The organism is Shinella sp. AETb1-6, assembly GCF_009826875.1.
Classification (GTDB): Bacteria; Pseudomonadota; Alphaproteobacteria; order Rhizobiales; family Rhizobiaceae; genus Shinella; species Shinella sumterensis.
The window spans coordinates 230,687-288,357 of sequence record NZ_WUMM01000005.1 but is presented as its reverse complement, the minus strand read 5'-3'; the positions used below and the strand labels follow the sequence as shown (position 1 = coordinate 288,357).

The window sequence follows — 57,671 nt, the reverse complement described above, 5'->3', positions numbered from 1 at the left end:
GCCTGACGAAGGACGAGGCCGATATCGTCGTGAAGGCGACCGCCGACGCGGTGAAGGCCGTGCTCGGCTGACGCGACAGAAACGAGGGCCGTCATCCGGCGGCCCTCGCTCCTTGAGGATAAAAGAAAGCCGCTACGGCGCATTCTCCTGATGACAGGCGGACATACAGGCAATATACAGTCAATACCCGTTTGACTGGAACCTGTGACATGAAGACCTGGCATCCCGATCTCGGTCGGAGCAGCAGTCCCCTCTACATGGCGATCGCCGACCTGATCGAACTGGACCTGAAAAGCGGCCAGCTTTCGCCCGGTGACAAGCTGCCGACCCACCGCGATCTCGCCCGCCGGCTCGCCATCGACGTCACCACCGTGGCGCGCGGCTATGTGGAGGCGCAAAAGCGCGGGCTCGTCCAGTCCCATGTCGGCCGCGGCACTTTCGTCTCCGGCATCGAGAGCCCGAGGGCGAACCCGCCGGTCGCGACGCCTCCCGACGACCGCCGCGCCGCGGTCCTCGACCTCTCCATGAACATGCCGCCCGAGCCGGACGACCCGGCGCTCATCGCGCGCATGCGCGAAGGCCTTGCCACCGTTTCCGCCGATCTTCTGCCGCTCCTGCGCTACCAGGGTTTCGGCGGCGCCGCGATGGACAAGGAGGCGGCCGCGTCCTGGCTTGGACGCCGCGACGTGCGCGCGCCGGCCGAGCGCATCTTCGTCACGCCGGGCGCGCACCCGGCCCTGCTGGCTATCCTTTCAATACTCGCGAAGCCGGGCGAGACGGTGCTTTCGGAAAACATCACCTATCCGGGCCTGCGCTCCATCGCCGCGCAACTGCGGCTCAGGATTTGCGGCCTGCCGATGGACGCGGATGGCATCCTGCCCGATGCCTTCGTCGATGCCTGCAAACGCGAGCAACCGAGAGCGCTGTATCTCAATCCGACCCTGCAAAACCCGCTGACGTTGACCATGTCGCAAGCCCGGCGGCAGGCGATCGTGGACATCGCACGGCATTACCGGGTGCCCGTAATCGAGGACGACGCCTATGGCTTCCTGCCGACACGGGGGCCGGCGGCGCTGGCCTCGCTCGCCCCCGAGCTGACCTGGTATATCGGCGGGCTTTCAAAATGCATCGGCGCTGGACTGCGCGTTGCCTACGTTGCGGCACCCGATGACAGCCGTTCCCTCTGGTCCTTCGCGGGCGCCATGCGCAGCGGCAATGTCATGGCCTCGCCGCTGACAACGGCGCTCCCCACCCGCTGGATCGGCGACGGCACGGCGGACGCGATCCTCGCCTTCCTGCGCGCGGAAGCCGCCGCGCGGCAGGAAATCGTCGCCGGGCTGCTGCCTGCCGGAAGCTACAGCGCTGACGCCGTCAGCTTCAACATATGGTTGCCGCTGCCGCATGGCTGGACCCGTTCCATCTTCAGCGCCCATATGCGCAGCTGCGGCTTGGGCGTGGTCGCAAGCGACGCCTTCACCGTGGATGGCACGCCGCCCGAAGCCGTGCGCGTCTGCCTCGGCGGGCCCATCCCGCGCGCGCAGCTGCAATCCGCGCTGGAATTCATGGCGCATGCGCTGGAAGGGCCGCCGGAAATGGCCGGCTCCTTCTTCTGACGACCTGCGTCATCATGTCTAATCGACAGATTGACAGGATACGCACATCTATATGACTGCATTGAATGACAGGATTGAACGGTTACGAAAAGGCATGTGTCATGAGTGAGACCTATCCCGCACTTCCGCCCCTCCAAACGGGCATTCGCGGCCGGTGTCCGCGCTGCGGCCAGGGTCACCTGTTCAAGGGTTTCCTCAAGATGGCGCCGCGCTGCGAGGCCTGTGGGCTTGATTACGCCTTCGCCGATCCCGCCGATGGCCCGGCCTTCTTCGTCATGATCTTTGCCTGTATCCCGAGCGCGGCCCTCGCCGTGTGGCTGGAGGTGAATTACAATGCGTCGCTGTTGACGCAGCTCTTTGTGACCGGCCCCTTCATGCTGCTCACCTGTATCCCGCCTTTGCGCCCGCTCAAGGGATGGCTCGTCGCGAGCCAATATTTCTACAAGGCCGAACAGGGCCAGCTCGTACGCAGGTCCGAGAACACCTGACCCAACCCTGTGTCGTGCCGGCCATGCCGGTGCGACCGTCCGGTCCTGCCGTGAAGCCGCGCATGCGGTCACGGTCCGCCGACCTCAGACGCCTGACGGCTGTCCTGCCCCCTATTTGCCGTTCTGTTCATGCGTCGCAGCCGCTGTTTGGCACGACCGTGGCTGATGCTGCGTCGGTCCATGCTGCCCCCAATGCGGCAACACAAATTCCATCTCTTTTATAGACTTCTTTTCGGAACGTTCTTTTCCGTTCACCGCCCCAATGCAAACCGCATGCCTCGCGGGCGGATAGGCAATGCCCGTAAGCTCTGGCCCGTAAGCTCTGGAGCGAAACAACGGCGGGCGCATTACCACGCGGCTGCCGGCTCCGCCGGGCGTCAAGACGGCCATGTTAACCATTTGTTAACCAAACTGCCGGACCCTCGCCGATCTGGGGCTCGATATCCGAACGGAAGGAGACGCCGAATGACACTGATGACGATGCCGGGCAAGATGAGGCAGGATGGCCAGCACACGCTCCTCGTCATGCGCGACGAGCGCAGGTGCCAGGCGGTCTGCATCGTCGATGACGGCACGATCGGCGACGTCACCACCAAGCTCGGCCTTATCGAGGCCATTGCCAGCCGCAAGCTCGCGGACGGCGAACTCGCCTTCGACGGGCGCGTCTGGATCACTCCCGCCGACATGCCCGTGCCTGCCGCCATATCCTGAGCCTGATCCCGAGCCCGGGCGGACCGGATATGGTGGAGAGCTTGTACGACGCGGCACGGGAGAGATAGGCCGGCCGCTGCAATTCGGATATAGCAGGTCGCCACCGATCTGACGCCGCCCGGAGAGCGCCCCGCATGAAACTCGACGCCATCGACCTGCGCATCCTGGAAGCCATCCAGGAGAACGGGCGCATCACCAAGCTGGCGTTGGCGGAGAAGGCGGGCCTGTCTCCCACGCCCTGCTGGCTGCGGCTGCGCAAGCTTGAGAAGGCCGGCATCGTCACCGGCTATCATGCGCGCGTTGCCGTGCGGCGTGTCGCGCCGGTGGCGAGCGTCATGATGGAAGTGACGCTGGCAAATCACCGGCAGGCGGATTTCGAACGCTTCGAGCGCGCCGTCGCCGCCACGCCGGAAATCGTGGCCTGCTGGTCCGTCGGCGGCGGCGTGGATTACATCCTGCGTATCATGGCCCCCGATATCGACGCCTATCAGCGGCTGGTCGACGGCCTGCTGGACCGCGAACTCGGCATCGACCGCTATTTCACCTACATCGTCACCAAGACGGTGAAGGAGGAAACGGTGCTGCCGCTCGCCACCCTCCTGCCCGCGCGCGACTGAAACGCAGGGCAAACGCCTGAAAGCAGAACGCCCGGGCGCAGGGCCCGGGCGCTACGGCCCCGCCTTGGCGGGACCATACGATGGTGTGCGGCTTATTCGGCCGGCTGGAGCACCGGAACCTCTTCGGGCAGCGGAAGGGCATTGCCGTTCAGCGCTTCGTTGAGACGCTCAACGTCAAGCTCGTTTTCCCAACGGGCCACGACGATGGTCGCGACTGCGTTGCCGACGAAGTTGGTGAGCGCGCGGCATTCCGACATGAAGCGGTCGATGCCGAGGATCAGCGCCATGCCGGCGACCGGCACGGAGGGAACGACCGACAGCGTTGCGGCGAGCGTGATGAAGCCGGCGCCGGTGATGCCGGCAGCACCCTTGGAGCTCAGCATGGCGACGAGCAGAAGCAGGACCTGATCGGCGAAGGACAGCTGGATACCCACCGCCTGCGCGATGAACAGGGCCGCCAGCGTCATGTAGATATTGGTGCCGTCGAGGTTGAAGGAGTAGCCCGTCGGGATGACGAGGCCGACGACCGAGCGCTTGCAGCCGGCCTTTTCCATCTTCTGCATCAGGCCGGGAAGCGCCGCCTCGGAGGACGACGTGCCCAGCACGAGCAGCAGCTCTTCCTTGATGTAGCGGATGAGCGCGATGATGGAGAAGCCGTTGTAGCGCGCGACCGCACCCAGCACGACGAAGACGAAGAGGAACGACGTGATGTAGAAGGTGGCGATCAGGAAGGCGAGATTGGCCACCGAGCCGATGCCGTATTTGCCGATGGTGAAGGCCATGGCCCCGAAGGCGCCGATGGGCGCAGCCTTCATCAGGATGGCGACCAGGCGGAAGATCGGGCTGGTCAGCGACTGGAGGAAGTCGACGACCGGCTTGCCCTGGTCGCCCACCATGCCGAGCGCGACGCCGAACAGCACCGAGAAGAACAGAACCTGCAGGATATCCCCTTCGGCGAAGGCGCCGACGATGGTCTGCGGGATGATGTTCATCAGGAAGCCGGTGATGGTCGATTCATGCGCCTTGGTGGCGTAGGTCGCCACCGCATTGGCATCGAGCGTGGCCGGATCGATATTCATGCCCGCACCCGGCTGCACGACATTCGCGACGAGCATGCCCACGGCGAGCGCCAGAGTGGAAAAGGTGAGGAAGTAGATCATCGCCTTGCCGGCGACGCGCCCGACCTTTTTGAGGTCCGACATGCCCGCGATACCGGTGGCGACCGTCAGGAAGATCACCGGTGCGATGATCATCTTGACGAGACGGATGAAGGCATCGCCGAGCGGCTTCAGGCTGGCGCCGAAATCCGGATAGAAGTGGCCGACGAGCATGCCGGCGACGATGGCGACGATCACCTGGAAATACAGATGACGATAAAATGGGAGAGGTGTGCGCGGATGCGTATCGACAGCCGAGATCTGCATGATTTCCTCCTGTGACACCCCAACCGGAAAACCGGCTCTTCCCGGGGTGGTTTGCTGAACATGACATTCCTTCAGCAAGGGCTGTGCCAGATCGCGGACCGAGCTTCATGCCATTGAAATCAAGGAATAATTTTTTTGCATCGGCAACCGATGGCCCAGCAATGTGCGATAATCCGCACGAATTTCATTGAGCTCTGTGCGGATTTGTGCTCGAAATGGCCGATGGAAACTTCTGCGGCGAGCCCCGACCAGACAGAGCTTTCGCGCATCGCGCGGCGGCAATGGCTCGCCTTTGCAGTCGTGCTGTTGTTTGCATTGATCGGCGCGCTCCATGCCGCCGGTCTTTATGGCCGCGCCTCCGCGCTTGCCGGCCTGGAGGAGCAGGGCCGCACCGATGCCAATCTGAAGGTCGCACTGCTGCGCGCCGTGCTGGAGCGTCCCCGCGCCCTGCCCTTCCTTCTTTCGCGCGACCGCGATCTCGCCGACGCCCTGACGGCCACCGATCCTGCGCCCCGCGCCACGCTTGATCGCAAGCTGGAGGAACTGGTGGCCGGCACCAGTGCCGCGGTGATCTATGTGATGGATGCGGCCGGCATGACGATATCGGCCAGCAACTGGCGCGAACCGACGAGTTTCGTCGGCAACGACTATTCGTTCCGTCCCTATTTCTTCCGCGCGATGCAGGACGGCACGGCGGAGCATTTCGCGCTCGGCTCCGTCAGTAAACGGCCGGGTCTCTACATCTCGCACCGGATCGGCCCGCCGTCCGCGCCGCTCGGGGTCGTGGTCGTCAAAATGGAATTCGACCAGCTCGAACAGGACTGGCATGAAACGCAGCGCCCCTCCTATGTGGTCGATCCCGGCCATGTGGTGCTGATCACCAGCATCCCGTCCTGGCGCTTCATGACCACGCAGCCGCTGCCCGCCGAAAACCTCGCGGCCATCCGCGAGAGCCTTCAGTTCGGCGAGGCCCCGCTTTTGCCGCTGCCCTTCATGCCCACGGCCGACGACAACATCATCCGCGTCGTCGAACCGGGCGGCGGAAGCGAGAACTATCTGCGCATTTCAGTACCCGTGGCCACAACGCCCTGGCGGTTCGAGTATCTCGTACCGGTGACGGAGGCGGTTGCGGCCGGAAGGCGTCAGGCACAGTTGCTGGCCCTGCTCCTCATCGGCGTGGCCGCCATTGCCGCCGCGATATGGCTGCGCCGCCGCCAGACGGCGCTTGCGGGCGCGGTACGCGACCAGGCGGCGCGCGAGGAGCTCGAGCGCCGGGTCGTGGAGCGCACGCGTGACCTCAGTCTCGCCCGCGACCGCCTGGAGGCCGAAATCGTCGATCACCATCGAACCGAGACGCAATTGCAGGCCGTGCAGCAGGATCTGGTGCAGGCCAACCGGCTTGCCATCCTTGGCCAGGTGGCCGCCGGCGTGGCGCATGAGATCAACCAGCCGCTCGCCACCATCCGCGCCTATGCCGACAACGCCAAGGTCTTCCTCGGGCGCGGCCGCACGGAGCCCGTGGCGGAAAATCTCGATCATATCGCCGGCCTGACGGACCGCATCGCGACGATCACGGAAGACCTGAAGGCGTTGGCGCGCAAGGGCCGCTCGGGCGAGGAGCCGGTCAACCTGCGCGCCGCCCTGGACGGCGCTGTCCTGCTGCTGCGCAGCCGCTTCACCGGCCGTCTCGATCGTCTGATCATCGCCCCCTTCCCGGCCGGCCTTGAGGTCATGGGCAACCGGCTTCGGTTGGAACAGGTGTTTATCAACCTCTTTCAGAACGCACTGGAAGCCGTTGCGGAAAAGGCGGACGGCCGGGTGGATGTTACCGTCGAGGAAAACGGGACGGAGATCGCCCTGACGGTTGCAGACAATGGTCCCGGCCTTTCAGACACGATCCTCGCCTCCCTGTTCGAGCCCTTCAACACGTCGAAGGAGGCGGGCCTGGGGCTTGGTCTCGTCATCGTCAAGGACATCGTTTCCGATTACGGCGGCCGGCTGGAGGTCGAGACGGACACGCGTGGTGCCACATTCCGCGTGCACCTCAGAAAGGCCGCGCCATGAGCACACCCGTTCTCCTCATCGACGACGACGGGCAGCTGCTGCACGCGACCGCGCAGACGCTGGAACTGGCCGGCTTCGACGTGACGCCGCTTGGCCGCGCGACCGATGCCCTCGGCTCCGTAGACAGCGGCTTTGCCGGCGTCGTCGTCTCCGATATCCGCATGCCGGGCATGGACGGGCTGCAACTTTTCGAGCGGATCCGCGCAATCGATGCCGAAATACCGGTGGTCCTCGTCACCGGCCACGGCGACATCCCGACGGCGGTGAAGGCCATCCAGGACGGCGTCTACGATTTCATCGCCAAGCCTTTCCCGGCCGAACGCCTGATCCAGTGCGTGCATCGCGCCGCCGAAAAGCGCAACCTGGTCATGGAGAACCGCCGCTTGAAGCACGCCGCCCGGCAGGCAGAGGATGATTTTCCGCTGATCGGCCAGACCATGGCGATGGACCGTCTGCGCCAGACGCTGCGCCAGATCGCCGATACCGATGTCGACGTGCTCGTGACGGGCGAGACGGGCAGCGGCAAGGAGGTGGTGGCGCGCCTGCTGCATGGCTGGAGCCGGCGCTCGAAGGGCAATTTCGTCGCGCTCAACTGTGGCGCCCTGCCCGAACAGGTCATCGAGAGCGAACTGTTCGGCCACGAGCCCGGCGCCTTCACCGGCGCGCAGAAGAAGCGCGTCGGCCGCATCGAACATTCCAGCGGCGGCACGCTCTTTCTCGACGAACTGGAAAGCATGCCGCTTTCGACGCAGATCCAGATGCTGCGCGTTCTGGAGATGCGCGAAGTAACCCCGCTCGGCACCAACGAGGTGCGTCCCGTCGATATCCGCATCGTTGCGGCCGCCAAGGTCGATCTCGCCGACCCCGAACAGCGCAAGACTTTCCGCGAGGATCTCTATTATCGCCTCAATGTGGTGTCGCTGACGATCCCGCCGCTGCGCGAGCGGCGCGAGGATATTCCGCTGCTGTTCAGCTATTTTGCAGAGCGCGCGGCGCGGCGCTTCCAGCGTGAAGCCCCGCCGCTGTCCGCCGCCATCCTCAAACATCTGGCCGAGCACGATTGGCCCGGCAACGTGCGCGAACTTTCCCATTTCGCAGAACGCGCCGTGCTGGGCATGATGCCACCCGCCGCGCCGCAGACGGCGACCGCGCCTGCCGGTGGTGACGGTGGCACACTTCCCGAACGGCTGGAGAGGGTGGAGGCGCAAATCATTCGCGATACGCTGTCCGCCCAAGGCGGCGACGTGCAGGAGACGATCGCCGCACTCGGCATTCCACGCAAGACTTTCTACGACAAGCTCCAGCGCCACGGCATCGTGCGCCGCGACTTCACGCAGAAAACGGACGGCTGAGCGATCGTCATCGCCGCACGATCCGAGCGCCGGAGCGAGCGGGCGTCTCGTGGCACTGCTTAGAGCATTTCTAGCCGAAGCGAAGTCGCTTCGGCGTCGGATAATGCGGTAAAAACAGGAATCTAGAGTATTTCCGGTGAACCGGAGTTCACCGGAAATGCTCTAGAACAGGGCGTCCTCGAAGAGGTCCTCATCGCTGCCGGCGGCAGCGGGTGCGGCCGTCGGCTCGGCGGCCACGCCGAAGATGCGGGCGTGCACATCCCGCTCGGACACCATCGTATAGGTCCTGGCGATCCGCGCGCCGAGATCGGCAAGCACGGCTTCGAGGCCGGTCGTATCCGGCAGCTCGGGCCCGCTGAGATCGCCCGCCCGCGCCGTGCAATCCGCAAGGACATCGCCGAGTTCGGCATTGAAATCGAGGCCCTCCACCATGCGTCCGGCCGTTGCGGTGACATCGACCGCGCAGGCGCGCAGGGCCGTCATATCCTCTTCCATGCGGTCACCGGTCTGGCGCAGATGGCCGAGAACGTCTTCAAGCCGCGCATCGAGCGGGTCACCGGCCGCAGCGCCGACGGCGCCAAGCTTGCCGGCATCCTCTTCAAGCGATTGCAGCGCCGTGAGGATGCGCTCCGCCGTCTCGTCGAGCTGGCTGGAGAAACTGCGCAGCTCCGCCGTGACGACATTGATCGCGCGGCCTTCCTCGCCGAGCTTGCTGCAGCGCAGGTTGGTGTTGAGTGCCATATACTGGATATCGGTGCGCACCAGCTGGATGGTCTTCACGCCGTTGAGAAGTTCGCGCACCGTGGCGACCGTGCTTTCGCCAAGGGTGTTGGCCTTGTCGGCCACTTGCTCGATGTCGCGCACCACCGCACGCGCAGCGGCGATATCCGCCTCCAGCGTGCGCATTGCGCGGTCGGCGGACGCGCCGTCGCCGGCATCCATCTCCCGATAGAGCGTCATGAGATTATCGACATCGGCGCCGAAACTGCGGATCGTCTGGACGACGGTGCGGCATTCGCGCTCGAAATCACGCGCGATTTCCGCCAACTGGGCGTGGACGAGATGGCGGATGAACTGCGTCAGGCGCGCCGATGCTTCCATGTCGAAGCCGCCCGCCGTCAGCTCCGCTTCGAGCATCGTCAGGGCCGACTGGCAGTGTTCGATGCGTTGGCGCGTGATGTCGCCGATCTGCATGGCCGAGAGCGTCGTTGCCACTTTGCCCTGCACGCCGCGAGCCAACGCGCCGACCTTGCCGGCCAGCTGCGAAAGATGCCGGCGCTGCGTGCCGAGGTCCGCGGCGTTGCGTGAAAGGTTGCCGGCGATATCGGGCACGCTGCTGCGGAAGCGCTCCAGCGCATCCCCGCCACCGGCCGAGGCGCTGGAAATGACGGTGCCGAGCGTGCTGATCTTGCTGCCGAGGGCGTTGACCTCTCGCGTGCCGAACTGAATGCGTTCGAGGATTTCTTCCGCAAAGCCGGCGAAATCGGGGATCGCGGCGCCGGTGATCTTGGCTGTGGTGGCGAAGGTGCGCAGGTAGCGCAACGTCTCCTGCATGGCGGCGATGTGGGCGCCGAGGGATTTTTCGGTGAGCGCCACACCGGCGAGCCGCTGCTGGCGCGTCTCCTCGATGCCCGGCAAGGCCGTCAGCTGGTCGATCGTCGCCAGGAGGCGCGCCGTGGTGGCTTCCGTCTCATCGCCCCCCAGCGAACCGGAGAGGTTTTCCAGCGACGCAACGAGCCGGTTGAGCACGTCGAGCACGCCGAGCAGCACGACGCCGCCATCGAGAAAGCGTTGCTCGATACGAGAACGCGCGCCTTCGAGCCGCGACACGAGTTCGGCTTCATTCGTCTGCTGCTCAAGCCGCAATGCGCCCGCTGTTCCTGACACGCCATACCCCATCTTCAAGAATCCCAGAGCCGACGCTAAGGCAAACAATGTAACGGCCAGTAAATTCGGATTCCCTCATAGAGGCGAAAACGCTCTTTTGGGCCCCCGGCACGCATTATGCGCTGCTTGCACGCATCCCTAGAATTAGTGGTTCATAAATAGTATTAACTATCTCTAATTGACTTGATTTATCATATTATTCAACTGTTTAATCGTATATTCTAGATCCATTGAATAATGATGTTCTTTTTGCATTTCCCCCAATTGGTGGATTTCGTCTCTCCCGATTCACAATTCGTTAAGCATGAGCTGGGAATTTGCACAGGAAAATAATCTACGCAAAAACCTTATATCGAGGCCTCCATGTCGTCGCCTGCGCCCGATCACACGTCGTTAACCTTACCAAAAACGCTAACGATCAAAAATATACTTGAAGCTCACGAGAAAATTCTGGGCGCCATCGACAATAATGCCGATATTGTACTTGATATCGCCGATGATGCGCAGGTCGATCTCAGCTTCGTGCAGCTTGTCGTTGCAGCACGCAGCCACGCCGCAGAGAAGACGGGACGTGTTCTACTTGCGCGACCGGCGGCAGGCGAGTTGCGCGAGGCTCTCCGGCGCGGCGGCTTTCTCGATGAGCTGACACCCGACGCCGCCCAATTCTGGTTACATCAGGAGCAGACTTTATGACCGCAAAGATTTTGACCGTCGACGACTCAGCCAGCATCCGGCTGACGACACGCATTGCGCTCGGCAATGCGGGCTACACCGTCACAGAGGCCGTCGACGGCCTTGACGGTCTGAACAAGCTGAAGGGCGGGGAATACGACCTCGTCGTCACCGACCTGAACATGCCCAACATGGACGGCCTCACGATGATCCGCGAGCTGCGCAAGCTGCCCGCGCATACCGGCGTTCCGGTCGTCTTTCTCACGACGGAGTCCGACGGCGAGCTGAAGGCACAGGCCAAGGCGGCCGGCGCCACCGGATGGCTCACCAAACCCTTCGACCCCGAAAGCCTCGTCAAGATCGCCCGAAAGGTCCTCGGCAGATGAGCAACCCGGACCCGATCTCAGTCTTCCGGACAGAAGCTGCCGAACTGCTGGAGCAGATCGAGTCCGGCCTTCTCGACCTCACCCGCCGCCTTGACGACCGCGATCAGATCGACGCGGTCTTTCGCGGTTTGCACACGCTGAAGGGCTCCGGCGCGATGTTCGGCTTCGACCAGCTCGCCGCCTTCACGCACCATTGCGAGACCGCTTTCGACCGGGTGCGCAAAGGCGATGTCCCGGCAACACAGGAACTCGTCTCGGCGGTTCTCTCCGCGCAGGACCATATGCGCGCCCTGCTCGAAACACCGAACGGCGATCACGACGCCGTCAGCGCAGCCTTGCTCGAAGGCCTCCACCGCGCCGTCAACGGTGCGGGCATGCCCGCTTCGGCCCCGCAACACGTCGAGGCGGTTGCGGCTGCCGGCGACGATGCCGGTGGCATGCGCGAATGGCGCATCCGCTTCAGCCTGCCGACCAACGCCATGGCCAACGGCACCAACCCGCTCGGCCTGCTCGACGAGATGCGTGATCTGGGCGAATGCACCATTGTCGCCGACACTGCCAAAGTGCCCTCGCTCGATGCGCTCGATCCGCGCGACATCCATCTCCACTGGCTTGTGACGCTCAAGACGGAACGTCCACGCAGCGAGATCGAGGACGTGTTCATCTTCGTCATGGACGAGATGGAGCTTGATATCACGGAAATCGCCGCCGAGCGCCCTGTCGCTGCAGCGGCCGCCAAAGTCGAGCCGGCCGCACCGTTGACGCCCGTCTTCACCGAGCGCGAGCCCCCGCAGGCGGCCAATGATCCCAAGCAGAACAAGACCGCCGAGAATGTCCGCGTCCCGGCCGAACGCCTTGATGAGATGATGGACCGCGTCGGCGAGCTGGTCATCGCGCAGTCGCGCCTGACCCAGCTCGCGGGCACCGCCGCCGATCTTGGCCTGCGCTCGGTTTCGGAGGAAATCGAACGGCTGTCCGGCGAACTGCGTGACACGATGATGGTGCTGCGCATGATGCCGGTCGCCAGCCTCTTCAGCCGCTTCCGCCGCCTGGTGCACGACCTGTCGCGCGAGACGGGCAAGGAGATCGAGCTCATCACCGAAGGCGAAAGCACCGAAGTCGACAAGACGGTCATCGACCGGCTGGCCGATCCGCTCGTGCATCTCGTACGCAACTCGATCGACCATGGCCTCGAACAGCCCGATGAGCGCGTGGCAGCCGGCAAGCCCGCCAAGGGCCGCGTCGCGCTCTCGGCACACCAGACGGGTGGCGAGGTCATCATCACGATCAAGGACGACGGCCGCGGTATCAACCGCGATCGCGTCCGGGCCAAGGCGGAGGCCTCCGGGCTCATCCAGCCGGGCGCAACGCTTGCCGACCAGGATCTTCTCCAACTGATCTTCCAGCCCGGCTTCTCGACCGCCCAGCAGGTCACGAACCTGTCCGGCCGCGGCGTCGGGATGGATGTCGTGAAGAAGACGGTGGAAGCGCTGCGCGGCACGATCGACATTGCAAGCCGGCCCGGCGAAGGTTCCGAAGTGTCGCTGCGCATCCCGCTGACGCTCGCCATCATCGAGGGCCTGCTCGTGCGCGTCGGCAACGGCTGCTACGTCATCCCGCTCTCGGCGGTCGAGGAATGCCTGGAAATCTCGCTGGAGGACGATGTCCGCTCGCGCGGCCGCAGCTTCATCTCGCTGCGCGACAGCCTCGTGCCCTTCCTGCGCCTGCGCGAGCTCTTCCGCACGGGAACGCAACCCGATCCGCACCAGAAGGTCGTCGTCATCTCGACGGGTTCGGAGCGCGTCGGCCTCGTCGTCGATCAGATCATCGGCGACCACCAGACAGTCATCAAATCCATGTCGAAACTGCACCATGACGTCGTCACCTTCTCCGGCGCGACCATCCTCGGCGATGGCAGCGTGGCGCTGATCCTCGACGTCACCCACCTGGTCGCGGTCGGACAGCAGCAGGAGGCGCAATTGCGGGCGGCAGGATGAGCGAAGCAGCACGAAAACTCGACCATGATGCAATCTGGGGCGCGGACGAGGACCTTTCGGTCCTGACGTTCAATCTCAACGGTGAGACCTTCGCCATCGAAGCGACCGTCGTGCAGGAAATCCTCGATCTCCTGCCGGAGACCCACGTTCCCGGCAGCAAGCCCTTCGTCTCCAGCGTCATCAACTTCCGAGGCAAGGTCATCCCCCTGTCGGATATCCGCCTTGCCTTCGGGATGGAGGCAGTCGAGGCGACGATCGACAGCCGCATCATCGTCATCGAGCTGTTGCTCGACGACGAGACGACGTTGATCGGCATCCGCACGGACAAGGTCAACGAAGTCACCACGCTGCCCAAGGTCGCGAGCGAACCGCCGCCGAGCGTCGGCATGCGCTGGCGGGCGGACTACATCAGCTGCCTCGTCAAACGTGACGGAGAATTCATCATCGTCCCGAACCTGCAGGCGATTTTTGCCCCGCAGAGAGACCGTGTCGGCGTTGCAGCCGGGACCAACTAAAGGATTTAAACGATGCGTATTGCGATCAAGACAAAGCTTATAGCGACCTTCACGACCGTCATCCTGCTTTCCGGCGTCAGCATGTACGTCGCGGTGCAGGATCTCGGCGAGCTGAACAACCGGATGGAACGGGTCGTCAACGGCCGCGCGGCCGCCACGCTCGGCCTGAGCCGGACAGAGACCCTGACCACCGACGTCGCGTCCCAGACCCGCCAGATGATCCTCAGCGAGGACCACGAGGAGATGGCGGCAATTGCCCGGACCCTTGAGGCAAGAAACGGTGAGATCGCTGCAACGCTGGCAGACGTCCGCTCGAAGCTGACGACGGACGCGGGCCGCGCCATCCTCGACGGTTTCGCCAAGAAGTGGGAGCTCTATTGGGCGCAGAACCTGAAGATGCAGGCGCTGACGCGCAAGAACACCGATGCCGAGGCCCTGCGGATTTCCACGACGGATGGCAGTGCGGCCATATCCGCTGCAGAAGAAAACATCATCCGCTTGTCGAAGACGCTGCAGGAGGCTGCCAATCGCGGTGAGCCGGGTGCGATCGAAAACTTCAGCCGCGTCTCGGAGTTGCGCGCCGGCATCAGCGATTTCTTCCGCCAGCACCGCAATATCCTTCTCGCCAGCGGCGATCCGGAGCGCCAGACGAACTGGGCGGCAGACTATGCCAAGGCCGGTTCCGATATCGAAACGAACATCTCGATGCTCGTCGCAGGCTTGCAGGGCAACGCCCGCCAGCTGGCCGTCGAGGTGCAGAAGAGCTTCGCGGCCGTCAAGGACGCCGCGGACCGCGGCAACGCGCTGGCACTCGAGCGCAACAACTTCGAAGCCGGCCGGCTTGCCAACCACGAGATGCGCGCCGCGCGCGAAGAGGCCGTCGCCTCGCTGAACGAGCTCGTCGCCTTCAACGGCGAACGCCAGAAGGAAGATCTCCAGGCCGCGGTCGAGACTTACGAAAACAGCCGGTCGCTGCTGATCGCTCTTCTCGCCATCTCGACACTGATCGCCGCCGCCGCCGCGTCATGGATCGTGGTTTCCATCGCACGCGGCCTGCGCAAGGCCAACGAGGCGGTTCGCTCCGTGTCCGAGGGCGATCTCACCCGCTTTGCCGATATCACCACCAAGGACGAGATCGGCGACCTGCTCGGCTATGTCAACACGATGATCGAGCGCCTGCGCGGCGTCGTGGCCGATGCCCTCTCCGCGTCCGAAAACGTGTCGTCGGGCAGCCAGGAACTGTCGTCGAGCTCGGAAACGCTGTCGCAGGGTGCGACCGAACAGGCGTCCTCTGCCGAAGAGGCATCCGCCTCGATGGAGGAGATGGCCGCCAACATCAAGCAGAACGCCGACAACGCCGCGCAGACCGAGAAGATCGCGCGTCAGTCGGCCAAGGACGCCGAAATCTCCGGCGAGGCCGTGGGCCGCGCCGTCGGCGCCATGCGCACCATCGCCGAAAAGATCTCCATCGTGCAGGAAATCGCCCGCCAGACCGACCTGCTCGCCCTCAACGCCGCGGTGGAAGCCGCTCGCGCCGGCGAACATGGCAAGGGCTTTGCGGTCGTCGCCTCGGAAGTGCGTAAGCTCGCCGAACGCAGCCAGGCTGCGGCCGCCGAAATCAGCACGCTTTCCGGCCAGACGGTTTCCGTCGCGACCGAAGCCGGCGAGATGCTGAACCGCCTGGTGCCTGACATCCGCAAGACCGCCGAACTGGTTTCCGAAATCTCGGCCGCCTGCCGCGAACAGGATATCGGCGCCTCGCAGATCAACGAAGCGATCCAGCAGCTCGACAAGGTGACACAGCAGAATGCCGGCGCATCCGAGGAGATGTCGGGCACGTCGGAAGAACTCGCCGCCCAGGCGGAGGAACTCCAGGCCTCCATCGCCTTCTTCCGGGTCGACAACGCCGCGCGCAGCGAGCAGAACCATGCCGACAAGCTGCGGGCAACGGCAGCCCGCATGGCGGCGCCGGTCGCCAAGCGCCCGGCCGCGACCCCGGCCTATCGTGCGGCGCCGGCCACGGCCAAGACGCCCCGCAGCGGCGGCTTTGCCCTCGACATGTCGATGGGCGGCCCCGACGCCGACGATGACGATTTCCGCCAGAGCGCGTGATTGAACAATCCGCCGCGCAGAACCTGCGCGGCGGAACACCGGCGTGTGTACGCGCCGGCTCAAGGGCCGCTTCGAAGGTCCGCGGAAGGGTGAATGTATCGGTCTTCACGCATAAAGAACGCCACGTTTCGGTGTGCCGCCGGAACAGGGCATCTGTGATCAAGGAGACCTACTAGATGCGCCTGACCATCAAATTCAAGCTCGCCCTCGTCTTCGGCTTTCTGATCATTCTGCTTTGTGTTTCTGCTGGTATCGGCGTCCGGAGCATGAGCGAGATGAACGCGCTCCGTGACAGCCTTCTTGAAGGTCCAATCCAGCAGGATGATTATGCCAACGAGCTCGCCGGCGCCTTCGACGGCCTTGGCCTCGCCGAAGCGGACCTCCTGCTGGCCTCGACGCTCGAGCGCGCCAACAAGGCGAAATCGACAATGGCCGCGGAGCGCGAGGCTTTCGAGACGGCGCTGAAGCATGGCCAGGAAACCGCCACGGATGAATTCAAGGCGAAGTGGCAGGAAATAAACGACTTCTGGGACGACTACCTCGCGATCAACGAACGAATGGTCGCGCTCGTCGCGTCGGGACAGCGTGACATGGCGATCGAGCTCAACCAGACGGAGGGAACCGTCGCCAGTGAGAAGCTCGACAAGATGACCGAGGACCTGGCCGCACTGACCGAGGTGGCGATCAAGGATTCCGACGCCGCCGCCGATGCCCGCTATGCAAGCGCGTTTTACACTCTCGCAGCCCTCACCGCGATCGCCTTCGTTCTTGCCATAGGTGCGGCGTTCTGGATCGCCCTTGGGATCAATTCCGGCCTGCGCAAGATCCGTGAAGCCGCTGAATCCGTCGCAATCGGCGACCTCGACCAGACGATCTCCGTCAAGACGAATGACGAGATCAGGGACCTTGTCTCGACCATCAATGTCATGACCGGCAACCTGCGCGAAACGGCCAATATTGCCGACCAGATCGGCAAGGGCGACCTCTCGGTCACGCCGAAGCCGCTTTCCGACAAGGATACGCTGGGTCACGCCATGCTGGGCATGGTCATCAACCTGCGCAACACCGCCACCATCGCCGACCAGATCGCCAATGGCGACCTGACGGTCACGCCGAAACCGCTTTCCGACAAGGATACGCTCGGCCTTTCGCTGGAAAGCATGGTGGAGCGCCTGCGCGGCGTCGTCGCCGATGCGCTTTCCGCCGCCAACAACGTGTCGTCGGGCAGCCAGGAACTGTCGTCGAGTTCGGAGACATTGTCTCAGGGCGCAACCGAGCAGGCATCGTCCGCCGAAGAGGCGTCCGCCTCGATGGAAGAGATGGCCGCCAACATCAAGCAGAACGCCGACAACGCCGCACAGACCGAGAAGATCGCGCGTCAGTCGGCCAAGGATGCCGAAGCCTCCGGCGAGGCCGTGGGTCGGGCCGTCGGCGCCATGCGCACCATCGCGGAAAAGATCTCCATCGTGCAGGAAATCGCCCGCCAGACCGATCTGCTCGCCCTCAACGCCGCGGTGGAAGCCGCCCGTGCCGGCGAACATGGCAGGGGTTTCGCCGTGGTTGCTTCGGAAGTGCGCAAGCTCGCCGAACGCAGCCAGGCTGCCGCCGCCGAAATCAGCACGCTTTCCGGTGAGACCGTATCCGTGGCAACGGAAGCCGGCGACATGCTGACCCGTCTGGTGCCGGACATCCGCAAGACGGCGGAACTGATCTCCGAAATCTCGGCCGCCTGCCGCGAACAGGATATCGGCGCCTCGCAGATCAATGAGGCGATCCAGCAGCTCGACAAGGTGACGCAGCAGAATGCCGGTGCATCCGAGGAGATGTCGGGCACGTCGGAAGAACTCGCCGCACAGGCAGAGGAGCTGCAGGCATCCATCGCCTTCTTCCGGGTCGATCTTTCGTCCAGCGCCCAGGCCGCCGCCCAGCGTCGTCCAGCGCCTGTCGCCGCCCGCCAGCCGGCGGCCAAGCCGATCCGCAAGGCGGACCACAGCATCAACGCCCAGCAGGCCCGCGCCCGCGGTTTTGCCCTCGACATGTCGATGGGTGGCCCCGACGCGGACGATGACGATTTCCGCGAAAGCGCGTGATTGAACATGACCGCCGCGCACCCACCACGGAGGCGCGGCGGAAGAAATCCGGCGTGTGTACGCGCCGGCTCAAGGGTCGCTTCGGCGGCCCGCGGAAGGGTGAGTGTATCGGTCTTCACGCATAACGGACACCGCATCGGTGTCTCGCCACAATACGGCATCTGTGATCAAGGAGACCTCTTGAGATGCGTTTCACCATCAAACTCAAACTCGCGATCGCGTTCGGCATCATCATTGTCATGCTCGCCGGCACGTCGGTTTACGCCATAATCAGCCTTTCTGCGCTCAACACCGCGATCAGCGACATGATCGCAGGCCCCGCGGCCCGGCTTGAAGCCGCGCAGAATCTTGCGAACTATCAATTGCGTCTCGTACGCTCGCAGATGAACCTCGCGACATCGACAAACCCGCGTGATGCCGCGTCCTACATCGAGGCCGGAGATCGCAACCGCCAGGGCTTCGACGACACACTCAACACGCTCATCGGCCTGGCCTCGGATCCGGCTGCGCTGCAGCAGTGGAAGGATATCGGCGAAAAGCAGAAGCAGGTTGTCCGCCTCGATGATCAGGTCCGTTCCCTGATAGCGGCAGGCAATGCGTCTGAAGCCATTCGTCTCGTCGCGACGGACAGCCGTCGCGTCATGGACGAGATGGAAGAGACCATCAAGACTCGCATCGAAGCCAACAAGGAGATGATGACGGCGGCGGATCGTGCAACCGATGCGCAATATGCCACGACGCGCAACCTGATCATGGCCATTTCCGGCGTCGCTCTGCTTCTCGCGGTTGGCGCTGCCATCTGGATCGCCATCGGCATCAATGTCGGCCTGCGCAAGATCAAGGCAGCTGCGGAAGCTGTCGCGATCGGCGACCTCGACCAGAATATCGATGTCAGGACGAACGATGAAATCAAGGACCTTGTCGACACCATCAATGTGATGACCGGCAACCTGCGCAACACCGCCACCATCGCCGACCAGATCGCCAATGGCGACCTGACGGTCACGCCGAAGCCGCTTTCCGACAAGGATACGCTCGGCCTTTCGCTGGAGAGCATGGTGGAACGCCTGCGCGGCGTCGTCGCCGATGCGCTTTCGGCCGCAAGCAACGTCTCGTCCGGCAGCCAGGAACTCTCGGCAAGCTCCGAGACCCTCTCGCAGGGTGCGACCGAACAGGCATCGTCCGCCGAAGAGGCATCCGCCTCGATGGAAGAGATGGCCGCCAACATCAAGCAGAATGCCGACAACGCCGCACAGACCGAAAAGATTGCGCGTCAGTCCGCCAAGGATGCCGAAGCCTCCGGCGAGGCCGTAGGCCGTGCCGTCGGCGCCATGCGCACCATCGCGGAAAAGATCTCCATCGTGCAGGAAATCGCCCGCCAGACGGACCTGCTCGCCCTCAACGCCGCGGTGGAAGCCGCCCGTGCCGGCGAACATGGCAAGGGCTTTGCTGTCGTCGCCTCGGAAGTGCGCAAGCTTGCCGAACGCAGCCAGGCTGCCGCCGCCGAAATCAGCACGCTCTCCGGCCAGACGGTTTCCGTCGCGACCGAAGCCGGCGAGATGCTGACCCGCCTGGTGCCGGATATCCGCAAGACGGCCGAACTGATCTCCGAAATCTCGGCCGCCTGCCGCGAACAGGATATCGGCGCCTCGCAGATCAACGAAGCGATCCAGCAGCTCGACAAGGTGACGCAGCAGAATGCCGGCGCATCCGAGGAGATGTCGGGCACGTCGGAAGAACTCGCCGCCCAGGCCGAGGAACTGCAGACATCGATCGCCTTCTTCCGGGTCGAGATGTCATCGGGCGCCCAGGTCTCCATGCAGCGCCGCCCCGCTCCCGTCGCCGCTCGCCAGCCCGCCAAGCCGGCCGCCACGGCGTTCCGCAAGGCAGACAACAGCGTCAATGCCCAGCAGGCTCGTGCCCGCGGCTTTGCCCTCGACATGTCGATGGGTGGCCCCGACGCCGACGACGCCGACTTCAGAGAAAGCGCTTGATCATGACCGGTCCGTCCTCCGAATCCCAATACGTCACCTTCTCTCTCGACAACGAGGTCTTCGCGGTGCCCGTTTCGGTCGTCCGGGAAATCCTCGATCATGAGGATGCCTTCCGGATACCGCACGGCCCCGACTACCTGCTCGGGCTGAGGGACGTGCGCGGCCAGGGCGTGCCGGTCATCGACCTGCGTCTTCGTCTTGGCATGACGAAGACGCAGAAGACGCACAACACGCGGGCGCTCGTGCTCGACGTGCCGATCGACGGGAAGATCCTGACGCTCGGCCTCGTCGCGGACCGGGTCTACGAAGTGGTGCCGTTCCGTAACGACGAGATCGAGGGCGCGCCCGATATCGGCGTGCGCTGGCCTTCCGATTACATTTCCGGCGTCGTGCGCCGGAACGGCGCCTTCGTCGTCATCGTCGATCTCGCACGCCTCTTCTCCAGTTCCGAAGTGGCGATGATGGGCACGGCAAACCGCCTTGCGGCCACGGCATAAGTTTCAGGAGGACCGCGTGGCGGCAGCAGCAGCATTACAAACGCAGGCGCAGACGGGCCCGGACGGCTTGAACAGCCGGAACTTCGACGCCCTGTCCCGCTTCATCTACGACTACAGCGGCATCAAGATGCCGATCACCAAACTGACGATGCTGGAGGGCCGTCTTCGGCGGCGCCTGAGAGCCACCGGCATCCCGGACTTCAACAGCTATTGCGACTACCTCTTCAAGCATGGCGGCATCGAGAAGGAAGCCATCTTCCTGATCGACGCCGTCACGACGAACAAGACGGACTTCTTTCGCGAGCCCAAGCATTTCGAATTCATGGAACGGACGGGCCTGCCGGAAATGGCGGCAGCCGGCCACAAGCGCTTCCGGCTGTGGAGCGCGGCCTGCTCCATCGGCGCCGAGCCTTACACGATGGCCATGGTCATGCAGGACTTTATCGAGAAGACGTCCGGCATGGATTATCGCATCCTCGCCACCGACCTGTCGACCGACGTGTTGCAGGCCGCGCGGCGCGGCGTCTATCCGCGCGACATGATCCAGCCCGTGTCCCCCGAAATGCGTCGCAAATACGTGATGGTTTCGAAGGACGCCGCGCGTGGCGAGGTCCGTGTCCATCCGCGCCTGCGCGCGACGGTCGGCTTCGCGCGCATGAACCTCATGGACAACGCCTACAAGGTGGGCGAACCCATGCACATGATCTTCTGCCGTAACGTGCTGATCTACTTCGACAAGCCGACCCAGGCCAAGGTGCTGACGCGCCTGTGCGACTGCCTGCTGCCCGGCGGCTTCCTCTATGTCGGGCATTCCGAAACGGTCACCGGCATTTCCCTGCCGGTGCGCCAGGTCGCCAACACGGTTTTCAAGAAGATCTGATGCCCATTCCGACCAAGAAGATCCGCGTTCTCATCATCGACGACTCCGCCAGCGTGCGCCAGGCGCTGACCCATGTGCTGGAGCAGGATCCGGAAATCGAGGTCATGGGGGCCGCCTCCGATCCGTTCATGGCGGCCAAGAAGATCCAGGAGGAAATGCCCGACGTCATCACGCTCGACGTGGAAATGCCGCGCATGGACGGCATTACCTTCCTGCGCAAGATCATGTCGCAGCGGCCCATCCCGGTGGTGATGTGCTCCTCGCTGACGGAAGAAGGCTCCGAGACGCTGATGCAGGCGCTGGAAGCCGGCGCCGTCGATATCATCCTCAAACCGAAGATCGGCGCTGCCGACCACCTCGCGGAATCCGGCGCGCGCATCCGCCAGGCGGTGAAAGGTGCGGCCGTCGCCCGTCTCGGGGCCGTTCGCCGCGCGATGGCGGCCGCGAGCGCCAGCGCCAACGTGACCACGAAACTGACCGCCGATGCCGTTCTGCCGCCGCCCTCCGGCCGCGCCATGGCAAAGACCACCGAGATGGTGGCATGCATCGGCGCCTCAACCGGCGGCACGGAGGCGCTGCGCGTCATGCTGGAACAGCTTCCGGCCAATTCGCCGGGTATGGTCATCGTCCAGCACATGCCGGAAAAATTCACCGCCGCCTTTGCCAAGCGCCTCAACTCGCTGTGCGAGGTCGAGGTCAAGGAAGCGGTTCACGGCGATCCCGTGCTGCGCGGCCATGTGCTGATCGCCCCGGGCGACCGGCACATGATGCTGGAGCGTCAGGGCGCGCGCTACCATGTGGCCGTGCGCGAGGGGCCGCTTGTTTCCCGCCACCGCCCGTCCGTCGACGTGCTGTTCCGCTCCGCCGCGCGCGCGGCCGGCGCCAACGCCATGGGCGTCATCATGACGGGCATGGGGGATGACGGCGCACGCGGCATGGCCGAGATGCACCAGGCCGGCGCCTATACCGTGGCACAGGACGAGGCCTCCTCCGTCGTCTTCGGCATGCCGAAGGAAGCGATCGCGCATGGAGGCGTCGACAAGATCGTGTCGCTCGACCAGATCGCGCGTGAAATTCTCGCTGCCGACCGGCGGCATTGAGAAAAATACACCAACGATTAACCATAGTTGGCGAGGATGACGACGCACCATGCAAGGTGCCCCAGGCGAGCAATGATCGGCTCGAGAACCATTCCGGGGGACCTCATGCCCGTCATCACCTTCGCCAACACCAAGGGCGGCGCCGGCAAGACCACCGCCGTCCTGCTGCTCGCCACCGAACTTGCCCGCATGGGCTACCGCGTCTCCGTGCTCGACGCCGATCCGCAGCACTGGATCACCCGCTGGTACGAGACCTCCGAGGGCCTGCTGGGCAAACGGCTGAACGTCGTTCCCTATGTCACGATGAACTCCATCGACCGCCAGCTCGCCGAAGAGAAAGCGCGTGCCGATTTCGTGCTGATCGACCTGCCCGGCTCGCGCAGCTCCCTGCTTGCCAAGGCCGTCGGCCATGCCGATTACGTGCTGATCCCCGTTCAGGGCTCGGCCATGGATGCCCAGGGCGGCGCCAATGTCATCGAGCTTCTGCAATATCTGGAAGACAAGGCGAACATCCGCATCCGCCATTCCGTCGTGCTGACCCGCGTCAACGCCATGGTGACGACGCGCGCGATGAACGCGGTGAAGGACCTGCTGGCGGCACGCCGCGTGCACCTGCTTCCAACAGTCATCGGCGAGCGTGCGGCCTTCCGCGATATCTTCGGCTGCGGCGGCACGCTCTATTCGATGGATCCGCGACGCGTCAGCAATCTCGACAAGGCGCAGGAAAACGCCCACGCCATGGCGATCGACGTGCTGCAGCAGATGGCGATCCCCGCCACGGCAAGCGCGACCGTGCTGCGCAAGGTGGCTTAAATCCCCTCATCACGCCGCGACACCGGTCGCGGTATTGTCGGTCATTGAAAGGCGCCGCCAGAGCGGCGTCATCGCAGCCGCGATATCCGCATAGAGGGCATAGCGGCGGCTGTAGTGTGCCGCCATCGCGGCATTCGGCCGGTAGTGCCGGTCACTGCGCACCATCGCATTCGCGCCCTCGGTAAAATCGGCAAAGAGACCGACACCCGTGCCGGCGGCAATAGCCGCCCCGAGCGCACCGGTCTCGCGCGACACCGCGACGGACACCGGTACGCCGAGCACATCCGCGAAGATTTGCGGCCAGAGCATGCTGCGCGACCCGCCGCCTGACAGCACCGCCTCCTCGAAGCGCGCTCCGGCCTTGCGGATGGTCTCGATGTGCTGGCGGTGGCCGAAGGCGACGCCTTCCAGCAGCGCCCGGATCAGATGACCCTTGGTATGCCAGCCCGCCATGCCGTAGAAGCCCGCCCGCGCATGGCCGTCCTGCTGGGCGCCGTAGAGATAGGGATGGTAGAGCGGATCGTCGGCGGCCGGTGTGACTGCGGCGGCAAGCGCACAGCAGGCATCGAAGGGCGAGACGCTTTCGTCATGCGCGCCCTCGAAGAACTCCCGCACCAGCCATTCCAGATTGGCCGCCGAAGTCGCGCTGTTCTCCATGGCCATGTAGCGCGTGCGGTCGAAGGTCGACGACATGAAGACGGGACCGTCCAGATCCGGCCCGTCGATCACGACCTGATTGATGCTCCAGGTGCCGGCAATGACCGAGGCGCTGCCGGTGCGCGACACGCCGGAACCGAGCGCGGAGGCGACGACGTCGAACAGCCCGCCGACGACGGGCGTGCCCGCCACAAGACCCGTTTCCAGCGCAACAGCCTGCGTGACCGTCCCGGCGATGTCGGCGCTTTCGATCAGCGGCGGCAGGAGGTCCATGCAGTCGCCGAGGCCATAGGCCTCCATCAGCGTCCTGTCATAGCGGCGGGCAGCAAGGTCGAGCAGGCCGGCACCGGACATGTCCGACATCTCGCTGATCCGCTTTCCCGTGAGGCGGTTGACGACGAAATCCTTGGCGAAGAACACCGTGCCGATGCGCTGGAAAAGCGCGGGCTCCGAGCGCTTCAGCCAGGCAAGAAGGGTCGGTGTCTGGGCAGGCCAGGGACGCTGGCGCCCGATCGGGTAGGTCCGGTCGCCGACGCCTTGTGACGCCCATTCCTCGACAAGGCCGGTGGCGCGCGTATCGATCGACTGGATGCCGATGAGCGGCTCGCCGTCGCGGTCGAGCGCGTAGAGCCCGTTGCCGTGGCCCGCACAGCCGATGGCCGCGATGTCGCTCGCAACGATGCCCGCCTTCTCCAGGCAGGTGGCGATCACGCGCTTCGCATTCTCCCAGAATTCGCCGAGATCGCGCTCGACATGGCCGGGCCGCGGCATGCGGCTCTTGCCCTCCTGCCCCGCATGGGCGAGTTCGCGCCCATCGAGATCGAAGATCACCGCCTTGATGACGGTATTGCCCGCGTCGAGCCCCAACAGATATTTCGGCATCCTGAACCCCTCCCAAGGTTCGCTTTCCTTCGCGGCGCCGGGAACGCGCTGGCGTCCCCGGTGCATGCTTCACATCAGCCCTGCTGATAGAGCGAATAGGCCTCCTCGCCGCTCGCATCCGCATGGATGATCGCCATCAGGCCGCGCACGACGGCGCTCGGATTGGCATGCTGGTAGATGTTGCGCCCGTAGACCATGCCCATTGCGCCCTGCCGCATCAAGGCGGCAGATTTCGCAAAGACGGCCGAGAGGTCTTCCTTGCCGCCGCCGCGCACCAGCACGGGGCAGCGCGCCGCCTCGACGACGCGGTGGAAATCCTCGGCATTGCTCGTGGGATCGGCCTTGACGATATCCGCGCCCATTTCCCTGGCAAGGCGGGTCAGCGTGACGATCTTGTCTGCATCGCCATCCACCATGTAGCCGCCACGCTCCGTGACGGGCTGCATGACCAAAGGCTCGATCATCAGCGGCATGCCGTATTTCTCGCAGTCGGCACGCACGCGCGCAATGTTCTGCACGCATTGGCGGAAAAGATCGGGCTCGTCCGGCAGCATGAAGAGGTTGACCACCACGCAGGCAGCGTCCATCTCGAGTGCGCCGATCAACGGCTCCGCCTCGTTCTGGAGCACGGCCCACATGTCGCGGTGGCGGATGCGGTTATACGGATTGCCCATGTCGACGCGCATGACGAGCGCCGGCTTGTCCTTGCCCGGCAAGGCCTGCAACAGGTCCGCCTGGCCGTAATTCATCTGGATGGCGTCAGGCTTCGCATCGACGAGCGCCTTTACGACGACTGGCATGTTCTCCAGCCCGTCCAGAAAGGATGGTTCGTTGCACACGCCGTGATCGATCGCCACGTCCAGGCAACGGCCATTGCCGAACAGCCGGTTCATCCTGACCTTGCGGTTGTCTCTCATCGTTTACTCCTTTGTTCGTTCCTTGCGGACAGGGTTTCCTCCGCGACGCCATGGCGCTCTCGCATGAGGGTGAGAAATCGGTCGCGCTCCGCCGCGGTGCGCTCTGCGCTCCAGCCCTTTTCGCCGGCCAGCACGTCCAGCGTCGCATCGACCATTGCAAGCGACACTTCGCCGGAGATGGCGAGCGTCGTGCGGCGCAAAAGCAGGTCGTCGAGATGTTCGACGGCCTCGCCCCTGATGAGGTAGAGGACTTCCCGCACGCTGTATCCTTCGTGCGGCAGCGGCCGGTCGGTTTCCGCCGCGATGAAGCGGGCGACATCCTCGGCTTCCGTGCCGTAGCGCGCGAAAAGCGTTTCGACGCGCGAGACGGGGACGCCTGTCGATGCCGAAACACGGCTGATCCAGCTGCCGCGATGCCCGGGGAAGCCGCGCCCGCCGCCAATGGCGCGCTCACCCGTGGCAACGCGGCGCGCATGCCCCAGCCGGGCGAGCGCCATGTCGGCGGCGAGTTCCCCGAAGGAGCGGAAGGTCGTCCACTTGCCGCCGATCATGCACAGCACCGGCGGGCCGCCATCCTTGCCCTCCAGCACCGTACAGAAATGATCGCGCGGGATGCGGCCGGTGAAGCTGTCCTTGCTGGCAGGCAGGGGGCGCACGCCGGCAAACTGGAAGACGATCTCCTCCGGCCGTATGGTGACGCCGGGCAGCACGAAGGCGAGCGATTGCAGGATATAGTCCCGCTCATCCGCCTCGCACCGCACCGTGCCGGGATCGTCGACACGGATATCCGTCGAGCCGACCAGCACCTTGCCGAGATAGGGAAACAGGATGCAGATGCGCCCGTCCTCATTCTCGTAATAGACCATGTGGCCATCGAGCATGTCGCGCAGCGCCGGATTGTCGACGATGAGATGCGAGCCCTTTGTGCCACCCATCAGCGGCGGCGGCGTATCGGCATCGGCAAACAGCGTGCGGTTGGCGATATCGATCCAGCCGCCGGTGGCGTTGATGATCAGCCGCGGCACAATCGGCAGTGTGTCGCCGGTCACGCCGTCGCGCAGCAGGTAGGTCCCCTCGCCGGCCTGCTCTGTTGTCGCATAGTTGAGTGCTCTGGCGTTCGGCCCGGCAGACAACGCATCCTGCAAAAGCTCGATGCCGATGCGTTCGGGATGGCTGACCCAGGCGTCGTAATAGGTCGCCGAATTGCGGATCGACGGATTGAGCGACGGCCACTTGGCAAGCGTCGCCTTGCGGCTGCGAAACTGGTGTTTCGGCATCAGCGCGCGCTTGCGCGTCAGGAAGTCGTAGATGCCGAGACCGGTCTTGATGGCGATGGCGCCACGCCGGCTGGGGCGTCGCGTCAGGCCCAGAAAACGCACGAGGCCGTTGGCAAGCCCTGAGAAGGTATCGAAGATCGGCACGGTCGTCGGCAGCGGCGCGACGTAATGCGGCGCATTGCGCAACAGCCTGTCGCGCTCCATGAGCGATTCCTTGACGAGGCTGAATTCGCCGTTTTCGAGATAGCGCAGCCCGCCATGAACCATGCGCGAGAGCGCCGCACTCGCGCCGGAGCAATAGTCCGCCTTCTCGACGAGCAGCACGTTGACGCCTTGCAACGCCAGCTCACGGAAGACGCTGAGCCCGTTGATGCCGCCGCCGAGGACGCACACGTCCACCTTCGGGCTTTGGCGAAGCCCGTCCAAAATCTCGTTCCGGTTCATGATGGCAGTCCGTTATCCGTCCATGTTGGCCAGGTGCGCCGCAATGGCGTGGTTGATGACCGCGAGGTCTTCCTGCGAGAGCCGGAGCGTGCCGGCCCGTGCATTGTCGAGCGCCTGGGTGGCGTTTCTCGCCCCGCACAGCGCAAAGGTCACGCCGGGCTGCGCCAGCGTCCAGGCAATCACCACCTGCGCGATGCTGGCATCATGCCGCTCGGCCACGGCGCCGATCGCCTGCGCGAAATCCTTGGCTTTCTGCCGGTTGGCGACGGAAAAGCGCGGATTGTCCTTGCGCTGGTCGTCGCCCGCAAAGACGCGGTCGGGGCCGATGGCGCCGGAGAGCAGGCCAAGCGCCAGCGAGGAATAGCTGAGCGTCGCCACGCCGTTTGGAACCGTGAGCGGCAGCAGGTCCGCCTCGATCTCGCGATCGATCATGCTGAACCGCTCCTGGATCGCGTCGAGCGCGCCGGTCGCGATGTATTGCTCCAGTTCGGCGCGGTTGACGTTGCTGGCGCCGATGGCGCGGATCTTGCCGGCCTTCTTCAGTTCCTCCAGTGCCGCGACGGTCTCCGCGATGGGTGTCGTCGGGTCCTGCCAGTGGGTGATGTAGAGATCGATGTAATCGGTGCCGAGCCGGCGCAGGCTCTGCTCGACCTCATGGATGATTGCGTCCCGGCCGAGATAGCGGTGGACCGGCTTGCCGTCCTGATCGAAGAAGTGCCTGCCCTTCTGCGTATGCCAGACCAGGCCACACTTCGTCGCAATGACCGCCTTGTCACGCCGGCCGGCAATGGCCTTGCCGACAATTTCTTCGGAACGGCCGAGCCCATAGGCCGGCGCGGTGTCGATGAGGCTCACGCCCGCATCGAGCGACGCCTGGATGGCGGCGATCGATTGCGCCTCGTCGGTGCCGCCCCACATCCAGCCGCCGATGGCCCAGGTGCCGAGCCCGACGGCCGAGGCCTTGACGCCGGAGCGCCCGATATCACGGATCAACTGTTCGCCGCTCATGCGGAAAGTCCTTCTTCGGAGGCCAATTCGAGGATGCGCGCGCCGGTCGCCTCGTCGGTGACGAGTGTGTCCAGGTGATTGCCGCGCAGCACGCTGAGAATGGAGCTTGCCTTGTTGAGGCCGCTCGCCACGCCGATCTTCGTCGGGATCGAGGCGAATTCCGCGAGCGTCAGCGAAACGAGGGAACGGTTGAGCGAGTAGTCGCATACCTGTCCGTCGCCATCCAGGAGATGGGCGAGCAGTTCCGCGCTCGCACCGGAATGCTCGATGGCGCTGCGGTCCGCGCTCGGCGAGGGGTGCAGGTCATAGTAGGTCGAATCCGAACTCAGGATCGAGCCGATGCCGACCACCGCGACCTTCGCCTCGCGAGCCCGTTGGAAGACATCGGCCACCGAACGCATGTTGATGAGCATGGCGCGCTGGGCGGCATCGTCTGCAAACAGCGGCGCATGGATCTGCCAGGAGCGGCCGCCCAGGCGCTCGGCCATCAGCGTCGAGACGTGGTTGACGTCGGTATAGTGCTTGCCCTGCACGCAGCCCGTGGCGGGAATGACCTCGACATCGAAGCGATGCGGCGCCTGAAGGCCGGCGACCACGGCGCTCACACCCTTGCCGCCGGTGATGCAGATCGTGTCGCCATCGCCGATCTCCTCCAACAGCAGCCGGGCGGCCGCCTCGCCGACGGCGAGAAGCGCGGTCTGCGGATTGTCGGAAACCGTGGGCACCACCACGGCGCGGCTGATGCCGCCGAGCGCCAGAAGCCGTTCCTCCAGGTCGACCAGCGGCTCGACCGGCGACTTGATCTTGATCTCGACGAGGCCGAGCTGGCGGCCGCGTTTGATCAGCCGGTTGACGGTGGCATGCGAGATACCGAGCTGGTCGGCGATCTGCGCCTGCGTCAGGCCCTCAAGAAAATGCAGCACGAGCGCCTGGTGCATCTGACGGGCGATGACGATTTCTTCGCGCGGCGCCGTTGCCCGGGGTTTCAGCGATGGTTTCAGTCTGGCGATCGGCATGTCAGACGGCCTTCCGCTTGTGCAGGAAATGATCGATCGAAACGGCTGCGAGAAGAATGCAACCCTTGATCATATCCTGCCAGTAAACCGAAACGTTCAGAAGGATCAACGACGAGGTGACGAGCGACAGCAGTGCGATGCCGAGGATGGCGCCGAGAATGGTGCCCGAGCCGCCGTTGAGCGAGGCCCCGCCGATGACGGCAGCCGCGATGATGTTCAGTTCCATGCCGACGCCGAATGTGGGCGTGGCGGCGCCGAAGCGGGACATGTAGATCACGCCTGCAACGCCAGCGAGCGTCGAGCACAGCACCGTGACCCAGAACTTCACCTGATTGGTCTTGATGCCCGAATAGAGCGCGGCCTTCTCGTTGCTGCCGGTGTAGAACACCTTGCGGAAGGCAGTCGCGCGGCGCAGCAGGAAATCGAACAGCACGACCACGGCGACGAAGATCAGGATGACATAGGGCACACCGTAGAAGGTGCCCTGCCCGACCTGCTTGAAGGACGCCGGCAGCGTGAAGAGCGACAGCGGCGTGCCCTTGGTGATGATGAGGCAGAGCCCGCGCACGATCACCATCGCCGCCAGCGACGTGATGAAATGGTTGAGGCCGACAACGGTCACGAAGAAGCCCATGGCGCCGCCGATCGCCGCACTCGCGAAAATACCGATGAGCGAGGCCGACCAGGGATCGAGCCCGGCGAGGAAGAGCGAACCCGACAGCACCATGGCAAAGCAGACGACGGAGCCGACGGCAAGATCGATGCCGCCGACGATGAGCAGGATCGTCATGCCGACGACGACGATGCCATCGACAGAGAAACTCATCAGCATGGCGCGGAAGTTGCCGAGCGTCAGGAAATGCGGTGACGCGAAGGTCATGGCGATGCTGAGCGCGAGAATGATGGCGATCAGCCCGGCCTCACGCATGGTACCGACGCGCTTGAAAGACGATGTCCTCGGCGACGGTGCCGTCATCGTATCGATTGCCATGGTCTTCTCTCCCGCTTCCTTTTTATGCGGCATGGTGTGCCGCCTGTTCGTTGCCGAGCCCGGAGGCAAGGCGGATGACGGCCTCTTCCGACATCGCGTCGGCGCCGAGTTCGCCTGCGATGCGTCCCTCCCGGACGACGAGCACGCGGTCGGAAAGGCCAAGCAGTTCGGGCATCTCCGAGGATATGACGATGATGCCGATGCCGGCCTGCGCCAGTTCGCGCAGCAGGCGGTGGATTTCGGTCTTGGCGCCGACATCGATGCCGCGCGTCGGCTCGTCCATCAGGATGACCTTCGGCTTGACGGCCAGTTGCTTGGCGATCGCCACCTTCTGCTGGTTGCCGCCCGACAGCGACTTGACCGGTGCCTCGACCCCGCTCATGCGCACGGCAAGTTTCCTGGCGAAATCCTCCGCCAGCGCCGTTTCTGCGCGGCGCTTCAAGAGCCCGGCGCCGTTGGTGAGCGCCTTCAGCTCCAGCACGGAGACGTTCTGCGCGATGGACATTTCGAGGAAGACACCGGAGCCCTTGCGGTCTTCCGAGAGATAGACGATGCCTGCTTTCACGGCGTCGGAATAGGACTGGATCTTCTGCGGCACGCCATGCAACGAGACCGATCCAGCCGTGCGCGGACGCAAACCGCAGATGCCCTCGGCGATCTCTGTCCGGCCCGACCCGATGAGGCCGCCGATGCCGAGGATTTCGCCCTCGCGCAGTTCGAAGCCGACGTCGTGGAAGCGCGTTGCGTCGGAGAGGCCTTCCACGGACAGAATGGTTTTGCCGGCGGGCGCGCTTGCATCCCGCTTGTCGGGATAAAGCTGGGTGATCTCGCGGCCCACCATGCGACGCACGACATCGTCAGGCGTGATGTCGGCGATGCGATCGGTACAGACATAGCGCCCGTCGCGAAACACGGTCACGCGGTCGCAGAGCGAGAAGATCTCGGCCATGCGGTGGCTGATATAGATGATCGAGATGCCGTTCGCCTTGAGGTCCCGGATGATCGAGAACAGCTGCTGCGCCTCGGTTTCCGTCAGTGCCGCCGTCGGCTCGTCGAGAATCAGGACGCGGCAGTCGAGCGTCAGCGCCTTGGCGATCTCCACGAGCTGCTGGCTGGAAATCGGCAGGTCGGCGACCTTGCGACGGACATCGATGGCGGCGAGGCGGTTCATCACGGCCTGTGCATCGCGTTCCAGCGCCCGGTAATTCATGAAGGGCGACCGGCGGCGGTTGGTAGCCGCCATGAACATGTTCTCGGCGACCGTCGCATCCGGGCAGAGCGCGATTTCCTGATGCACCAGGCCGATGCCGAGCGATTGGGCAGCGGCGGGGGACGCTATGCGCACCGGCGCGCCATCGACGCGGATCTCCCCGGATGTCGGCTGCAGGACGCCGGCGATGATGTTCATCAGCGTCGACTTGCCTGCGCCGTTCTCGCCGCAGAGCGCATGGACCTCGCCGCGCTCCAACGTGAAGTTGACATCCGTCAACGCCTTCACCGCACCGAAATGCTTGGTCACGCCATGAATGGTGAGCACCGGCTCCGCCATCGGTTTTTTCCTCATATGCAGGTCACGCATTGCAATCCCCCCCTCATCCCCCTGCCGGGACCTTCTCCCCGACGGGGAGAAGGGGAAGACCGCCGACACCTCGTTTCCTTCTCCCCGTCGGGGAGAAGGTGGCCCGAAGGGCCGGATGAGGGGGTGGCGCCGACCGACCCACCCCTTCCGCGCCTAAGCGGAGATTACTCCTCGATGCCCTTGGTGCCGCGGCGCTTCAGATACTTGTCCCAGTAAAAATCGTCGGCGTTTTCGGCTGTCACGACGGACAGGCCGTTATCGACGACCGGGATGCTCATCGGGTTGAAGCCCGCGCGCTTGGCGTCGTTCATCGGATCGATCAGCTCGGGATGCTTGGCAAGCCACAGCAGCATGAAGCCCATATAGCCCTGCATGCCCTGGTTCGGGTTGATCGAGCCGAAGACCTCACCGGCCTTGATCATGTCGAGGATGTTGGCGTTGACGTCCGCGCACATGACGAGAACCTTGCCGCCCGCTTCCTTTGCCGCCTGTGCGGCGCCGATGGCCGAGCTCGCCTCCGGCATGAAGACGGCGCCGAGATTAGGATTGGCCTGGATGATGCTGGAAAGACCCTGATAGGCCTTGGTCGGATCCTGGTTGGAGGCCGCGCGGCCGACAAGCTTCATATCCGGCCACTTCTCTTCCATGCGGGCGATGAAGGCCGCGATGCGCTTGTCGTGGTTGTCCTGGCCGGGATTTTCCAGAACCGCATACTCGCCCTTGCCGCCCATCTTCTCGGCAATCGCGTCCGCAGCATAGGTGCCTTCGCGCGTGTTGTCGGAGGTGATGAAGGAAACGCGCTTCGACAGCGGCGAGTCGGCGGCGAAGGTCACGACGGCCGTGCCCTGTTCGATGGCGCGGTTGATCGGCTCGATGAACGGATCCGAATTCATCGGATGCACGAGAATGCCGGCCGGGTTCTGCGCCAGCGCCTGGTCGAAGGTGGCGATCTGCTTGTTGACGTCATATTCCGGTGTGCCGGTATATTCTGTCTCGCAGCCCATCTGCTGGCCGGCCTGCTTGAACATCTCATAGACCGGGAACCAGTATTCGACGCCGGATACCATGACGTTCATGACGTATTTCTCGCCCGGCTTGCAGCGGAACGGGCTTTCCGTCTCGGCAGCGGCCGCACCGGCAAAAAGCGTCGTCGCAAGAACCGCCATGGCGGTCGTCGTGAAAAAAGTGCGCACGTTTCCTCCTTGAGGCCGAAGCCCCTCCCAAATAACCCCAAGGCGCAGCAACCGCGCCGATGTTTGCATGAAGACCGGAATTCCTCCTCGAAATCCGATGGAGGGCAGCTAACGGCAAGCTCGAAGCATTGTCAATATAATTCACATCAAGAAATATATTTCACGCAAACGGTCGAAAACGACCTTCCCGCTCTCGTGTGTATCCGTGCGCTATCTGCAAACGCAAAAAGCCCCGGCTCTCACCGGGGCTCCTGTTTGTGCTTGAAGACGCAGGCTAGAACAGGGCTGCGGTGTTCTTGACCGTAACCCAGATGCCCCAGAGCAACGGCAGGCCGACAATGGCCCAGGCGACGGCCGCCTTGGCGTCGAAGCCGCCTGTGCCGATGCCGAACGAGCCGGTCGGGCCGGCATTCGCCGCCGCGGTCTTGGCCTGCAGGGAGGCGACCTCCTCGTCCGACATGAACCATTTGTCGGAAAGCGGCCGAACCAGCGCATTGGCGATCAAGCCCACGGCCAGCATGCCCGCGAGGATATACATCGTTCCGCTGTAGAGGGCCGGGCCGGGCTCCACGCCCGCGGAGATCTGCGCCTCGCGGATATAGTTGACCACGACGGGGCCGACGATGCCGGCGGTCGCCCATGCGGTCAGGAGCCGGCCGTGGATGGCGCCCACGAACTGCGTGCCGAAGATGTCGGCGAGATAGGCCGGCACGGTGGCGAAGCCGCCGCCATACATCGACAGGATGATGGCGAAGGCACAGACGAAGAGAACCTTGCTGCCCATGTCGGCGAAGGTCGGCGCCAGTGCATAAAGCACGATGCCGAGGATGAAGAACGTATAATAGGTGTTCTTGCGGCCGATCTTGTCGGACAGCGACGCCCAGAAGAAGCGCCCGCCGATGTTGAACAGCGACAGGAAGCCGGTGAAGCCCGCCGCGATTGCGGCAATGGCGGCCTTCTGTTCGAGGCTGAGATCACCGAAGGAAAGTTCGGGCTGACCGATGAGGCGGCCGCCGAAGATTTCCTGCAGCATGGGCGAGGCCATGCCGATGACGCCGATGCCCGCGGACACGTTCATGCACAGCACGATCCAGATCATCCAGAACTGCATGGTCTTGTGCGCATCGCGCAGGTGTACATGCTTGGTGGTGATCATGGTGGTCTTGGAAGCCGGCGGCGTCCAGCCCTCCGGACGCCAGCCGGCCGGCGGGATACGGTAGCCGAAGGCGCCGCCCATCATGAAGCAGAAGTAGATCGCGGCCATGACCAGGAAGGTCTGCCACACGCCCGGGCTCACATCCGTCTTGAAGACGTTCATCAGGATGTTTGCAAGCGGCGCGCCGATCATGGCGCCGCCGCCGAAGCCCATGATGGCCATGCCGGTGGCCATGCCGCGGCGGTCGGGGAACCACTTGATCAGCGTGGACACCGGGGAAATGTAGCCGAGGCCGAGACCGATGCCGCCGATGAAGCCGGCGCCCAGCCACATCAGCCACAGCTGGTGGGTCATGACGCCGAACGCTGCGACGACCATGCCGCCGCACCAGCAGCAGGCCGAGACAAAACCGGCCTTGCGCGGGCCGACCCGCTCCAGCCAGCCGCCCCAGATCGCGGCCGAACAGCCGAGCAGCACGAAGAACAGGGTGTAGATCCAGCCAAGATCGGCGACACGCCAGTTGCAGCTCGTGGTGAACAGCGCGGACAGAAGGTTCATGTCGGCGCAGGCCGGATCGGGATCGCCGGCAATGGCCTTGGACAACGGCAGCCAGAACACGCTGAAGCCGTAGGCCATGCCGATGCACAGATGGATGGCGAGAGCAGCCGGCGGAACCAGCCAGCGGTTGAAGCCGGGTTTCGCGATGATGCGCTCCCGGTCGAGGATGCCGGCGCCATTGCCGCCGACATAGGTCTCGGTCGATGCAGTCATTGTGTCTCCTCCGCAACGCACCCCTCGGATGCGAAGATTTCGTGGCGGGAGGTGGCTGAATGTCCTTCCGGCGTCCAAGGCCGCACCCCCATGTGAGCGCAGGCCACCGGCCCTCCCGCACGCACCTCTGCAAGTGCCATGCCAGAGAATATTTCCTTTTATATCAAACCGTTAAGAAATATGCGCCCCGGAAACCGGACAAATTGTCCTAAAATCCGGACAAAGTGTCCGGTCACTCCGCCTCCGGCAGCCAGACCGTGAAGGTCGCGCCCTCACCCGGCAGGCTGGCCAGCGAAATGCTGCCGCCCTGACGGCGCACCAGCGTCTGGCTGATCGACAGGCCGAGCCCGGTGCCTTCCTGCCGCTTGGTCGTGAAAAACGGATCGAAGATCTTGGCGGCGAGCTCCGGGTCCATGCCGACGCCCGTATCGCTGACGACGATCTCCACGCCGGGGCGACCCTCGCGATCGCTGTCATGCGTCTTGATCGTCAGGCGCCCGCCATCCGGCATGGCATGGATGGCGTTGACCACGAGATTGACGACCACCTGCTGAAGCTCTGTGCGGTTCATCAGAACCTGCCGGGCGGCCGTGTTGTCGAGCGTCACGGATATGTCGGCCCTCGCAAGGAGGTGCTGGACGAGCGGCAGGCAATCGGCCACGGCCAGCCCGGGCGCATGCCGGTCGATGACGCCCGCGAATTCCTCGGGCTTGGCGAATTGCAGGAGCTTGGTGACGATCTGGCTGATGCGCTGGATCTGCTCGTCGAGCAGCTGGAACTCGACCTTGGCCAGTTCCGCCCGGTCTCCCACCACGGAGCGCACGACCTCGAGATTGCCCTGCATGACGGCAATCGGGTTGTTGATCTCGTGCGCCACACCGGCGGTGATCTCGCCGATGGCGGCGAGCTTTTCGGACAGGATGAGCTGCTTGGTCGTGGCCTCCAGCTTGCGGTTGGCGAGCTGGAGTTCGCGCGTTCGCTCGTCGACACGGGCGTTCAGCTCTTCGTTCCAGCCGCGCAGCTGCTGGTCGCTGCGTTCGAGCTGGTCGAGCAGCGCGTCGAGATGCACGGCGACCCGGCCGATCTCGTCCTGGCTGTCCACCGGCCCGGTGCGCGCGCCAAGATCGCCGCTTTCCACCCGCGCGATTGTCGCATCGACGCGCTCCAGCGGCTTGAAGATCCCGCGCGCCCAGCGCAGGAAGATCGGTACGCTGGCCGCGGCAATCGCGAAGAAGGCTGCCACGATGGTCAGGACCGTCTGGTACTTCGCCGCCGTAAAGGGTGCCTCCAGGAAGCCGACATAGAGCATGCCGACCCGCTTGCCGTGACTGTCGACGATCGGTTCGTAAGCGGAGATGTACCAGTCGTTGACGACAAAGGCGCTGTCGAGCCAGGTCCGCCCCTCGTCCAGCACGGCGGCGCGCACGGCGGAGGAAACGCGCGTGCCGAGCGCACGCCGTCCCTCGAAGAGCCGGACATTGGTGCTGACACGCACGTCATCGAGGAAGAGCGTCGCCGTGCCCTGGCTGCCCTCGGGCAGGCTCGCCTCGCGATAGACGAGGTCGTTGATCGTGTCGATGAAGACGAGGTTCTGATTGAGCAGGATGCCGCCGACGAGAACCGCGCCACGCCCGCCGCCGAGCGTCACGGGGCTCGCGCTCTGCACGACCATGCCGCGCGTTTCCTCCTGTCGCTCGGTCGGCACGGCATTGGGCGTGGGCACGAGCGGCAGACGCGCGCGGGCGGCGAGATCCGATGATAGCCGCTCGAGATCGGCATTCTCGAAGATGTCGATGCCGGTTGCCGATTTGCCCGCGATCGCATCCTGGATCACCGGCCAGTCGGTGCGCAGCCTATCCGCCGTCTCTGTGATGACGGAGGCGACGAGCCGGCCATCGGGCTGCATGACATAGAGGAAATCGAGTTCAAGCCGCGCCCGTGCATCGTCGAGCAGCGCCTTGAGCGCGGCGGGGTCGTCTGCGGCGTCGCGGAAGCGGGCCGAGCCGCCAAGGGCGGTGACATGTTCACCGGTGTTGTCGAGGATATGGGCGAGATACTGGTGCGCGATGGTCAGGTCGCCATTGACCTTGGAGATCAGCGTCGCGTCGAATTTCTCGTTCCAGCGATACACCGTCACCCCGAGCAGGAGCGGCAGGATGACCAGCATCGGCAGGAGCGCGATGGCGAGCAGCCGGTAGCGGACGGAGCGCGCGGGCCGCACGACCCCGGCGGGCTCGACCTCAGCCATCCCAGGCCGCCAGCTTGCGCTCGATGGTCTTGCGCGAAATGCCGAGCTGCCGTGCGGCATCGTCCCTCTGGCCGTTGCAGGCGGCGAGCACCGAAAGGATATGGCGCCGCTCGACATCGGCAAGCGATCCGCCATCGCCGGCCGAGGGGGACGTGATCGCAGAACCGAAACCCTCCGGGAAGCGGCCGAGGATCAGCGTGCGCTCGATGAGGTTGCGCAACTCGCGCACGTTGCCCGGCCAGTCGTAGCTCGAAAGCGCACGGCGCGCCGCATCGTCGATGGGCACGGCCGGCATGGCGAGCTGCGCCGACAGCTTGTTCATGAAGAGCGCGGCAAGCTCCACCGCATCGCCGTCCCGCTCCTTGAGCGGCGGCAGATGGATCTGCATGACATTGATGCGGAAGAACAGATCGGCGCGGAAGCGGCCGGCCTGCACCTCCTTCTCCAGTTCCGCATTGGTGGCGAAAACGAACCGCAGGTCGACCGGCACCTCGCGCTCGGAGCCCACGGGCCGCACCTTGCGGTCCTCCAGGACGCGCAGCAGCTTGCTCTGCGTGGCCATCGGCATTTCGCTGATCTCATCGAGGAAGAGCGTGCCACCCTGCGCATGCAGGAACAGACCTTCGCGCGCCCGCTCGGCACCGGTGAAGGCGCCCTTCAGATGGCCGAAGAGTTCGCTTTCGATCATGTCGGGCGGGATTGCGCCGCAGTTGACGGGGACGAAGGGCTTGAGCGCCCGGTCGGAGAGCGTGTGCAACGAGCGTGCGGCCACCTCCTTGCCCGTGCCCGACTGCCCGGTGAGCAGCACCGTGGTCGGCAGCGGCGCGACGCGCGCAATGGCATCGCGCACGCGGGCGATCGCCGAGGACTGCCCGATCAGCCGGTCGCGCAGCAGAATGTGGTCGGACGCTGCCTTCAGCTCGTAGCGCAACACATAGTTCTCGCGCTGCAGGCGGATGCGGTCCAGGCAGCGGGCGACAGCGTTGAGCAACTGGTTGGAGCGAAACGGCTTGAGGATGAAATCGACTGCGCCGGCCCGCAGCGCCTGGATGGCCGTCTCGAGGTCGGCATAGGCCGTCATCAGGATGGCATCGGCAAAAAAACCGATGGCGCGCTGTTCGGCAAGCCACTCCACGCCGTTCTTGCGGGGCATGATGTTGTCGAGGATCACCACGTCGAAATGGTGCTGGTCGAGCTTCACCGACGCCTCTTCGGTATCCGCCGCCAGCTCCAGCCGGGCGCAGCGAGGCCCAAGTGTCCGCATCAGGAAGTTGCGCATGCCGGGCTCGTCGTCGACCACCAGGATCGAGGCCTGCGCCAGCCAGGGGCCGAATTCCGGATCGACGGACGTGTCGCGCGGCACGCGCGCGGCTTCACTCGACACCTGGTTCCCTCCCGGCGGTCATTCGCATCACGCCGCCACCATAAGAAGCCGCGGCCGCAAGCACAAGGCGGCCGGGCTGCTGCTCGCATGGCCAATCACGCCCTTTTATTGTGCGGGACGGCGGCCTGGAGCGCAGGAGGAAAAGAAACGGGCTTGCGCGTTTTCCTGTTCCTAACGGAGGATGGAGACGACGATCACTTCGCGAGCTGCCACGCAAGCGCGGCGGCAAGGATCGCCGGAACGAGGAAAACCACCGCAAGAATCGGCAGCTCCTGCGCGACGGTGTAGCCCGCCTTCGTGACGCCCACCCACATGTTGGTGATCGCGACCACCAGCCAGACCGGGATGAACAGGCGGGCGCCCGCGGCGATGCCGGCGACATCCGCGCCCCACAGCTTTCCGAACAGCGCAAAAACGCCAAGCAGGATCACCCCGCCGGCGATGACAAGAAGCATGTGCATGGGGCGTCTCCCGTTGAGATTAAAAAGACCACCGGCGGGACGGACCGCCGGTGGCCATCCCGTCACTTGGTGGTGTAACCGCCATTGACGAGAATGGTCTGGCCGGTCATCCACCAGCCCTCGGATACCATGAAACGGATGTATGGCACGATATCCTCGATATCCGTGAGCCCGGTCTTCGAGAATTTCGACAGGGCCGCCGCCGTCTTGTGATAGGCAACGGCATCTTCGCCCTCGGCCGGGTAGAAGAAGGGCGTATCCATCGGGCCGGGGCCGATTGCCGTCACCGAGATGCCGCGCTCACCGAACTCCTTCGATGCGGCCCGCGTGAAATGCTCGACCGGAGCCTTCGTGCCGGCATAACTCGCGTAAAACGGCGTGTAGGCGCCGAGAAGCGAAGTGACGAGCGTGCAGATCTTGCCGTTGTCGTTCAGATGCTTGCCGGCTTCCTTGAGGAAGAAGAAAGCCGACTTGGCGTTGACCGCGCTCATGGCGTCATATTCGGCTTCGGTGATCTCGACGATCGGCTTCTTCAACACCTTGCCGACCGTGTTGATGGCGATATCGGGTTTGCCGACGGCGGCGACGGCATCGGCAAAGAGCTTCTCCATGGCGCCCGCCGAGGTGAGGTCGGCCTGGAAGGCGACCGCTTCTGCGCCGGCGGCCTTGATGGCGGCGACGGTCGCGTCCGCATCGGCCTTGCTGGCAGCACTGTTGTAGTGGATGGCGACGGCCCTGGCGCCGTGCTCGGCGAGGTCACGGGCAATCAGGCCGCCGAGATTCTTCGCGCCGCCGGCGATGATGACGGTTTTGCCCTTGATGCTATGATCGGTCATGGGAGGTGATCTCCTTCTCTGGCACGGCCTTATGCCGCGCTTACACGATCAATCTACGGTCTAGGATTTCGGGATAAAGCGGTCTATCATGACATCACTTGTCAGAAATCAAGAACAATGATCGAGCGCGATGGACCGGATCGACCTGTTTCGTATCTTCTGCCGGGTAATCGAGTGCTCCAGCTTCACCCGGGCCGCCGATACATTGGGCATGCCGCGATCATCGGTCTCGGCGGCAGTTCAGGAGCTCGAGACCCGCGTCTCGGCGCGCCTCCTGCAACGCACAACGCGGCGCGTCTCGCCCACGCAGGAGGGCCTTGCCTTCTATGAGCGCTGCCAGCGGCTGATCTTCGATGTCGAGGAGGCCGAGAGCCTGTTCCGCCACGACGCCGCCCAGCCGTCCGGCATGCTGCGCGTCGACGTTCCAGGCCGGATCGGCCGGCTGATCATTGCGCCTGCGCTGCCGGAATTCCTGGAGCGCTATCCGAAGATCGATATCAGCCTCGGCGTCACCGACCGCGCGGTCAACCTTTACGAAGACAGCCTGGACTGCGTGCTGCGCGTGGGGCCGCTCAGCGATTCCGGACTGATCGCCCGACCCGTCGGCAAGCTGCCGCTGATCAATGTCGCAAGCCCTGCCTACCTGGCACGCCACGGCACGCCGCAAGCGCCGGGCGACCTCCCCGCGCATTGGGCCATCAGTTACGCCTCCCCGTCATCAGGCCGCGTCGAGGAGTGGGAGTGGCTGGAGGACGGCGCGTTGCGGACCCTCACCGTCCGGAGCCGCGTTACGGTCAACAGCGCGGAAGCCTATATCGCCTGTTGCCTTGCGGGGCTCGGCCTCATCCAGATTCCGGCCTATGACGTGCGCCGCCATATCAAGGCGGGCGAACTCGTCGAGGTCATGCCGGACCATCGCCCGCAGGCGATGCCGATGACCCTGCTCTATCCGCACCGGCAGTTCCTGTCGCAGCGCCTCCAGGTCTTTATTGAATGGCTCGAAGCCCTGCTGAAACAGCATCTTCTGCCGTGACAGGCGCGCCGCCATGGTGCGGCGGCACAACAGCAAACAGAATTTCTCGGCGGCGCGTTTTCCGCCTCAAAAAGCCACTTTTCTTTTTCTAGAGCGGGGCGTATGGCGCCACCTCGACGATGACGGCAGTCGCAACGGCCCCCGCCAGGCGATTCGAACGGTCCCGCGCCACAGGCGCGCCACTGCCGAACGCCAGTTCGCCGGACAAGGCACAAGCAGGATTTTAGAACATGAATGATGCAGGGTCCCTTTTGCGCGGCCTCACCCAGGGCGCTGTCGAAACCACGGTGAGCGGCCTCATGCCGCAAATCCTCTGCGGTCCCGATTTTCCCCATCCCGGCCATCCTGGCGAGCGGCTTTCCGGCGTCTTCGAGGGATTGGCGGCAACCTTTGGCGACTCGCCCGCCGTTCTCGATAACGGCAGGGTCTGGAGCTACCGGGAGATGGATGCGGAGGCGAACCGCCTTGCCCGCCTGCTGGCCGAACGCGGGGTCGCCCCCGGCGACCGCGTCGCGCTGCTGCTCGACCGTTCCGCCGAGACCTACATCACCATCCTCGCCGTGATGAAAGCGGGGGCCGCCTTCGTGCCGCTGGCGCCAGCCTTCCCGGATGAGCGCATGGCGCTGATCGTCGAGGATGCCGGGGTCCGCCTCGTCGTCACCGTTGCCGGCTATGCGCCGCGCGCCGCAACGCTTGCGGTGCCGCACGTCGTGGTCACCGCCGGCGGCGAGGAGACCGCCCGCTATCCAGCAACGCCGCCGGCCGTCGACACCGCCGGCGACGACATCTGCTACATCCTCTATACGTCGGGCACGACAGGCCGGCCCAAGGGCGTGGCGGTGCGCCACCAGAGCATCTGCAACTTCGTGCGCGTGGCCGCGCATGCCTACGGCTATCGCCCGAGCGACCGGGTCTACCAGGGCATGACCATCGCCTTCGACTTCTCCACCGAGGAAATCTGGGTGCCGTTCGCCGCCGGTGCGACCGTGGTGCCCGCCCCCGGCCGCATGACGCTGGTGGGCGAGGAGCTGGCGGACTTCCTGCGCGCCAACGCGATCACCTGCATGGCCTGCTCGCCGACGCTCCTGTCCTCCATCGAAAGCGACGTGCCGAGCCTGCGCGCCATCCTCGTCGGCGGCGAGGCCTGCCCGCACAATCTCGTCACGCGCTGGTCGAAGCCCGGCCGCCAGATCCTGAACACCTACGGCCCGACGGAGGCGACGGTCACGGCCACGATGGGCTACCTGTCGCCCGACCGCGCCGTCACCATCGGCGCGCCGCTGCCGACCTACTCCATCGTCATCCTCGATGCCGATGCGCCGCAGCTGACGGCGCCCGGCGAACTCGGCGAGATCGGCATTGCCGGCATCGGGGTCGCCGTCGGCTACCTCAACCGCCCGGACCTGACGGCGCAGAAATTCATTCCCGATTTTCTCGGCCTGCCGAACAATCCCTCGCAACGCATCTACCGCACCGGCGATCTCGGCCGCATCAACGCCGACGGCGAGGTCGAATACCACGGCCGTATCGACACCCAGGTGAAGATCCGCGGCTACCGTATCGAACTCGGCGAGATCGAGGCCATGCTGCTCGACCAGCCGGGCATCGCCCAGGCCGCCGTCACCACATGGGAAATGGAACCCGGCCGCGTGGAACTCGTCGGCTACTACGCGCTGAAATCCGGCGCGGACGCCATCGTGCGCGCCGATCTGGCCAAGGCATTGCGCCAGCGTCTTCCCGACTACATGGTGCCGTCGTTCCTTGAGGAGCTGCCGGCGCTGCCGATGACCGTGTCCGACAAGGTGGACACCCGCAAGCTTCCCAAGCCCTCCGGCCTCAGGCTCGGCGGCGAGCGCAAGGAAATCCTGCCGACCACGGACGATGAGCGCTTCATGACGGAGGCGCTGCGCGACGTCCTGAAGATGGACGATATCTATGTCGAGGATCATTTCTTCGATGATCTCGGCGCCAATTCCCTGCTGATGGCGCGCTTCTGCGCCAGGCTGCGCACGCGCAGGGAATGGGCCGGCACCTCGATGCGCGATATCTACATGCATCCGACGGTCGCCGGGCTCGCCCGCCACCTGCGCGGTCCGCAGGAGGACGTGTCGCTCCCGGAGGAGCCGTGCCTGACGCACCGCGCCTCGAACCTCGTCTACTGGACCTGTGGTGCGGCCCAGCTCGCCTTCTACGGCCTCTACAGCTATTTCGGCTTCTGGATCCTGAATTCGGGCCTCAACTGGGTCTATGACATGCTGGACGACCCGGTTCAGCTCTATTTCCGATGCGCCGTGCTGTCGGCTGCCGTGTTCTTCGGCATGTCGGGCTTCGCCGTGGCGATGAAGTGGCTGCTGGTCGGGCGATGGAAGGCCGAGAGCTTTCCGATCTGGGGCCTGCGCTACTATCGGTTCTGGGTCGTCAAGACGCTGATCCGCACCGCACCCGTCGTGCTGTTCCGCGGCAGTCCGCTCTACAGCCTCTATCTGCGCCTGCTCGGCGCGCGGCTTGGCCGCAGCACGACCGTCGAATGCCGGGCCGTGCCTGTCTGCACCGACCTCATCTCCATCGGCGAAAACGCGATCCTGCGCAAGGAATCGATGGTTCTCGGATACCGCGCCCAGTCCGGCTATATCCATACCGCTCCCATCACCATTGGCCGCGATGCCTTTGTGGGCGTCGGCTGCATGATCGACATCGACACCGCAATCGGCGACCGGGCGCAGCTCGGGCATGGCTCCTCGCTCCAGCGCGGCCAGCACATTCCCGATGACGCGCACTGGCACGGATCGCCGGCCGTTCCGACATCGGCCGACTATTGCGCGGTTCCCGTCGTCACGTTGTCGAAGACAAGGCGCTTCCTCTACGAGGCGGTGCAGCTGGTCACGCTGTTTGCCGTCGTGACACCCTTCCCGCTCTTGTTCCACAGCTACTGGCAGAATGTCAGCGACGACTACCAGGAATCCATCGGCATCGTCGCCATCGGCACGACGGTGACGCTCTTCATCCTCATCGCTGCGCTTTTGTTTGCGGCGCTGGCGCTGCCGCGCCTGTTCAGCCTCGTCCTGAAGCCGGGCCGCGTCTACCGGCTCTACGGCTTCCATTTCTGGCTGCAATCGATCGTCGAGGCCTGCACGAACGCGCGGCTGCTCAATCTGATCTTCGGCGACAGTTCGGCCGTCGTGCACTATATCCGCGCGCTTGGCTGGAACCTCAACACGGTAGTCCAGACCGGCTCCAACTTCGGCAGCAACCAGCAGCAGGACAACCCGCTGTTCTGCGAGATCGGCACGGGCACGATGGTGTCGGACGGTCTCTACATGATCAACGTCCACAAGTCGGCTTCCGCCTTCCGGCTCGAGCATACCAAGGTCGGCGAGCGCAATTATTTCGGCAACAACATCTTCTATCCCCCGGACGGGAAGACGGGTGACAACGTGCTTCTCGGCACCAAGGTCATGGTGCCGATCGACGGGCCGCTGCGCGAGAATGTCGGCCTGCTTGGCTCGCCACCCTTCGAGATCCCGCGCATGGTCAAGCGCGACAAGGAGCTCATCCAGGGCGTGAGCGACGAGGAGCGCCGCGCGCGCCTGCCGCACAAGAACCGCCACAACCTCGCCACCGCGCTGATGTTCATCGCCGTGCAGTGGACGACCTTGTTCGTGACGCTCGCCATCTGGGACCGCGCGCTGAACTACTATACGGAATGGGCGAATGTCGCCTTGTTCGCCGCCGTGGTGCTGACGGGCGCCATCACCATTCCCTTCTACATCTTCATGGAATGGGCGAGCCTCGGCTTCCGCAAGCTCCAGCCGCAGGTGACGACCATCTACGACGTCGCCTTCTGGCGGCACGAGCGCCACTGGAAGCTGTCGGATTCGCCCATCGTGCGCCTCTTCGCCGGCACGCCCTTCCGCCCGATGATCCTGCGGGCGCTGGGCGTGAAGGTCGGCAAGCGCGTCTATGACGGCGGGGCCAACCTCACCGAACGCTCGCTGGTGGAGATCGGCGACGACGCCACGCTCAACGAGGGCTGCGTCATCCAGGCGCATTCGCTGGAGGAAGGCGCCTTCAAGTCCGACCATATCCGCATCGGCAACGGGTGCACGCTGAGCCCGGCCGCCTTCGTGCATTATGGCGTCACCATGGGCGACGGCTCCATTGCCGATGTCGACTGCTTCGTCATGAAGGGCGAGATCCTCGAACCGAACTCGATCTGGCGCGGCAACCCCGCCAAGCTCCATGGTTGGGTCAAGCCGGTCAAGGCCGAATGAGCGACAGCGCGCGGCACGTCGCGCTGTCAGCCGCAATGGAGCGGATGGCCCCGGCGGGCATCCGCCTCGGCTGCCGCCTTATCCGCGAGGGCGACGAGGCGCTGCTCCTTCCCGAAGAGGCCTCAGCCCTTCGAGCCCGACGGCCCGCCGCCCGGCGCGCCAGCGGTGCCGCGCGCGCCCTTGCCCGGCATCTGCTGAAGAACGAGGGGATGGCAGACGCCATCATAGGCCGGTCGGCGACGGGCGCTCCGCTCTGGCCGCCAGGCGTGATCGGCTCGCTTGCCCATGACGACGAAATGGCGGTGGCGGCCATCGCCAGGGTGGCCGACATTCCCTCGGTCGGGATCGATGTGGAGCCAGCCGATCCGTTGCCGGACGACATCGCCGCCCTCGTCTTCCATGACGGCGATGCGGTCGGCGGCGTCGAGCCGATGCTGTCCGGGCGTGCCCTCTTCAGCGCCAAGGAGGCCGTGTACAAGGCCGTCCATCCGCTCGACGGCGAAATCCTCGGCTATGAGCATATCCGCGTGGACTTCGCACGCGGCCGGGCCATCACCACGACCGGCCACGGCATGCGGTTGTTCTTCTGCCTTCATCCCCGCGTGGTCGTGCTGGCCGTCTCGACGGAAGATCAGCCGAGCAGCATCTTGTAGGCGACGTAGAGCACCACGAGCAGGACGGCGACCGCGCCCAGAATGAGCCCGAGGCGCTTTTCCACGAAAGCCTGGATCGCCTCGCCGTAGCGGCGCAGCAGGAAGGCGAGCAGATAGAAGCGCAGGCCGCGCGCGATGACCGCCGAGACGATGAAGTGCCACAGCTTGATATGCACCACGCCCGCCAGGATGGTGACGATCTTGATCGGCGGCAGATGCGCAAGCCCGGATGTGACCAGAAGCAGGTTGAGCTGTTCTTCCGTGACCTGCGCCTTCAACCGCTCGAAGGCCTCAAGCTTGCCGTAGAATTCCAGCACCGGCACGGCGATGGTCGCATAAGCGTAATAGCCGAGCAGCCAGCCCGCGATCCCGCCCGCAACGGACGATACCGTGGCGACGAAGGCGTAGCGATAGGCCCGCTCGCGCCGGGCCAGCGCCATCGGCACGAACAACACGTCCGCCGGCACGAGAAACACAGAGCTTTCGACGAAGGCGATGACCGCAAGCCACACTTCCGCAGCCTTGCGGCCGGCAAGCGAGAGGGTCCAGGCATAGAGTTTTCGTAACATGGGGCTCGGGTATCTGCGGCAGGTGGCTGGGAGGGTGTGACCGCTGCCTACACGCTTCGTTCGCCGAAATCCAGTGAAGCACCGGCCAACCGCCAATGGCCCTTCGCGACAAACCGTGGGGATCGCCGGCCGGATGCATGAAGAACATTGATTATCCGATCAAATTATTGGCCATTATGCTCGCGCCGAAACAGACAACGTCAGCGGTAAACAGGACGGAGACCCATGAAGCCAGATCCCATCACGCAACCGCCATCCGACGCCAGCGCACGCAAGGCGATCCAGCCGGTGGTCTGCTATCCGCGTGATACGCTGCCGCTGGCCGATCTTGCCGCTTACCGTGCCGTGCGCGACGATATGGAGCTCGTGGAGACGGTGGTCATACCACCGCGCGAGGCTGCAACCTGGGAGGTGCCGGCCGGCCATTTCTGCCGCATGCTGTGTTCCGAGGGGCCGCAGGTCGGCGATCTCAACCTGTTCAACCTGCACGACATCGAGGAGCGGTTCTTCAGCGGCAAGACGCGCGCGCTCAACGGAACGCATGTCGGGCTCGGCGACCAGCTCTTCTCGAACTTCCCCTATATGCGGCCCATCGCGACCATCACCCACGACACGCTCGACTGGTACGGCTTCGATGAATTCGGCGGATCGGTGCACGATGTCATCGGCACGCGCTGCGACCCCTATACCAACAACCTGCTGAGCAACGGCGGCCAGTACCACCATTGCTGCCATTCCAATCTCACGCGCGCGCTGTCGCAGAAAACCGGCCTGCCGCTCGCCGAGGCCGAGCGCCATGTGCACGATGTGCTGAACGTCTTCATGTGCACCGGTTTCACGCGCGACACCGGGCAGTATTTCATGAAGGCGAGCCCGGTGCGGCCGGGTGATTACCTGGAATTCTTCGCGGAAATCGATCTTCTCGGCTGCATGTCGGCCTGCCCCGGCGGCGACTGCTCGGCGCAGCATTCCTCCGACACGGCCGCCTGCTACCCCATGATCGTGGAGATCTATAAGCCCAAGCGCCTGCCGGAAAGCTGGCAGTCCCCGCCCCGCAACGGCTACGACCGCAGCCACGGTGTTCAGGCCTAACGCGCCTTAGACCATCGCTCCCTATGAACAGGATGTGTTCTTCATGATCCAGCTTCCCTTCGCGCTGACGGAATACAAGGCCCGTCTCCAGGCCATCCGAACGGAGATGGCACGCCGCAATCTCGATCTGCTCATCGTCAACGACGTCGCCAACCAGCATTACATCACCGGGTACGACGGCTGGTCCTTCTATACGCCGCAGGTGGTGCTCGTGCCGCTGGCAGACGAGGAGCCCGTCTGGATCGGCCGTGCCATGGATGCGGCCGGTGGCCTGCTCACGGCGTGGATGAAGCCGGAAAACGTGGTCGGATTTCCCGAAGACCACGTCCAGCGCGCCGACCGCCATCCCATGGACTGGATCGCCGCATGGATGACCAACAAGGGCTGGGGCAAGGGGCGTATCGGCATTGAGCTGGAAGCCTATTACTATTCGCCCAAGGCGCATGCCCGCCTCACCGCCGGCCTGCCGAATGCGACCTTCCACGATGCGGACCTACTGGTGAACTGGGTGCGCAGCGTGAAATCGCCTGCCGAGATCGACTATCTGCGCAAGGCCTCGCGTCTGGCCGAGGCTGCCGTGACCGCCGCCTATGATGTCATCGCACCCGGTGTTCGCGAATGCGACGCCATCGCGAAGATCCAGGCCGCGCAGGTCGCCGGCTCGCCGGACTTCGCCGGCGACATCACCGCGCTGCCGCCGACCATCCTCGGCGGTGAGAACGCGTCGGCGCCGCATGTCATGTGGAGCGACCGGCGGTTTGGCGAAAACGAAACGGTGGCGCTTGAACTGGCGGGTGTCGTGCGCCGCTACACGGCGGGTCTTGCCAGAACGATGCAGCTCGGCGCCATGCCCGCCAAGGTGAGCGACACGAGCAAGGCGGTTCTGGAGGGCATGGAAGCCGTTCTCGAGACCATCCGGCCGGGCGTGACGGCCGAAGCCGTCGAGGCGGCCTGGCGCCAGGTCATCCAGCGCTATGGCCTCAAGAAGGAATCACGCATCGGCTATTCGATCGGTGTCGCCTATCCGCCGGACTGGGGCGAACACACGATCAGCCTGCGCCCCGGCGACACGACCATCCTGAAACCCGGCAACGTGCTGCACTCCATTCTCGGCATGTGGATGGACGGCTGGGGCATCGAGGTCAGCGAGACCATCCTCGTCACCGATAGCGGCTGCGAAACCCTCACGCGCTTCCCGCGGGATATCCATGTCAAAGCCTGACGATACCGGCATGAAGATGAATGCGGCGCTGGCAGGCCGGATGATCGACATCCGCCGCCATCTGCATCGCCATCCCGAATTGTCCAACGAGGAACGCGAGACGCAGGCCTATCTGCGGGAAGCGTTGGTCGATGCGGGCTTCGAGACAGTCCGTCCCGTGGCCGGGTTCGGCCTTGCCGTGGATATCGTCGGCACCGCAGGACCATCGAACCGCAAGGTGGTGATCCGCGCCGATATCGATGCGCTGCCGATCACCGAGGCTTCCGGCGTGCCGTTCGCGTCCGAGCGGGCCGGCGTCATGCATGCCTGCGGACACGACGCCCACGCGGCGATGGGCTATGCCGCCGCCGTGCTGCTCGACGCGCACCGGGAGAGCTTCAGCGGCACGGTCCGGCTGATCTTCCAGCCCGCCGAGGAGGCCGAGCCGCTGGGCGGCCGGCGCGTCATCGAAGAAGGCCTGCTCGATGACGTGGATGCCGCAATCGGCATCCACGTCGATCCCTATACGCCGGCCGGCCGGGTCGCCGTCAGCGTGGGCCCCTACACACTGGCCTGCGACAATTTCGATGTCGTCGTGACCGGCAATTCCGCGCATGCCGCCAAGCCGTCCGACGGCGTCGACGCCATTGCCGTCGCCTGTTCCATGGTCACGGAGGTGCAGAAGATCGTGGCGCGCGAGATCGATCCCTACGATCCGTTGGTCGTGTCCGTCACCGGCATCGAAGGCGGCGGCGCCTATAACGTCATCGCCTCCGAAGTCCGCCTCAGGGGTACGATCCGGAGCGGGCTCGAGGAGACGCGGCAGAAGGCGTGGCAAAGGCTGCGGCAGGTTCTCGCCGGTATTGCGGCCGCCCATGGCGCTGAGGTCGCCGTGGATATCAGGCGTGGCGAGCCGGCCGTCGTCAACGACCCCGACATGGTCGATATCATCAAGCGCGCTGGTGCGACGGTTGTCGGCAGCGACAATGTCCTGATGGCGCCGGGCTGGACCGCCGCCGACGATTTCGCCTTCTACAGCGAGAAGTGCCCATCGGTGTATTTCCGCCTCGGCATCCGCAACGCCGATATCGACGCCGTCCATCCGTTGCATCACCCGCAGTTCCGCGTCGACGAGACCGCCCTGCCGAAGGGCGCGATGGTGCTTGCCGAAGCTGCACGCGCCTTTCTCGAAAAGCCGCGCTAGGCGGCGGCGCCTTGCGCGATCACACCCAGCCAAAGGGCGTACCGCCGAGATTATCGAAAGAAATATCGAATTGATTGCGCGGCTTAGCCGTCCCGACAGGGTATGCCCCTGAACGACAGCAATCGAAACGAGGTTTGAGCGATGCATCTTGTGGGTCTTCTGGTGATGGTGCTCGGTGGTGCGGCGGTCTGGTACTGGCGCTTCAAGATGGTGCGGGAAGCCGGCAGCGAAGTGATCGACTCGATCGAAAGAATGCGCGGCGCCTACAAGCGCAAGCAGTTCCGCCAGAAGGCGGAAGCGGCGCCGCTCGCCTCGATTGCCGATCCGGCCATCGCCGCCGTGGCGTTCTTCCTGGCCCTTGCGGCCGAGAAGCCGCATGCCAAGGACCAGGCGTCGGCCGTCATCCGGACGCGTATGAACGGGATCATCAAACCCCAGGACATGGACGAGGTGATGATCTTCGCCGACTGGGCGACCCGCAACGTCGTAAACCCGCAGGACCCGATCCGACGCTTCCGGGATCTCTGGCTGAACAGGCTCGATATCGCCGAACGTCAGGAATTGATCGCCATTGCCGACGCGGTGGCCTCGGTCGAGGGCGAGCCGACGCCCGAACAGGCCGAAACGCTGCAAACCTTACGGCGCACCCTGCTGAACTGAAGTCCTGCGCCGACAACGTCGTGGCCGGTGCTCAGGCCGCGGCAAGCCTGGCGGCGGTGCGACCCGTTGCGTGACGAGGCGACAGCACTGTTCCGCCGAGCTGGAAGGTGGCCAAAAGCGCATTGAGCGCCTGGGATTGCAAGGCGAGGTTGGCGCTCGCGGCCGATGTCTGCTCCACCATCGCGGCATTCTGCTGCGTGCCCTGATCGACCGTACCGACGGCGGCGTTGATCTCCGCAGAGCCGGTCGACTGCTCACGCGAGGAGGATTCGATTTCGCCCATGGTCGCGACGGCGCGCTTGACGACCGTCTCGGAAAGCTCGGCGCTGGCCTTCGCCCGCGCGACGATCTGGCCGGCCGCCTCGGCCCGGGCCACGGAGCTCTTCACCGTCGCGGTAATCTCGTCGAGGGCCGCGGCCGTTTCCTCCACGGACGCGGCCTGTCTTTCGGTCCGCATGGAAAGATTGGACGCCGCTTCGCTCAGTTCGCCGGCCGACGCATCGATGCTGAAGGCGTTTTCACCGACCTTTCGCAGCGCGGTCCGGAGCGTTGCGACGGAAGCGTTGAAATCGAGGCGCAACTGATCGAGGGCGGGGATGAATGCCTCACCGATCTCGCAGGTGATCCGGCAAGTATTTAGATTATGTAATACAGGTTGTGCTTGCGCGACGCAGTCCCGCAGTTGGGGTGGCACGGCCACCACCCGTATGACGAGGGGCCACGACCCTCAGGATGACTTGATCCATGTAAAGCCGTTGGCTAGGCATGGGCATTCGCTTAAGGTCTCGCCCATGAGCATCCAACTCTTCGATCTGACCGGAAAACGTGCCCTCGTCACGGGCTCCTCGCAAGGCATCGGCCTGGCTCTGGCGCGGGGCCTTGCGGCCGCAGGCGCCGATGTCGTGCTCAACGGCCGTGACGAAACCAAGCTCGCGGCAGCCGCAGGCGAGATCGGTGCAAGCCACAGGCTCGCCTTCGATGTCACGGATCACGCAGCCGTGCGCGACGCGATCGATGCCTTCGAGGCGAAGGTCGGCGCAATCGACATCCTCGTCAACAATGCCGGCATGCAGCACCGCGCGCCGCTGGAGGACTTTCCCGCCGACGCCTTCGAGCGGTTGCTGAAGACCAACATCTCCAGCGTCTTCAATGTCGGACAGGCTGTCGCCCGCCACATGATCGCGCGCGGCACGGGCAAGATCATCAACATCGCGAGCGTCCAGACCGCGCTCGCGCGCCCCGGCATCGCGCCCTATACGGCCACCAAGGGGGCCGTCGGCAATCTCACCAAGGGCATGGCGACGGACTGGGCGCGATACGGTCTGCAATGCAACGCCATAGCGCCCGGCTATTTCGAGACGCCGCTGAATGCGGCCCTCGTCGCCGACGAAACCTTTTCCACCTGGCTGGAAAAGCGCACGCCGGCGGGGCGCTGGGGCAAGGTCGAGGAACTCGTCGGCGCCTGCATCTTCCTCGCCTCCAACGCTTCCTCTTTCGTGAATGGACACACGCTCTATGTCGATGGCGGCATCACGGCCTCGCTCTGAAACGCCCCGGCGCATCGTCCTCATGGGCGTCGCCGGCTCTGGCAAATCCGCCGTCGGGGCGGCGCTCGCCGCACGTCTCGGCGCCCGCTATCTCGATGGCGACGACCTGCATCCGCAGGCGAATATCGAAAAGATGAGCCGCGGCGAACCGCTCACGGACGAGGACCGGTGGCCATGGCTCACCCTTGTGGGCCGACAACTGGCAAAGCCGGAGGGCATCCTGATCATCGGCTGCTCGGCACTGAAACGTCGTTATCGCGACCACATCCGCGCAGAGGCCGGCGCCCCCGTGACGTTCGTGCACCTTGCCGGCAGCCGCGAGCTGATCACTAGGCGCATGGGCGCCCGCGCCGGGCATTTCATGCCGACGAGCCTCATCGACAGCCAGTTTTCGGCGCTCGAGCCGCCGGAGGCCGATGAAAGCGCCGTCACCGTGGACATCGATGCACCGCTGGACGTGCTGGTCGGGACGATCGCCACGAGACTTGAAGAGACCACCCGGGATGATGCCGGGAACGGGTGACGATCCCGCGCGACATCAATGTGATCGGTCGCACGGGATCGTCGATCTCATCAGGCGCCGTTCAGATAGGGCGCGATGAGGCTGAGATCGGCTTCGCCCAGACGGTCGTTGGCGGTGTTTCTCTGGTGCCAGTAGGGATATTGCAGCCACGGCTGGCTGACCTGGTCGAGACGACGACGTTCCTCGTCGCTCAGCTTCAGCTCCGCGGCGGCGAGATTGTCCTTGAACTGTGCCTCGGTGCGCCCGCCGATGATGACGGATGTCACGCCCTTGCGGCCAAGCAGCCAGGCGAGCGCCACCTGTGCGGCCGAGACACCACGCTCTCCGGCAATGGCCACCAGCGTCTCCACGATGGACCAGAGGCGGTTTTCATCGCGGATCGGCGGCTCCGTCCAGCCGGCAAACTGGCGCGTGCCTTCCGGCGCACCCTGATCGCGGCGATGCTTGCCGGAGAGAAGGCCGCCGGCGAGCGGGCTCCAGACGAGGATGCCGAGGCCCTGGTCGATGCTGATGGGAACGAGCTCGTTTTCTGCGTCGCGGCTCTCCAGCGTATAGTGGATCTGCTGGCTCACGAACCGCTGGAGCCTGTCGCGCTCCGACACGCCGAGCGCCTTCATGATGTGCCAGCCGGAGAAGTTCGAGCAGCCGATATAGCGCACCTTGCCCTGGCGCACGAGCGTATCGAGCGCTTCCATGGTCTCTTCCAGCGGGGTGAGGCCATCCCATTCGTGCACCTGGTAAAGATCGATCACGTCGGTCTTCATCCGCTTCAGGCTTGCCTCGCAGGCGGCGATGAGGTGCTGGCGCGACAGACCGCTGTCATTCGGGCCGTCGCCCATCGGAAAGCGGGCCTTTGTAGCGATCAGGACGCCGCTTCGGCGCGGGCCGCCAAGGATTTCGCCGAGAATTTCCTCGCACACGCCCTGCGAATAGGCATCCGCCGTGTCGATGAGGTTCACCCCGGCATCGACGCAGAGGTCGACGAGGCGGCGCGCATCGGCGACGCCGAGATCGCCCACCGTCTTCGCCCAGCCCACGCCCCCGAAGGTCATGGTGCCCATGGTGATTGCCGAAACCTTGAGGCCGGAGCGGCCAAGCTGCCGATATTCCATTCGCCTTCTCCCTTCAGATTGCAGAGCCTGCGCCGCACACGGTGAGCCGGGTGCGGCGCAGGCTGCGTTTCAGAACCGCGTCATTTCGCGCTGATCATGTCGCGCCAGAGGTCGATGCCGCCTTCCGTGGCGTGGGTATCGATTTCTTTCAGCTCTTCCTCGCTGAAGGCGAGATTTTGCAACGCATCAAGCGAATCGTCGAGCTGGGCGACGTTTCGCGCGCCAATCAGCGTGGACGTCACGCGTGGATCCCGCAGCACCCAGGCGATCGCCATCTGGGCGAGCGACTGGCCGCGGCGCTTGGCGATCTCGTTCAGCGCGCGCACGCGGGCAAGGTTGCCTTCGCTCAGCAGTGCCTCGTCGAAGGAGCCGGCGCGGGCAGCGCGCGCGTCCTGCGGAACACCATTGAGATATTTGGACGTGAGCAGACCCTGCGCGAGCGGCGAGAATGCGATGCAGCCGACGCCGAGTTCGCCCAGCGTGTCGAGCAGGCCGTCCTCGATCCATCGGTTGAGCATGGAATAGGACGGCTGATGGATCAGCAGGGGCACGCCTTCGGCACGCAGGATGCGCTCGGCCGCGCGGGTGCGCTCCGGCCCATAGGAGGACAGGCCGACATAAAGCGCCTTGCCCTGCCGCACCATCTGGATCAACGCGCCCATCGTCTCCTCGAGCGGCACATCCTCCGTCGGACGGTGGGAGTAGAAGATATCGACATAGTCGAGACCCATGCGCTGCAGGCTCTGGTCGAGGGACGCGAGCAAGTGCTTGCGCGAGCCGCCGCGGCCATAGGGCCCGTCCCACATCTCCCAGCCCGCCTTCGACGAGATGACGAGCTCGTCACGGTGATGGCGAAAATCCTTCTTCAGGATGACGCCGAAATTCTCTTCCGCGGAGCCGGGCGGCGGGCCGTAATTGTTGGCGAGGTCGAAATGCGTGACGCCACGGTCGAAAGCGCGGCGCACGACGCTTCGGCCGGTCTCGAAGAGATCGATGCCACCAAAATTGTGCCAGAGGCCGAGCGAAATCGGCGGCAGGCGGAGACCGGCGTTTCCGCTGCGGCGATAATCGGTGCCGTCGTAACGGTTGGGATTGGCGAGATACATGCTGTCTCCTTTGTATTTCAGCCGGGCGGGACCGGGCTCCGGCAGTCCGGCATCAGGGGTACGCCGTCGCGATCATTGCATCAATGACCAATCGCTCAACGGATCATTGAGCCAGGCTCAACGATGGCGCGGTTGCACTTCGCGAATGGTCTGGATCAGCGCCTGCAAACCGTAGGGCACCTGCCGCCGGCTGGAATAGTAGAAGGCCAGCGGCGGCCCGAGCGACGACCAGTCCGGCACCGCGCGCTCCAGCCGACCGGCCCGCAGATACGGTTCGGCCACCTTCTCCAGGCAATAGGCGATGCCGATGCCCGATAGCGCCGCCGACACCGAGACATCCGTCGAGCCCGATATCAGCGCACCGGGCACATCGATCTGCCGCTTGTCCTCGCCGCGCTCGAATTCCCAGTGATAGATCTGCCCACGCCCCGTGCGGATACGAATGCAGTTGTGCGACAGCAGGTCCTCGGGCTTGGTGGGTCGTCCCGAGCGGGCGAGATAGGCGGGCGAGGCCACAGCCACCCAGTTCAGCGCCTCCGTCACCGGCACGGCGATCATGTCCTCGGGAATGGTGCCGGCGTAGCGCAGACCCGCATCGAAGCCCTCCGCCGTCACGTCCACGAAGTAGTCGTTGGAGGCGATTTCCAGCTCGATATTCGGATAGCGTTCGCGAAACAGCGGCAACACCGGCGTGAGCAGCAGGTCGACGGCATCGCGCAGCACATTGATGCGCACGCTGCCCGCGATACCGCTGAAGCGGCCCTGCAACTCCTCCAGCCCGCTCGTGATGAGATCGAGACCGGCCGAGACCTTCTCGGCCAGTGCGGATCCCGCCGCCGTGGGGGAAACGCTTCGGCTCGTCCTGTTCAAGAGCCGCACGCCGAGCCTCGCCTCCAGCGCCTTCATGCGGTGGCTGAGGGCGGACACGGAGATCTCAAGCTGGTCGGCGGCCTTGCGGAAGCTGCGGGCGCGAACGATCTGGAGGAACACCGCCAGATCGGATAGCTCGTTGCGATTGGAAACCATGCTCACCGTCACCCCCTCGCCCCGTCATAAATCGCGCGACGGAGCGCGTCAAAGCGCGGTCAGGTCTTGTTGACGCTCGCCGCGTAGATTTCCTCGATCGTCTTCCCGAGGCTCGCATTGAACGCCGCGTCGTCCATCGTCGCGCGCAGGTCCTCCGTGAGCGCGCGGGAGAAGCTGGCGACCATGCCGTGGTTGCGGCTGAGCTTTTCGCAGGCATCCGCACGGCTGTAGCCACCCGACAGCGCCACGACGCGCGCGACGGCCTTGTGCTCGACCAGCGGCTTGTAAAAATCCGCCTGGGTCGGAAGGGTGAGCTTGAGGAAAACCCGCGTGCCGGCCGGCAGCGCATCCAGCTCGCGGGCGAGTTCGTCGCGCAGGCGCGCTTCCGCCTCCTGCTTGCTGGGGCTGCCGATGGAGACTTCCGGCTCGATGATCGGGACGAGGCCGTGGTCAAGGATCTGGCGGCCGATCTCGAACTGCTGGCGCACGACCGCGCCGACACCGGCCTTGTCGTCCTTGGCGATGACCGAGCGCATCTTGGTGCCGAATATGCCCTTGGCGGTCGCGCGCTTGAGCAGCGCGTCGAGATCGGGCATCGGCTTCAGCACCTGTGCGCCGTTTTCTTCTGCCGCAAGGCCCTTGTCGACCTTCAGGAACGGCACGACGCCGCGGTCTTCCCAGAGATAGGTCGGCACGGGCTTGCCGCCCGCCTCGCCATCCATCGTCTTTTCGAACAGGATCGCTCCAATCACCCGGTCGCCGGAGAAGGCCGGCGCGGTCATGATGCGCACGCGCATCTCATGCATCAGGCGGAACATCGCCTCATCGCCGTCATAGTCGGTCTCGGCAATGCCGTAGAGCTTCAGCGCACCCGGCGTCGAACCGCCGCTCTGGTCGAGCGCGGCGATAAATCCGGGCTTGTCTTCCATCTGCGACATCATTTTCGGATCGGTCATCTCGCCTCCTCCTGTTTTACCGGCTTCGCTCCGGCCGGGCCTGTTTGTGACTGTGAACATAGACCAGAACGGACGTAATCCAACCGGTACCCGGTCGCTTTTTCAATACCGCCGCGCGACTGGCGAACCGTGTCCGCCAAAACGCCTCGGGGTTGCGGGGTGTCCGGCAAGAATCCACCTTGACGGACATTCGCAGGCGTCGCACACTCTCTTCGACCGTCCCCTTGCCCGCTCCGGCCATGCCGCAAGGCCACGGTCACGGCCAGGCGCATCTGCCCCGCCACATGGGGATGCGAGCCGATCCTCCTCCTGACAAGGACGTCAGACAATCAACCCGCAACCGTCGATGTCGTGCGCCGCGCAAAGGCGCGCGTCTTGCCTGTTGCGGTCCATCTTGCGCAGCCGGAGCACCACTCCGGGTGCCCCATGCGCTTGTCTCGCGCGGAAAGGACCCATCATGACCGTCTCTGCCAGAATCGTTTCCGATCTGCTCGCCGATCTCGGCAGCCTCACCATTGCGCAGGTGCAGGCAGCTTTCGCGGCCGGCACGCTGACTTCCGAAGACCTCGTGCGCGCCTCGCTCGCCCAGGTGGAGAAGCTGAACGGCAAATACAATGCCATTATCTTCTCGTGCGACGACGCCCTTGAGCAGGCCCGCGAGATCGACCGCCGCCGGGCGGCCGGCG

At 64.7% G+C, this 57,671-nt stretch carries 48 protein-coding genes and 2 pseudogenes (2 of these 50 running past the window's edge); 29 read left to right on the top strand and 21 right to left on the bottom strand.

Annotated elements, in window-relative coordinates; all coding sequences use genetic code 11:
- From GR158_RS11220 to GR158_RS11200, 5 genes are all read left to right on the top strand, one after another.
- A protein-coding gene (locus GR158_RS11220) for an aspartate aminotransferase family protein (RefSeq protein ID WP_160871151.1) crosses the window boundary here: on the top strand, positions 1-71 show its final stretch. The gene continues 1,303 nt to the left of window position 1, outside the view; 71 of the gene's 1,374 nt are visible here — the last part of the coding sequence; its start codon lies off the left edge, out of view; its stop codon occupies positions 69-71.
- 138 nt (positions 72-209) lie between these two features.
- Complete coding sequence (locus GR158_RS11215; RefSeq protein WP_160871150.1) at positions 210-1,613, top strand: PLP-dependent aminotransferase family protein; 1,404 nt, start codon at positions 210-212, stop codon at positions 1,611-1,613.
- Between the two features lie 101 nt (positions 1,614-1,714).
- Entirely contained in the window at positions 1,715-2,101 is a 387-nt protein-coding gene (locus GR158_RS11210) for a DUF983 domain-containing protein (protein ID WP_134651013.1), read from the top strand.
- Between the two features lie 465 nt (positions 2,102-2,566).
- A complete protein-coding gene (locus GR158_RS11205; protein ID WP_134651014.1) occupies positions 2,567-2,812 on the top strand; it encodes a hypothetical protein in 246 nt (81 codons plus the stop codon).
- 134 nt (positions 2,813-2,946) lie between these two features.
- On the top strand, positions 2,947-3,429 hold the full coding sequence (locus GR158_RS11200) for an Lrp/AsnC family transcriptional regulator (RefSeq protein WP_134651015.1): 483 nt from the start codon (positions 2,947-2,949) through the stop codon (positions 3,427-3,429).
- A 92-nt stretch (positions 3,430-3,521) separates the two neighbouring features.
- Here the strand turns inward: GR158_RS11200 and GR158_RS11195 are convergent, their stop codons facing one another.
- Positions 3,522-4,853 carry a dicarboxylate/amino acid:cation symporter gene (locus GR158_RS11195; protein WP_134651016.1) on the bottom strand — a complete coding sequence of 444 codons (1,332 nt, stop codon included), beginning with the start codon at positions 4,851-4,853 and terminating at the stop codon, positions 3,522-3,524.
- 222 nt (positions 4,854-5,075) lie between these two features.
- On the opposite strand from GR158_RS11195, the gene GR158_RS11190 reads away from it, so the two are divergent.
- Together GR158_RS11190 and GR158_RS11185 are read left to right on the top strand one after the other, a co-directional pair.
- Entirely contained in the window at positions 5,076-6,917 is a 1,842-nt protein-coding gene (locus GR158_RS11190) for an ATP-binding protein (protein ID WP_160871149.1), read from the top strand.
- The gene (locus GR158_RS11185; protein ID WP_160871148.1) at positions 6,914-8,269 is read left to right on the top strand and encodes a sigma-54 dependent transcriptional regulator; all 1,356 of its coding nucleotides are present in this window, start codon (positions 6,914-6,916) and stop codon (positions 8,267-8,269) included. The genes GR158_RS11190 and GR158_RS11185 overlap by 4 nt, the downstream gene beginning before the upstream one ends.
- Positions 8,270-8,431: 162 nt before the next feature.
- Here the strand turns inward: GR158_RS11185 and GR158_RS25620 are convergent, their stop codons facing one another.
- On the bottom strand, positions 8,432-10,156 hold the full coding sequence (locus GR158_RS25620) for a type VII secretion target (RefSeq protein WP_160871147.1): 1,725 nt from the start codon (positions 10,154-10,156) through the stop codon (positions 8,432-8,434).
- A gap of 363 nt (positions 10,157-10,519) precedes the next feature.
- On the opposite strand from GR158_RS25620, the gene GR158_RS11175 reads away from it, so the two are divergent.
- The 12 genes and pseudogenes from GR158_RS11175 to GR158_RS11125 all read left to right on the top strand — a co-directional run bounded on the left by GR158_RS11175 (position 10,520) and on the right by GR158_RS11125 (position 23,212).
- The gene (locus GR158_RS11175; RefSeq protein ID WP_134651020.1) at positions 10,520-10,849 is read left to right on the top strand and encodes an STAS domain-containing protein; all 330 of its coding nucleotides are present in this window, start codon (positions 10,520-10,522) and stop codon (positions 10,847-10,849) included.
- Positions 10,846-11,214, top strand: coding sequence for a response regulator (locus GR158_RS11170; RefSeq protein WP_134651021.1), 369 nt, complete (start codon positions 10,846-10,848; stop codon positions 11,212-11,214). The genes GR158_RS11175 and GR158_RS11170 overlap by 4 nt, the downstream gene beginning before the upstream one ends.
- Positions 11,211-13,211: a chemotaxis protein CheA gene (locus GR158_RS11165; protein WP_160871146.1), complete on the top strand. Its 2,001-nt coding sequence runs from the start codon at positions 11,211-11,213 to the stop codon at positions 13,209-13,211. The genes GR158_RS11170 and GR158_RS11165 overlap by 4 nt, the downstream gene beginning before the upstream one ends.
- Positions 13,208-13,726 (top strand): chemotaxis protein CheW, encoded by a 519-nt coding sequence (locus tag GR158_RS11160; RefSeq protein WP_134651023.1) that lies wholly within the window; start codon positions 13,208-13,210, stop codon positions 13,724-13,726. Before GR158_RS11165 ends, GR158_RS11160 begins: the two co-directional genes overlap by 4 nt.
- Before the next feature lie 12 nt (positions 13,727-13,738).
- Positions 13,739-14,239 (top strand): annotated as a pseudogene (locus GR158_RS25615) (MCP four helix bundle domain-containing protein); the annotation flags it as partial.
- Between the two features lie 483 nt (positions 14,240-14,722).
- A pseudogene (locus GR158_RS25610) lies at positions 14,723-15,838 on the top strand (methyl-accepting chemotaxis protein); the annotation flags it as partial.
- A gap of 176 nt (positions 15,839-16,014) precedes the next feature.
- Positions 16,015-17,928: a methyl-accepting chemotaxis protein gene (locus tag GR158_RS11150; RefSeq protein WP_160871145.1), complete on the top strand. Its 1,914-nt coding sequence runs from the start codon at positions 16,015-16,017 to the stop codon at positions 17,926-17,928.
- Between the two features lie 185 nt (positions 17,929-18,113).
- The gene (locus GR158_RS11145; protein ID WP_160871144.1) at positions 18,114-19,922 is read left to right on the top strand and encodes a methyl-accepting chemotaxis protein; all 1,809 of its coding nucleotides are present in this window, start codon (positions 18,114-18,116) and stop codon (positions 19,920-19,922) included.
- Between the two features lie 2 nt (positions 19,923-19,924).
- Positions 19,925-20,419: a chemotaxis protein CheW gene (locus GR158_RS11140; RefSeq protein WP_134651028.1), complete on the top strand. Its 495-nt coding sequence runs from the start codon at positions 19,925-19,927 to the stop codon at positions 20,417-20,419.
- 16 nt (positions 20,420-20,435) lie between these two features.
- Entirely contained in the window at positions 20,436-21,299 is an 864-nt protein-coding gene (locus GR158_RS11135; protein WP_134651029.1) for a protein-glutamate O-methyltransferase CheR, read from the top strand.
- Entirely contained in the window at positions 21,299-22,399 is a 1,101-nt protein-coding gene (locus GR158_RS11130) for a chemotaxis response regulator protein-glutamate methylesterase (RefSeq protein ID WP_134651030.1), read from the top strand. Before GR158_RS11135 ends, GR158_RS11130 begins: the two co-directional genes overlap by 1 nt.
- Before the next feature lie 105 nt (positions 22,400-22,504).
- Positions 22,505-23,212: a ParA family protein gene (locus GR158_RS11125; RefSeq protein WP_160871225.1), complete on the top strand. Its 708-nt coding sequence runs from the start codon at positions 22,505-22,507 to the stop codon at positions 23,210-23,212.
- A 9-nt stretch (positions 23,213-23,221) separates the two neighbouring features.
- Here GR158_RS11125 and GR158_RS11120 read toward each other — a convergent pair whose 3' ends face one another.
- The 13 genes from GR158_RS11120 to GR158_RS11060 all read right to left on the bottom strand — a co-directional run bounded on the left by GR158_RS11120 (position 23,222) and on the right by GR158_RS11060 (position 40,032).
- Positions 23,222-24,751 carry an FGGY-family carbohydrate kinase gene (locus tag GR158_RS11120; protein ID WP_160871143.1) on the bottom strand — a complete coding sequence of 510 codons (1,530 nt, stop codon included), beginning with the start codon at positions 24,749-24,751 and terminating at the stop codon, positions 23,222-23,224.
- Between the two features lie 74 nt (positions 24,752-24,825).
- Positions 24,826-25,668 carry a class I fructose-bisphosphate aldolase gene (locus tag GR158_RS11115; RefSeq protein WP_160871142.1) on the bottom strand — a complete coding sequence of 281 codons (843 nt, stop codon included), beginning with the start codon at positions 25,666-25,668 and terminating at the stop codon, positions 24,826-24,828.
- Positions 25,665-27,389: a glycerol-3-phosphate dehydrogenase/oxidase gene (locus GR158_RS11110; protein WP_160871141.1), complete on the bottom strand. Its 1,725-nt coding sequence runs from the start codon at positions 27,387-27,389 to the stop codon at positions 25,665-25,667. The genes GR158_RS11115 and GR158_RS11110 overlap by 4 nt, the downstream gene beginning before the upstream one ends.
- Positions 27,390-27,401: 12 nt before the next feature.
- On the bottom strand, positions 27,402-28,397 hold the full coding sequence (locus GR158_RS11105) for an aldo/keto reductase (RefSeq protein WP_160871140.1): 996 nt from the start codon (positions 28,395-28,397) through the stop codon (positions 27,402-27,404).
- A complete protein-coding gene (locus GR158_RS11100) occupies positions 28,394-29,413 on the bottom strand; it encodes a sugar-binding transcriptional regulator (RefSeq protein ID WP_134651036.1) in 1,020 nt (339 codons plus the stop codon). Before GR158_RS11100 ends, GR158_RS11105 begins: the two co-directional genes overlap by 4 nt.
- A gap of 1 nt (position 29,414) precedes the next feature.
- A complete protein-coding gene (locus GR158_RS11095; RefSeq protein ID WP_134651037.1) occupies positions 29,415-30,404 on the bottom strand; it encodes an ABC transporter permease in 990 nt (329 codons plus the stop codon).
- A gap of 22 nt (positions 30,405-30,426) precedes the next feature.
- Positions 30,427-31,953, bottom strand: a complete 1,527-nt coding sequence (locus tag GR158_RS11090) for a sugar ABC transporter ATP-binding protein (protein WP_160871139.1) — start codon at positions 31,951-31,953, stop codon at positions 30,427-30,429.
- 194 nt (positions 31,954-32,147) lie between these two features.
- On the bottom strand, positions 32,148-33,176 hold the full coding sequence (locus GR158_RS11085) for a substrate-binding domain-containing protein (RefSeq protein ID WP_160871138.1): 1,029 nt from the start codon (positions 33,174-33,176) through the stop codon (positions 32,148-32,150).
- 274 nt (positions 33,177-33,450) lie between these two features.
- The gene (locus GR158_RS11080) at positions 33,451-35,103 is read right to left on the bottom strand and encodes an OFA family MFS transporter (protein WP_134651040.1); all 1,653 of its coding nucleotides are present in this window, start codon (positions 35,101-35,103) and stop codon (positions 33,451-33,453) included.
- Between the two features lie 232 nt (positions 35,104-35,335).
- A complete protein-coding gene (locus GR158_RS11075) occupies positions 35,336-37,351 on the bottom strand; it encodes a HAMP domain-containing sensor histidine kinase (RefSeq protein WP_160871137.1) in 2,016 nt (671 codons plus the stop codon).
- The gene (locus GR158_RS11070) at positions 37,344-38,735 is read right to left on the bottom strand and encodes a sigma-54 dependent transcriptional regulator (RefSeq protein WP_160871136.1); all 1,392 of its coding nucleotides are present in this window, start codon (positions 38,733-38,735) and stop codon (positions 37,344-37,346) included. Before GR158_RS11070 ends, GR158_RS11075 begins: the two co-directional genes overlap by 8 nt.
- Positions 38,736-38,929: 194 nt before the next feature.
- Positions 38,930-39,196 (bottom strand): hypothetical protein, encoded by a 267-nt coding sequence (locus tag GR158_RS11065; RefSeq protein ID WP_160871135.1) that lies wholly within the window; start codon positions 39,194-39,196, stop codon positions 38,930-38,932.
- 62 nt (positions 39,197-39,258) lie between these two features.
- The gene (locus GR158_RS11060; protein WP_160871134.1) at positions 39,259-40,032 is read right to left on the bottom strand and encodes an SDR family oxidoreductase; all 774 of its coding nucleotides are present in this window, start codon (positions 40,030-40,032) and stop codon (positions 39,259-39,261) included.
- A gap of 130 nt (positions 40,033-40,162) precedes the next feature.
- Between GR158_RS11060 and GR158_RS11055 the strand changes: the two genes are divergently transcribed.
- The 3 genes from GR158_RS11055 to GR158_RS11045 all read left to right on the top strand — a co-directional run bounded on the left by GR158_RS11055 (position 40,163) and on the right by GR158_RS11045 (position 45,989).
- A complete protein-coding gene (locus tag GR158_RS11055) occupies positions 40,163-41,065 on the top strand; it encodes a LysR family transcriptional regulator (RefSeq protein WP_160871133.1) in 903 nt (300 codons plus the stop codon).
- Positions 41,066-41,364: 299 nt separating this feature from the next.
- Positions 41,365-45,336, top strand: coding sequence for a Pls/PosA family non-ribosomal peptide synthetase (locus GR158_RS11050; RefSeq protein ID WP_246665633.1), 3,972 nt, complete (start codon positions 41,365-41,367; stop codon positions 45,334-45,336).
- Positions 45,333-45,989, top strand: coding sequence for a 4'-phosphopantetheinyl transferase superfamily protein (locus tag GR158_RS11045; RefSeq protein ID WP_160871131.1), 657 nt, complete (start codon positions 45,333-45,335; stop codon positions 45,987-45,989). Before GR158_RS11050 ends, GR158_RS11045 begins: the two co-directional genes overlap by 4 nt.
- Here the strand turns inward: GR158_RS11045 and GR158_RS11040 are convergent.
- A complete protein-coding gene (locus tag GR158_RS11040; RefSeq protein WP_134651048.1) occupies positions 45,968-46,558 on the bottom strand; it encodes a YqaA family protein in 591 nt (196 codons plus the stop codon). The two genes, GR158_RS11045 and GR158_RS11040, sit on opposite strands and share 22 nt — an antisense overlap.
- Before the next feature lie 225 nt (positions 46,559-46,783).
- On the opposite strand from GR158_RS11040, the gene GR158_RS11035 reads away from it, so the two are divergent.
- The 4 genes from GR158_RS11035 (at position 46,784) to GR158_RS11020 (ending at position 50,715) form a co-directional block, all read left to right on the top strand.
- On the top strand, positions 46,784-47,650 hold the full coding sequence (locus GR158_RS11035; RefSeq protein ID WP_160871130.1) for a DUF1989 domain-containing protein: 867 nt from the start codon (positions 46,784-46,786) through the stop codon (positions 47,648-47,650).
- A 43-nt stretch (positions 47,651-47,693) separates the two neighbouring features.
- The gene (locus tag GR158_RS11030; protein WP_160871129.1) at positions 47,694-48,872 is read left to right on the top strand and encodes a M24 family metallopeptidase; all 1,179 of its coding nucleotides are present in this window, start codon (positions 47,694-47,696) and stop codon (positions 48,870-48,872) included.
- Complete coding sequence (locus tag GR158_RS11025) at positions 48,859-50,055, top strand: M20 family metallopeptidase (protein WP_160871128.1); 1,197 nt, start codon at positions 48,859-48,861, stop codon at positions 50,053-50,055. Before GR158_RS11030 ends, GR158_RS11025 begins: the two co-directional genes overlap by 14 nt.
- Before the next feature lie 141 nt (positions 50,056-50,196).
- Positions 50,197-50,715, top strand: coding sequence for a hypothetical protein (locus GR158_RS11020; RefSeq protein WP_160871127.1), 519 nt, complete (start codon positions 50,197-50,199; stop codon positions 50,713-50,715).
- Between the two features lie 31 nt (positions 50,716-50,746).
- Here GR158_RS11020 and GR158_RS25255 read toward each other — a convergent pair whose 3' ends face one another.
- Positions 50,747-51,172, bottom strand: coding sequence for a hypothetical protein (locus GR158_RS25255; RefSeq protein WP_210253301.1), 426 nt, complete (start codon positions 51,170-51,172; stop codon positions 50,747-50,749).
- Positions 51,173-51,506: 334 nt separating this feature from the next.
- Here GR158_RS25255 and GR158_RS11010 point away from each other — a divergent pair, with 334 nt between their 5' ends.
- Both GR158_RS11010 and GR158_RS11005 read left to right on the top strand, forming a co-directional pair.
- Positions 51,507-52,262, top strand: coding sequence for an SDR family oxidoreductase (locus GR158_RS11010; protein ID WP_160871125.1), 756 nt, complete (start codon positions 51,507-51,509; stop codon positions 52,260-52,262).
- A 22-nt stretch (positions 52,263-52,284) separates the two neighbouring features.
- Positions 52,285-52,785: a gluconokinase gene (locus tag GR158_RS11005; protein ID WP_160871124.1), complete on the top strand. Its 501-nt coding sequence runs from the start codon at positions 52,285-52,287 to the stop codon at positions 52,783-52,785.
- Positions 52,786-52,835: 50 nt separating this feature from the next.
- Here GR158_RS11005 and GR158_RS11000 read toward each other — a convergent pair whose 3' ends face one another.
- The 4 genes from GR158_RS11000 to GR158_RS10985 form a co-directional block, all read right to left on the bottom strand.
- The gene (locus tag GR158_RS11000) at positions 52,836-53,897 is read right to left on the bottom strand and encodes an aldo/keto reductase (RefSeq protein WP_160871123.1); all 1,062 of its coding nucleotides are present in this window, start codon (positions 53,895-53,897) and stop codon (positions 52,836-52,838) included.
- A gap of 80 nt (positions 53,898-53,977) precedes the next feature.
- A complete protein-coding gene (gene mgrA / locus GR158_RS10995; protein WP_160871122.1) occupies positions 53,978-55,003 on the bottom strand; it encodes an L-glyceraldehyde 3-phosphate reductase in 1,026 nt (341 codons plus the stop codon).
- Positions 55,004-55,120: 117 nt separating this feature from the next.
- On the bottom strand, positions 55,121-56,029 hold the full coding sequence (locus GR158_RS10990) for a LysR family transcriptional regulator (protein WP_160871224.1): 909 nt from the start codon (positions 56,027-56,029) through the stop codon (positions 55,121-55,123).
- A gap of 59 nt (positions 56,030-56,088) precedes the next feature.
- Positions 56,089-56,985 carry a fructose bisphosphate aldolase gene (locus GR158_RS10985; protein ID WP_160871121.1) on the bottom strand — a complete coding sequence of 299 codons (897 nt, stop codon included), beginning with the start codon at positions 56,983-56,985 and terminating at the stop codon, positions 56,089-56,091.
- 457 nt (positions 56,986-57,442) lie between these two features.
- Between GR158_RS10985 and GR158_RS10980 the strand changes: the two genes are divergently transcribed.
- On the top strand, positions 57,443-57,671 hold the 5' end (the start) of the coding sequence (locus GR158_RS10980; protein WP_160871120.1) for an amidase. It continues 1,319 nt past the right edge of the window; 229 of the gene's 1,548 nt are visible here — the first part of the coding sequence; the start codon lies at positions 57,443-57,445; its stop codon lies off the right edge, out of view.

Coding starts and splice junctions, on each gene's coding strand:
- GR158_RS11190 (WP_160871149.1), top strand. CDS start 5,076: ATGGAAACTTCTGCGGCGAGCCCCGACCAGACAGAGCTTTCGCGCATC.
- GR158_RS11120 (WP_160871143.1), bottom strand. CDS start 24,751: ATGCCGAAATATCTGTTGGGGCTCGACGCGGGCAATACCGTCATCAAG.
- GR158_RS11110 (WP_160871141.1), bottom strand. CDS start 27,389: ATGAACCGGAACGAGATTTTGGACGGGCTTCGCCAAAGCCCGAAGGTG.
- GR158_RS11060 (WP_160871134.1), bottom strand. CDS start 40,032: ATGACCGATCATAGCATCAAGGGCAAAACCGTCATCATCGCCGGCGGC.
- GR158_RS11215 (WP_160871150.1), top strand. CDS start 210: ATGAAGACCTGGCATCCCGATCTCGGTCGGAGCAGCAGTCCCCTCTAC.
- GR158_RS11080 (WP_134651040.1), bottom strand. CDS start 35,103: ATGACTGCATCGACCGAGACCTATGTCGGCGGCAATGGCGCCGGCATC.
- GR158_RS11200 (WP_134651015.1), top strand. CDS start 2,947: ATGAAACTCGACGCCATCGACCTGCGCATCCTGGAAGCCATCCAGGAG.
- GR158_RS11030 (WP_160871129.1), top strand. CDS start 47,694: ATGATCCAGCTTCCCTTCGCGCTGACGGAATACAAGGCCCGTCTCCAG.
- GR158_RS11105 (WP_160871140.1), bottom strand. CDS start 28,397: ATGAGCGGCGAACAGTTGATCCGTGATATCGGGCGCTCCGGCGTCAAG.
- GR158_RS11005 (WP_160871124.1), top strand. CDS start 52,285: ATGGGCGTCGCCGGCTCTGGCAAATCCGCCGTCGGGGCGGCGCTCGCC.
- GR158_RS11035 (WP_160871130.1), top strand. CDS start 46,784: ATGAAGCCAGATCCCATCACGCAACCGCCATCCGACGCCAGCGCACGC.
- GR158_RS11095 (WP_134651037.1), bottom strand. CDS start 30,404: ATGGCAATCGATACGATGACGGCACCGTCGCCGAGGACATCGTCTTTC.
- mgrA (WP_160871122.1), bottom strand. CDS start 55,003: ATGTATCTCGCCAATCCCAACCGTTACGACGGCACCGATTATCGCCGC.
- GR158_RS11100 (WP_134651036.1), bottom strand. CDS start 29,413: ATGCCGATCGCCAGACTGAAACCATCGCTGAAACCCCGGGCAACGGCG.
- GR158_RS11140 (WP_134651028.1), top strand. CDS start 19,925: ATGACCGGTCCGTCCTCCGAATCCCAATACGTCACCTTCTCTCTCGAC.
- GR158_RS11010 (WP_160871125.1), top strand. CDS start 51,507: ATGAGCATCCAACTCTTCGATCTGACCGGAAAACGTGCCCTCGTCACG.
- GR158_RS10990 (WP_160871224.1), bottom strand. CDS start 56,029: ATGGTTTCCAATCGCAACGAGCTATCCGATCTGGCGGTGTTCCTCCAG.
- GR158_RS11025 (WP_160871128.1), top strand. CDS start 48,859: ATGTCAAAGCCTGACGATACCGGCATGAAGATGAATGCGGCGCTGGCA.
- GR158_RS11170 (WP_134651021.1), top strand. CDS start 10,846: ATGACCGCAAAGATTTTGACCGTCGACGACTCAGCCAGCATCCGGCTG.
- GR158_RS11130 (WP_134651030.1), top strand. CDS start 21,299: ATGCCCATTCCGACCAAGAAGATCCGCGTTCTCATCATCGACGACTCC.
- GR158_RS11040 (WP_134651048.1), bottom strand. CDS start 46,558: ATGTTACGAAAACTCTATGCCTGGACCCTCTCGCTTGCCGGCCGCAAG.
- GR158_RS11160 (WP_134651023.1), top strand. CDS start 13,208: ATGAGCGAAGCAGCACGAAAACTCGACCATGATGCAATCTGGGGCGCG.
- GR158_RS11165 (WP_160871146.1), top strand. CDS start 11,211: ATGAGCAACCCGGACCCGATCTCAGTCTTCCGGACAGAAGCTGCCGAA.
- GR158_RS11150 (WP_160871145.1), top strand. CDS start 16,015: ATGCGCCTGACCATCAAATTCAAGCTCGCCCTCGTCTTCGGCTTTCTG.
- GR158_RS11020 (WP_160871127.1), top strand. CDS start 50,197: ATGCATCTTGTGGGTCTTCTGGTGATGGTGCTCGGTGGTGCGGCGGTC.
- GR158_RS11175 (WP_134651020.1), top strand. CDS start 10,520: ATGTCGTCGCCTGCGCCCGATCACACGTCGTTAACCTTACCAAAAACG.
- GR158_RS11115 (WP_160871142.1), bottom strand. CDS start 25,668: ATGAGAGACAACCGCAAGGTCAGGATGAACCGGCTGTTCGGCAATGGC.
- GR158_RS11065 (WP_160871135.1), bottom strand. CDS start 39,196: ATGCACATGCTTCTTGTCATCGCCGGCGGGGTGATCCTGCTTGGCGTT.
- GR158_RS10985 (WP_160871121.1), bottom strand. CDS start 56,985: ATGACCGATCCGAAAATGATGTCGCAGATGGAAGACAAGCCCGGATTT.
- GR158_RS11205 (WP_134651014.1), top strand. CDS start 2,567: ATGACACTGATGACGATGCCGGGCAAGATGAGGCAGGATGGCCAGCAC.
- GR158_RS11185 (WP_160871148.1), top strand. CDS start 6,914: ATGAGCACACCCGTTCTCCTCATCGACGACGACGGGCAGCTGCTGCAC.
- GR158_RS11000 (WP_160871123.1), bottom strand. CDS start 53,897: ATGGAATATCGGCAGCTTGGCCGCTCCGGCCTCAAGGTTTCGGCAATC.
- GR158_RS11125 (WP_160871225.1), top strand. CDS start 22,505: ATGCCCGTCATCACCTTCGCCAACACCAAGGGCGGCGCCGGCAAGACC.
- GR158_RS25255 (WP_210253301.1), bottom strand. CDS start 51,172: ATGCGGACCGAAAGACAGGCCGCGTCCGTGGAGGAAACGGCCGCGGCC.
- GR158_RS11055 (WP_160871133.1), top strand. CDS start 40,163: ATGGACCGGATCGACCTGTTTCGTATCTTCTGCCGGGTAATCGAGTGC.
- GR158_RS11045 (WP_160871131.1), top strand. CDS start 45,333: ATGAGCGACAGCGCGCGGCACGTCGCGCTGTCAGCCGCAATGGAGCGG.
- GR158_RS11210 (WP_134651013.1), top strand. CDS start 1,715: ATGAGTGAGACCTATCCCGCACTTCCGCCCCTCCAAACGGGCATTCGC.
- GR158_RS11090 (WP_160871139.1), bottom strand. CDS start 31,953: ATGGCGGAGCCGGTGCTCACCATTCATGGCGTGACCAAGCATTTCGGT.
- GR158_RS11075 (WP_160871137.1), bottom strand. CDS start 37,351: ATGGCTGAGGTCGAGCCCGCCGGGGTCGTGCGGCCCGCGCGCTCCGTC.
- GR158_RS11050 (WP_246665633.1), top strand. CDS start 41,365: ATGCCGCAAATCCTCTGCGGTCCCGATTTTCCCCATCCCGGCCATCCT.
- GR158_RS11145 (WP_160871144.1), top strand. CDS start 18,114: ATGCGTTTCACCATCAAACTCAAACTCGCGATCGCGTTCGGCATCATC.
- GR158_RS11195 (WP_134651016.1), bottom strand. CDS start 4,853: ATGCAGATCTCGGCTGTCGATACGCATCCGCGCACACCTCTCCCATTT.